Below are 54,184 nucleotides of genomic sequence, written 5' to 3'. Positions count from 1 at the left end.
GGGGAGGAGGGGGGTGTGGGGGAGAAAGGGAGAACGAGGCGAAAAACGCCCCCCCCCCCCCCCCCCCCCCCCCCCCCCCCCCCCCCCCCCCCCGCCCCTGGAAGCGTCCTCGCTGCGGACGGGCTACCTCGGGTCGGCGACGCTGGAGTCCATCGGAACCGGGCGCTTGCTGCCGATGACCCGGCGGGCCAGCGAACGCGGGGAGGTGAGGAAGCCGAAGCCCCAGCTCATGTGCATGGTGGCGAGTGCCACCGGCAGCTGGAGGCGGGCCCGGGCGGAGAGTCCGCGTCCCTCGACCACCGAGCCGCCGAGTATGCCGAGCAGGTAGCCACCGGGCAGGACCAGGAAGGCCGGGTGCACGGCGGCTCCCAGCACCGTGCCCGCGACCACGCCGAGCAACGCGGCCGGCGGCGCCAGGTAGCGGAGGTTGACCGAGCCCCTGTGGTAACGGGTGACCACCCGGCGCCAACGGCCGTAGTCCTTGTACTGCTTGGCGAGCGCCTTCACGCTGGGCCGGGGGCGGTAGGTCACCCGCAGCTGCGGGGTGAACCAGATCAGCCCGCCGTCCTGGCGGATGCGGTAGTTGAGTTCCCAGTCCTGGGCGCGGATGAACTCCTCGTTGTAGCCGCCCTGCTTCTCCAGCACCTCGCGGCGGAAGACGCCGAGGTAGACGGTGTCGGCCGAGCCGGCCAGACCGCCGGTGTGGAAGGCCGCGTTGCCGACCCCGATCTTGGAGGTCATGGCGGCGGCGACCGCGTTCTCCCACTCGGTCTCGCCCTCGGCGTGCATGATGCCGCCGACGTTGGCCGCGTCCATCTCGCCGAGCAGGCGGACGGCGGTGGCGATGTACCCCGGGGTGAGCAGGCCGTGGCCGTCCACGCGCACCACTATCGGGTGGCGGGAGCCGCGGATCGCCGCGTTCAGCCCGGCTGGGGTGCGGCCGGTGGGGTTGGGCACGGTACGGACCCGGGGGTCCTCGGCGACCAGTTCGGCGGCGATCTCGTCGGTACGGTCGGAGGACGGACCGAGCGCGATCACCACCTCCAGATCGCCGGCGTACTCCTGCCCCAGGATGTGCCGGACGGCGGTGCGCAGGTGACGTTCCTCATTGAGCACCGGCATGATCACGGAGACCGCCGGCAGCTCCTCAGCAGCCTTGGTGTTCATCGTGGCCAACCGTACCGGCGGCCGACCTGCGTTGTCAGGTTCGGGTTGGCCTCGGCGATCATCCTGGTGGGCCTGTCCTGGCCAGCGCTGCCGGGACGGAACGTTTCGGCGCTCGGTGCGGGTGTCCCGGCGCGCCCCCGTCAGGGGGCGCGATGGCCCGCCTACCATCCGAGAGATGCCCTCCTCAGCCCCCCGAGCTCGCGCTTCGTCCGGTGCGCCCGCCGACCGGCCCGGGGCCACCGCCTCGCCCGGGCCCGCCCGGCGCCGGACCGGGCGCTGGCTGGCCGGCACGGTCGCACTGGCGGTACTGGTCGCCTCGGGCGCCGGCTGGGCGGTGCTCAACGGGGTCGGCCGCTCGATCGACCGGGTGGACGCCTTCGCCGGGGCCGACGACCGCCCCGAGGACGACGGGGGCACCACCATCCTGCTGGTCGGCACCGACGACCGGGACGGCATCCCGGAGGCCACCCTCAAGAACCTGCTGCACGCGGGCGGCGAAGGCTGCCACTGCACCGACGTCATGATGCTCGTCCAGCTCGCCAGGGACGGCGGCCGGGCCAGCGTGGTCAGCATCCCGCGCGACTCCTACGTGACGATCCCGGCCCACCGGGACCCGGCCACCCGCCGGCAGGTGCCGGCCGCGATGGGCAAGATCAACGCGGCGTACGGGATGGGCGGCGCACCGCTCGCCGTCCGCACCGTGGAGCAGGCCACCGGCCTGCGGATCGACCACTACCTGCAGGCGAACTTCCTCGGCTTCGTGGCCACCGTGGACGCGCTGGGCGGGGTCGACGTGTGCACCGCGAAGCCGCTGAAGGACGAGTTCGCGGGCCTGGAGCTGCCGGCCGGGCGGACCAGGCTGGACGGTGCCGGCGCGCTCAGGTACGTCCGCGCCCGACATGTGGACGGCAGCTCGGACCTCGGCCGGATGCACCGCCAACAGCGGCTGCTGGCCCAGCTGTTGAGGCGGGCAACGGACACCGGCACGCTGCTCAGCCCGGGCCGGCTCGGCCGGGTGGTGGACATCCTGCTCAGCTCGGTGAAGGTCGACAAGGGGCTCTCCGCCGAGGAACTGCTGGCCCTGGCCACCCGGTTGAAGGACCTCTCGGCGGCCAACACGGACTTCGCGACCGTCCCGCTCGCCGCGGTGGACCACCAGGTCAGCGGCTGGGGTTCGACCGTCCTGTGGGACCAGCGGGCGGCCAAGGCGCTGTTCGACGCCGTACGGGAGGGCCGGCCGCTGACCGGGCGCTCGGAGACCGCCGCGGGGGCCTCACCCGCACCGCCGTCCTCGCCCGGTGCGGCCGCGTCCGCGTCCGTCCTCACCGCCTCCGCCGTCCCCACCGCTTCCGCCTCCGTCCCCACCTCCGCTGCTTCCGCCACCGCCGCACTGAGCGTGCCGCCCGGGCACATCCGGATCCAGGTGCTCAACGGTGCCGGGGTGCTCGGGCTCGGGGCACGGGTGGACGGGGATCTGCGCAAGCTCGGCTTCGCCACCACCGGGACGCCGGCCAACACCGAGGGGGGCGGCAGCGTGGCGAGGACGGTGGTCAAGTACGACCCGCGCTGGGACAAGTCGGTACGGACGGTCGCGGCCGCGCTGCCCGCCGCACGGTTGGTGCGGGTGCCGGGGCTGGGGGCGACGCTGCAGGTGATCGCGGGCAACGACTACCTGGGAGTCACCGCGCTGCCGAGTCCCACCGAGGTCACGGCGCCGGAACCGTCGCCGTCCCCGGCCGCCTCGCACGCCGGCGGCCCCGTCCCGGCGGTCTCGGCGACCACGGGGAGCGAGATCGGCTGCCGGTGAGGGGCCCGGACGGGCCGTGGACGAGGGCCATGTGGGCGTGGGCCGTGGCCGGGGAGCGCGGGGCTGCGGGAGCTGGCCCTCGAGGTGCGCGGGTGGTCACTCGCACGGTCTTCGACCGAACGGCGGATGGCCGGGTGCACAGGCACCCGGCCATCCGCCGCCCCCGATCCGTCCGGCCCCGACGGACCGGACGGTCGCCGTTCGGTCAGTCCGTGGCGATCGCCGCCAGGACGTTCATCCGTCCGGCCCGGAAGGCCGGGAGCAGGGCGGCCAGCAGGCCGATCACGGCCGAGGACAGCAGGACCTCGACGATCGTGCCGGTCGGGATCGCCAGGGTGGTCAGGCCCTTGCCGGAGAGCACCCGCTGGGCGGTGACGCCCCAGGCGAGGCCGAGACCGGTGCCGAGCACGGCGCCGAAGATCGCGATGATCACCGACTCCAACCGGATCATCCGGCGCAGCTGACGCCGGGACAGGCCGATCGCCCGGAGCAGGCCGATCTCGCGGGTCCGCTCGACCACCGAGAGGGCCAGGGTGTTCACCACCCCGAGGACGGCCACCACGATGGCGAGGAGGAGCAGTCCGATGACCACGTAGAGCAGGGTGTTGACCTGGTCCTGGACGATCTTCTTGTAGCCGGCCTGGTCCTTGACCATCAGCTGCGGGTACGCCTTGAGCGAGTTCTCCAGCGAGTCGAGCACCTTGGCCTTGTCGGCGCCGGCCTCCGCCTTGCCGAACAGCGCGGCGTCCTGCGGGAGTTCGGCGGCCGGGACGACCTTGGCGACGGTGTCGATGGCGGTGAAGAGGTTGCCGTCGAAGAGCGAGTTGCCCTTGGCGGTGATCAGGCCGAGTTCGAGGCTCTGGGTGTGGCCGCGGCCGTAGTCGACGGTGATCCTCTCGCCGACCGAGAGGTGGTGCTTGGCGGCGAAGTCCTCGTCCACCGAGATGCCGCCACCGGTGATCGCGGTGGACGAACCGGCCTTGACGGGGAGGCGGAAGTCGTCGACGAAGGTCGGTGAGACGGCCGACAGCTCCGTCTCGCTCTTGCTGCCGTCCGGCAGCGCGAGGGTGGCGGGGATCTCCTTCTGCTCGGTGAGGTGGTCGAGGCCCTTGACCGACTTGGCGGCGCTTAGCATGGCCGGAGTGAGCCCGGTGCGGCCGCCGTCCACGATGTAGTCGGCGCCGACGCTCCGGTCGATCTGCTCGTTGGTCGAGCTGACCATCGAGGTGGTGAAGACCGAGGCTCCGACGACCAGGGCCAGGCCGATCATCAGCGCCGCGCCGGTGGCCCCGGTACGGCGGGGGTTGCGTATCGCGTTCCGCTGGGCCAGGCGGCCGGCCGGGCCGAAGAGGGCGGGCAGGGCGGCACCGAGCACCCGGACCAGGCCGGCGGCGAGCAGCGGGCCGGTCACCACGAAGCCGATCAGTGTCAGCACCACCCCGAGGCCGAGGAACGAGCCACCAGTGGCGGCCTGGTGCGCCCGGGCCGCCGCGACCAGCAGGGCGGCGCCGCCGGCCGTCAGCACCAAGCCGATCGCGGCCCGGATCCGGTTGGCCTTGGCTTCGGTGGGAGTGCCGTGGTCGCGCAGCGCGGACATCGGGGAGATCCGCGCGGCCCGGCGGGCCGGTATGAAGGCCGCCAGCACGGTGATCAGGACACCGACCGTGTAGGAGGCGATCGGGACGGAGGCGCCGATCTCCAGACTGGCCGAGGTCAGGTTCATCCCGGCCGCGCTCATCAGCCGGACCAGCAGCATGGCCAGGCCTATGCCGCCGAACAGGCCGAGGGTGGAGCCGAGCACCGCGAGGATCAGTGCCTCGACCAGCACCGAGGCGTTGGCCTGGGCCCGGCTGCCGCCGATGGCACGCATCAGGCCGATCTCGCGGGTGCGCTGGGCGACCAGCATCGAGAAGGTGTTGATGATCAGGAAGCCGCCGACCAGCAGGGAGATCCCGGCGAAGCCGAGCATGGCGTACTTCATGAAACTCAGGAAGGAGCCGACGCCCTTGACGTTCTCGGCCTTCTGTTCGGCGGCGGTCTTCAGGTCGAAGCCGGCGCCGACGGCGGTGGCGGCCTCGGCCTTGAGCTGGTCGTTGCCGCGGCTGCCGTCGCCGAAGAGCTCGACCGAGGTGTAGGCGGTGGAGCCGAGCAGCAGTTTCTGGGCGGTCGGGGTGTCCAGGAAGGCGAGTGCCGCGCCCGGGTTGGTGGTCCTGAAGGTGGCGATGCCGGAGATCTTGAGGTCGTAGCTGCCGGACCCGGTGATCAGGCGGAGCGGGCTGCCGAGGCCCAGGCCGGCCTTCTTGGCGGTGTCCGCGTCCAGTAGGACCTGGTCCGAGCCCTGGGGAGCGTGGCCGGAGGTGATCTCCAGGGAGGGGCGCGGGGTCTCGATCCAGTTGCCGGTGAGGGTCGGGGCCCCGGTGGTGGGGCCGACCGTCTTGTTGCTGGCCGGGTCGACCAGGACGGCGTTCGACACGAAGACGTTGCCGATGGCGGTCCTGACCCCGGGCAGCCCGGCGACCTTCCGCACCGTGTCGACCGGGACCGTCCTGGTCTTGCCGCCGACCTGCTGGTCGGCGCTCCGGTCACTGTGCGGGCGGAGTGAGACGTCGGACGCGGTGGAGGCGAAGAGCTTGTCGAAGGTCGAGGTGGCGGTGTTGGAGAAAACCAGGGTGCCGGAGACGAAGGCGACCGAGAGCACCACGGCGATCAGGGAGAGCGCCATCCGCCCCTTGTGGGCGACGAAGCTCCGCAGTGAGGTCTTGAGCAGCATCGGACCGGGCCCCTCAGCTGGTGCGCTTGGCGTCGAAGCGACGCATGCGGGCCAGGACGGAGTCGGCGGTGGGGGCGTGCATCTCGTCGACGATCACACCGTCGGCGAGGAAGAGCACCCGGTCCGCGTAGGAGGCGGCGACCGGGTCATGGGTGACCATGACGATGGTCTGGCCCAGCTCGTCCACCGAGCGGCGCAGGAAGGTCAGCACCTCGGCGCCGGAGCGGGAGTCGAGGTTTCCGGTCGGCTCGTCACCGAAGATGATCTCGGGACGGGCGGCCAGCGCCCTGGCCACCGCGACGCGCTGCTGCTGGCCGCCGGAGAGCTGGGCCGGACGGTGCTTCAGTCGTCCTGCCAGGCCGACGGTGTCGATCACCTGCTCCAACCAGGCCTGGTCGGGCCTGCGACCGGCGATGTCCATCGGAAGGGTGATGTTCTCCAGCGCGTTGAGCGTGGGGAGCAGGTTGAAGGCCTGGAAGATGAAGCCGATCTTGTCCCGGCGCAGCCGGGTGAGTTGCTTGTCCTTCAGGCCGGTGATCTCGGTGTCGCCGACCCAGATCCGGCCGGAGGAGACGGTGTCCAGACCGGCCAGGCAGTGCATCAGTGTCGACTTGCCCGAACCGGACGGGCCCATGATGGCGGTGAACCGGCCGCGCTGGATGTCCACGTCCACCGAGTCGAGCGCCGTGACCCTGGTCTCCCCCGCGCCGTAGGCCTTGGTCAGCTGTCGTGCGGAGGCTGCCGGGGCGTTCTCGCCGCCGGAAAGCCGCGGGTCCTGTACGACCGTCGCTGCCGTCGTCACTGGAGTCTCCTAGATCTGTCGCCCGCCGGTAGACCCGAGCCTGACGCAGACCACCCGCCCGCCGGTATGGTGCGGGCTTCCGTCTTCATCCTCGGGTTGGCCCCACCCTCCGAGGTGCAGCCAGCTTCACCGCCGACCGGTGGAGTGGGGGATGTCCACCACGTTAGGAGCCCGCGGCGAGGGGATCGTCCTACGCCGGGAGGAAGTCGGATGACTCCCGCTGTACGGGACGCGGGGCCCTCTCCCTTAGGGGGACCTCATCGTCCGCCTCGGGGTCGCCCGGGCCCAGCCGAGCTCAACTCGCCAGTGCGGCACCGGTGTTCAGCACCTCGGGGATGCCGGTGCGCCGGGTCAGGGCGGCGGCGAAGGCGTCCACCGCCGGGGCGAGCAGGGTACGGGCGGCCGGCGGCCGGGCCGGCGGCGGTCAGGCAGAGTGCGGGAGCGGCCGGGCACCCACGGCTGCGGGTGCGGCCGCGACGGGCGCGAGGGTCGAACGGTGGCGAGCGGTCAGCCACGACACAGCGAACCGGACACCCTCAGCAGGTCGACGTGCCGCCGACGGGTGAGCCCCCAGCGCTGTTCCGTGCCCGCCGTGCAAACACGCGCCGTCAGAGCCGGTCAAGGTTGATCTCATCGGGTGAACACGCCGGTGACCATGCGGCGAAAGCATCCGACAACTGCATCAAATCTGCTACAAGCGGGCGGCGGGCCACCCCGGCGGCACTGGCGGCCACCGGTTTCGGGCATCCTTCACCCCATGAACACGTGGCAGGAAGACCGCCCGAGCGGCGGCGGCAGCTCGTACGGTCGGGGAGACGGCGCCGGATCCTACGGTCCGGGCGGCGGCGCGGCCGCCGAGCCGCCGCTGCCGCCATCACTCAACCCGCGCGGACCGGGCGCGCAGCGCCGTCCGCAGGGCGGCTACGGCGCGCAGCCCGGGTATCCGCCACGGCCCGGCGCCGCGCCGCAGGGCATGGGCATCCCCGCGCAGCCGGCCCCGGGCGCCGTGCCGCCGGGGCCGGCATCCCCCGGAGCGGTGCCGCCGGGTGCCGTCCCGCCGCCGGCGAGACCGGCGGCCGGGGGCACGGCGAACCCGCGCTGGCCGCGCCGCCGGAAGATCAAGGTGGCCGCGCTGGTGGTGGTCGGCGCGCTGCTGGTGACCGGTGTCGGCACCTACTTCTGGGCCGACTCCAAGCTCAACCACGAGAACACCCTGGCCTCGTACCCGGGCCGCCCGCCCGCCGGGAAGGGCACCAACTGGCTGATCGTCGGTTCCGACAGCCGCGACGGGCTCAGCGACGCGCAGAAGGACGCGATGCACACCGGTACCGACACCGGCAAGCGCAGCGACTCGATGATGATCCTGCACGTCGGGGACCACGGGAACACCCTGATGAGCGTTCCGCGCGACTCCTGGGTGTCGATCCCGCAGCACCTGAACACCAACGGGAACGGCAAGACCATCCCCGCCACCACCTCGAAGATCAACTCGGCCTTCAACAACGGCGGCGGCCAGCTGCTGGTGCAGACGATCGAGTCCAACACCGGCATCCACATCGACCACTACGCCGAGATCGGCTTCGCCGGCTTCGTCGGCATCGTGGACTCGGTCGGCGGTGTGACCATGACCATCGACAAGGACATCTCCGACCAGGACTCCGGCCTCAACCTCAAGGCCGGCCGCCAGACCCTGAACGGCACCCAGTCGCTGGCCTTCGTCCGGCAGCGGCACCAGATGGCCGACCAGGACCTGGGCCGGATGCGCAACCAGCAGAAGTTCCTCTCCGCGCTGGCCAAGCAGGCCGCCTCACCGGCCACCCTGCTCAACCCGTTCACGTTCTACCCGCTGGTCAGCTCGGGCCTGGGCACCCTGATCGTGGACAACGACACCGGTCTGACCGATCTGGGCTCGTTCTTCCTGGCCATGAAGGGCATCTCGGGCGGCAGCGGCAAGACCATCACCGTGCCGATCGGCAACCCCAACTTCCGCGCGCCGGACGGGGAGTCGGCGCTGAAGTGGGATCCGGTGAAGTCCAAGGAGGTCTTCGACGCCTTCAAGAACGACACCCCGGTCCCGGACGTGAAGTAGCAACTCGGGGGCGCGAAGCAGCGACTCCGGGCGCGGGGCAGCCCGCGGAGTGGCGCGGGCATGTGCGCGGGGCCTGCCCGACGTGGCACGGGTCACGCGCGCGGGGCCGCCGACCCCGGCGGGTGAGAAGGGTCACCCCCGCCGGGCTGCCGGGCGGGCAGGGGCGGGGCCGACCCGGTACGACTGGGCAAACGCCGTGTCGACACGGTCCGAGGGCCCGTCCGTTTCGGGACCTTGGTCATGGATTCGGCTGACCTTGGACCTCGTGGCGACCCGTCCGTACCCGGGCACCGTGGACGGTCGCCCGGCGTGCCCGGGCGACGGCGCCGCCCGACCAGCGGCGCCGCTCCCTGTCGTCTACCCGGCGCACGACGTGCGAAAGCACCGCCGTACGCTCCGGAGGACCCGAATCACATGTCCCAGACCATCGACAACGCCCCGTACACCGCCTTCCACCGCAGACTGGCCCTCGCCTGTTCCGGCGGGCCGCTGCTCGACGGCTACATCCTGAGCATCGTCGGCGTCGCCCTGATCGGGATGCGCCCCGATCTCGGCCTGTCAACCGCAGACGTCAGCCTGATCGGCGCCGCCGCACTGGTCGGAATGTTCGTCGGCGGCGCGCTCTTCGGCGTGCTGACCGACCGGATCGGGCGGGAGGTGATGTACACCGCCGACCTGCTCGTCATGGCGCTCTGCTCGGTGCTCTCCTTCTGGGTGGACGCGGTGTGGGCGATTGCCCTGCTGCGCTTCGTGCTGGGCATGGCCGTGGCCGCCGACTACCCCATCGCGACCTCCCTGCTCGCCGAGTGGCTGCCGGTGCGGCACCGGGGCCGGCTGCTCGGCCAGCAGATCGTCGCCTGGTACGCGGGCTCCGTCCTCGCCTACGTGACGGGCTACGCGTTCCTGCGGCTGGCCGGACCGGGCAGCTGGCGGTGGATGCTGGCCAGTTCCACGGTGCTCTGCCTCGTCTTCCTGGTGATCCGCCGCGGCTCGCCGGAGTCGCCGCGCTGGCTCGCCGCCCACGGGCGGGTCGGTGACGCCGTGCGCGTGGTCGAACAGCACCTCGGAGTCCGGGTGGACGGCCGGGAGCTGATGCCCGATCCCGCCGGGGCGGGCCGGCACGGCGGGCTGCGCCTGCTGATGACTCCGTCCTACCGACGCCGCACCCTCTTCTGCGGGCTGTTCTTCCTCTGCCAGGTCGGCCCGCTCTTCGCGACGCTCACCTTCGGGCCGCAGATCCTCTCCTCGTTCGGCATGCCCGGCGGCACGGTGATGGAGACCCTCGGCACCGGGCTGGTCAGCCTCGTCTTCCTGCTCGGCTGCTACCCGGCGCTGCGCCTGATCGACACCCGGGGCCGGCGCCCCGTGATCATCTGGTCGTTCGCCCTGATGACCGTCCCGCTCGCCCTGCTGGGGGTCTGGCCCGCCGCTCCCGCCGCCGTCGCCCTCCTCGCGCTGTGCGCGTACGCCTTCCTGTGCGGCGGCCCGAACGTGCTCGACTGGACCTACCCCAACGAGCTCTTCCCCACCGAGATCCGGGCGACCGCCGTCGGTGTGGCCACCTCGGTCAGCCGGATCGGCGCGGCCGTCGGCACCTACCTGCTTCCGCTCTCGCTGACCGGGCTCGGCACCGGCCCGACCATGCTCATCGCCGCCGGGACAACCGCCCTCGGCCTGCTGGTCTGCGTGCTGTGGGCCGAGGAGACCCGCGGCACCGCGCTGGGTGCCTCGCCAGCCGTCACCGCGGCACCGACCGTTCCGACGCAGCGCGTCCCGCAACCGACGCGCTGACGCCCGACCGGGTTCGCGGCACCTTCGGCCGGCCTGCCTCCCCCTCTTCGGGGTGGGCGGACGGGGTGGGCGGGCCGGCCTTCCCCGTCCGGGCCCGGCCGGCGGCACATCGAGGCGCACGACGGTGCTGGCACCCGGCGCGGACGACCGCCGACAGGATCGAGGTCGCCCGACGAAGCCCAAGCGAACGGCCCCCGGCAGCGTGCCGGGGGCCGTGCTGTCCGTGCAGGTCAGTGGCTGTCTTCAGGCCGGTTCCAGCCCAGGATTTCCCCAGCCTGACGCCCGGGAACGACCCGGAACGGGCCTGGGCGGACCGAAACCCGCGAGCCGGCTTCCACCGCCCCTCAGATGGCCTCTGACCTGTGAAAACCGCCTTACGGCAGGTTGCGCGCCATGACGATGCGCTGGACCTGGTTGGTGCCCTCGTAGATCTGGGTGATCTTGGCGTCGCGCATCATCCGCTCGACCGGGTAGTCGCGGGTGTAGCCGTAGCCGCCGAGCAGCTGGACGGCGTCGGTGGTGACCTCCATGGCGACGTCCGAGGCGAAGCACTTGGCGGCGGCGCCGAAGAAGGTCAGGTCGGCGTCGACCCGCTGGGACTTGGCGGCGGCGGCGTAGGTGAGCTGGCGGGCGGCCTCCAGCTTCATGGCCATGTCGGCCAGCATGAACTGGATGCCCTGGAACTCGGCGATGGCCTTGCCGAACTGCTTGCGCTCCTTGACGTAGCCCTTGGCGTAGTCGAGGGCGCCCTGGGCGATGCCGAGGGCCTGGGCGGCGATGGTGATGCGGGTGTGGTCCAGCGTCTTCATCGCGGTGGCGAAGCCGGTGCCCTCGCCGCCGATGATGCGGTCGGCGGGGATCCGGACGTTGTCCAGGTAGACCTCACGGGTCGGCGAGCCCTTGATGCCGAGCTTCTTCTCCGGCGCACCGAAGGAGACGCCCTCGTCGCCCTTCTCGACCACGAAGGCGGAGATGCCCTTGGAGCGCTTCTCGGGGTCGGTCACCGCCATGACGGTGTAGAACTCGGAGACGCCCGCGTTGGTGATCCAGCGCTTTACGCCGTTGAGCACCCAGAAGTCGCCGTCGCGCTCGGCGCGGGTCTTCATGCCGGCGGCGTCCGAACCGGCGTCCGGCTCGGAGAGGCAGTAGGAGAACATGCCCTCGCCGCGGGCCAGGGCGCCCAGGTACTTCTGCTTGAGCTCCTCGGAGCCGGAGAGCTGGACCGGCAGCGAGCCCAGCTTGTTGACGGCCGGGATCAGCGAGGAGGAGGCGCAGACCCGGGCGACCTCCTCGATCACCAGCACGGTCGCCAGCGCGTCCGCGCCCTCGCCGCCGTACTCCGCGGGAACGTGGACCGCGTGCAGGTCGTTGGCCTGCAGCGCGTCCAGCGCCTCCTGCGGGAAACGGCCCTGCTCGTCCACCTCGGCCGCGTACGGGGCGATCTTCGCCTCGGCGAGCGAACGCACCGCTTCGCGGAGCATCTCGTGCTCGTCGCTGAGCCGGAAGAGATCGAAGTCCGCCCCAGAGTTGCCCGCCATCTGCCTCGCCCCTTGACCGTGTTAGTTACCGTTAAGTAGCAGTATTGATCCTAATTCTAGGTTCGATCCCTGCCTACCCCGTACGTGACGTCCGCGACACCCGCCCGAGCGGGGTCAGCGGACGTTGTCCCCCAGCACGTCACTGGTGGTGCGGTACTCGGCCAGGTACTGCACCATCCGGTCGTTGCGCATGGCCTCCCAGAGCGGGGCCGCCGCGTTCCGGTCCAGCTTCACGGCGGCCTGGCCGTCGATGGTCTCGAAGCCGCCGAACGGCGCGTTCATGAAGGTCACGTCGCCCACCCGGAGGTTGCGCATGCTCCAGGCGAGGTCGTAGAGGTCGCTGTTGCTCAGCTTGTCGTCCACGCTGACCACGTCGCCGACCGACTTCAGCAGGCCGCCGAGCCTGGTCGGGCTGGAGAGGGTGCCCGAGCTGAGGGTCTGCTTCATCAGGGCGCGCAGGAAGTTCTGCTGGCGCTTGGTGCGGTCCAGGTCACCACCCGGCAGTCCGTGGCGCTCGCGGACGTACTGGAGGGCGGTGTCGCCGTCCATGTGCTGGGTGCCGGCGTCCCAGTGGCGGGCGCCGCCGACCGCCTCGACGGTCTTGGGGATGGTGATGTCCACCCCGCCGACCGCGTCGGTCAGCGAGCGGAAGCCGTCCCAGTCGATCACCGCGAGGTGGTCGATCCGGATGCCGGTGAGGTCCTGCACGGTCTGGATCATCAACGCCGGGCCGCCCCAGGAGTAGGCGGCGTTGATCTTCGCCTGGCCGTGGCCCGGGATGTCCACCCAGGTGTCCCGGGCGATCGAGACCACCGAGACGCTCCGACGGGCGGCCGCTATGTGCATCAGCATCATGGTGTCGCTGCGGGCCGCGCCCACCTTCCAGGCCGGGCCCTTGGCCTCGGCGCCGGTGGTCGGCACGTCCGAGCGGGCGTCCAGGCCGACCAGCAGGAAGGTCATCCCGCTGCCCGGGACGGGCTTCGGCTGCGCGGACTCCGGGATGGCGGGGAAGGCGTCCGGGATGCGCTGCACCGAGGACGCGTAGTGGTTCGCCGTCCAGTAGAGCGCGCCGACCCCGCCGCCGAGCACCGCCAGCAGCGCCACCAGCGCCCAGATCAGCACCCGCCGGGTACGGCGCCTGCGCCCGCCGCCGGCCGTCCCGGGCTCCGGCCCGTCGGACTCCGCGGCCGGCCGCTCGTCGAACAGGCTCAGGTGGGCGGGCTGGTCCGCGGCCGGCTCGTGCCGCGCGTCGTCCTTCGAATCCATGCCGGGCATTCTGCCGCCAGTAGATGAGTTCCCGTCATCGGATCGGCAGTTCCAGCGGTCCGCAACCGCCCGGGAACGACATCGTCACCGGGCGGCAGCCACCGCCCCCGGCCGCCGGGCACGGACCGCCGCCGAGTCCCTCCGGCCGCCGGATACCATCAACCCCTGCGGCCGGACGCAGACCCGCACGGTTCCGGCACAACCGACCCAAAGGGGAAGCACGTGACCCTCCGCATCACGGTGATCGGCACCGGCTACCTCGGCGCGACGCACGCCGCCTGCATGGCGGAGCTCGGCTTCGAGGTGCTCGGCCTGGACATCGACCCGGAGAAGGTCGCCGCCCTGTCCGCCGGCCAGGTGCCGATGTACGAACCCGGGCTCGGCGAGCTGCTGCTCAAGCATGTTGCGGGGCAACCGGGTTCGACCGGCAGGCTGCGCTTCACCACCTCGCCCGAGGAGGTCGCCGACTTCGGCGACGTGCACTTCATCTGCGTCAACACCCCGCAGAAGAAGGGCGAGTTCGCGGCCGACATGTCCTACGTGGACGCCGCCGTCGACTCCATCGCTCCGTACCTGACCCGGCCCACCCTGGTGGTCGGCAAGTCCACCGTCCCGGTCGGCAGCGCCGCCCGGCTGGCCGACCGGCTGGCCGAACTCGCCCCGGCCGGAGCCGAGGCCGAACTCGCCTGGAACCCCGAGTTCCTGCGCGAGGGCTACGCCGTCGGCGACACCCTGCACCCCAACCGGCTGGTGGCGGGTGTGCGCAGCGAGCGGGCCGAGCGGCTGCTGCGCGAGGTGTACGCGACGCCGATCGCCGAGGGCGTGCCGTTCGTGGTCACCGACTTCCCGACCGCCGAGTTGGTCAAGGTCGCCGCCAACTCCTTCCTGGCCACCAAGATCTCCTTCATCAACGCGATGGCCGAGGTCTGCGAGAGCGCGGGCGCGGACGTGGTCCAGCTCAGCCAGGCGCTCGCCCACGACGACCGGATCGGCGCCAAGTTCCTCGGTGCCGGGCTCGGCTTCGGCGGCGGCTGCCTGCCCAAGGACATCCGCGCCTTCATGGCCCGCGCCGGGGAGCTGGGCGCCGACCAGGCGCTGACCTTCCTGCGGGAGGTGGACTCGATCAACATGCGCCGCCGCTCCCGGATGGTCGAGCTGGCCCGCGAGCAGTGCGGCGGCGGCTTCCTCGGCCGCCGGGTCGCCGTCCTCGGCGCCGCCTTCAAGCCCAACTCGGACGACATCCGGGACTCCCCCGCCCTCAACGTGGCCGGCCAGATCCAGCTCCAGGGCGCCCAGGTCACCGTCTACGACCCCAAGGCCATGGACAACGCCCGGAAGATGTTCCCCGGCCTGTCCTACGCGACCTCCGCACTGGAGGCCGTCGAGGGCGCGCACGTCGTGCTGCACCTCACCGAGTGGCAGGAGTTCCGCGAGCTGGACCCGGTCGGGGTGGGCGCCCTGGTCGCCGAGCGGCGGCTGATCGACGGGCGGAACGTGCTGGACGCCGCGAAGTGGCGGGAGGCCGGGTGGACGTACCGGGCGATGGGGCGGCCGGGCGTCGAGTAGGAGACCGGGTGGACGGCGGCGGAATGCGCCGGGCCGTGCCGCCGTTGCAGCTGGGCATGACGTACGGAGACGAGGCGGTGGTCCGCCGGGTCCTGCGGGAGGCCGGCGACACCTGGGCGGTGGTCGGGCTGTCCACCAACACCGCGCGGGCGGCCTACGGCGTGGCCCGGGTGCTGCAGAAGGCGGGCAAGCGGGTGGTACCGGTGCACCCCAGGGCGGAGACGGTGCTCGGCGAGCAGGGCTACGCCTCGCTCGCCGAGGTCCCGTTCGGTATCGACGTGGTCGACGTGTTCGTGAACTCCGGCCTGGCCGGGGAGATCGCCGACCAGGCCGTCGCGGTGGGCGCCGGGGCCGTCTGGTTCCAGCTGGGCGTGGTCGACGAGGCGGCCTACGCGCGCACCACCGCCGCCGGGCTGGACATGGTGATGAACCGCTGCCCGGCGATCGAACTTCCGCTGCTCTAGCGCCGCCCAGGGCGGCGCCGCCGGCGGCTCACGGCATCATCAGCCGGTCGGGAAGGCGATGTCGCAGACCGGGTCGGCCTCCTTGGCGCTGCCCCAGTCGGCGAAGTAGACCTCCCGGCCCGGCCCGGTGAGCGGCACCTGTTCCCGCTCCGCCCAGGCACAGACCGCGTCGTAGGCGGAGAGGATCTGCGGGTACTCGACCTGGGCCTTGGTGATCCGGGTGTAGACCTCGCGGTGGGCCGGTTCGATCCGGCCGGGCACGGTGAGGGTGCCCGCGTGGGAGGGATCGATCGGTACGCAGACCTCGACCGGACCGTCGTTGTCCTCGTTGACCTCGCCGTGGTACACCACGAACGGTGCCGCGACCACTCCGCCGTGGGCCTCGGCCGCCTCGGTCAGGCGGTCGGTGGCGGCCGGGATCCACTCCGGCAGGTCCTGGGGAGCGGCGTTGCGCCGCTCGGTGAGCACCAGCTGTTCGGGCACCTCGCGGTGCTGGATCTCGTACATGTCCAGAATCCCTTCGCGTCCTGAGAGTTGGATGCGGAGGTGCACGGCGAGCTCCCGTTGGGCCGCGAGGCGTCGCTCGATGCCGTCCCAGTAGCGTGCCACCAGCGCGGCCCGCTCCCGGCCGGGGACGGCCAGCAGCTCGGCGACCTGTGCCAGGGGCATGTCCAGGCCGCGCAGCAGCACGATCAGCCTGGCGTCCGCCAGCCGGCTCTCGCGGTAGTAGCGGTAGCCGGTGACCGGGTCGACCCGGTCGGGTGGCAGCACGCCCTGGCGGTCGTACAGCCGCAGGGCCTTCTGGGACAGGCGGGCCCGGCGTGCGAACACGCCGATGCTCAGCAGTGCGTCTTCCTCCACGCCGGACACGCTCCCGTCTGTCCCAGGGGCAGGGTCAAGCCGCCGGGCGAGGGCCCGGGCCACTGCCCGGTCGCCCGCCCGCCGTCCCGCTCAGCCGTCGAGCTGGGCGATGGTCGCGATCGAGGGCTTGCGGGTGGTCCGGAGGGTGGACGCGACCGACTCCGCGTCGCGCAGGACGCGGACGGCGTTGTGCCAGGTCAGCTTGGAGATGTCGGCCTGGGACCAGCCGCGGTGCAGGAGTTCGGCGATCAGGTTGGGGTAGCCGGAGACGTCGTCCAGGCCGGCCGGGAGGAAGGCGGTGCCGTCGAAGTCGCCGCCGATGCCGATGTGGTCGATGCCCGCGACCTCCCGCATGTGGTCGAGGTGGTCGGCGACGGTGGCCGGGGTGGCGACGGGGCGCGGGCGGGCGGCCTCGTAGGCGTGCTGGACCTCCATGGCGGCGGGCGTGGTCTCCAGCGGGTGGAAGCCGTGGGCACGCATGTTCTCGTCGGCGGCCCGGGTCCACGCGATGGCTTCGGGCAGGATGAACTTCGGTACGAAGGTGGCCATCGCCACGCCGCCGTTGGCGGGCAGCTGGGCGAGCACGTCGTCCGGGATGTTGCGCGGGTGCTCGCAGACCGCGCGGGCGGAGGAGTGCGAGAAGATCACCGGCGCCTCGCTGACCCGCAGGGCGTCCCGCATGGTGTCCGCGGAGACGTGCGAGAGGTCGACCAGCATGCCGAGCCGGTTCATCTCCCGGACCACCTCCTCACCGAACGCGGTCAGCCCGCCGGCCGCCGGCTCGTCGGTGGCGGAGTCCGCCCAGGGCACGTTGTCGTTGTGGGTGAGCGTCAGGTAGCGGACGCCCAGCCGGTGCAGGGCGCGCAGGGTGGCCAGCGAGCAGTTGATCGAGTGGCCGCCCTCGGCGCCCATCAGCGAGGCGATCCGGCCCTCGGCCCGGGCGGTCTCCAGGTCCTGCGCGGTGAGGGCGAGCCGCAGCCGGTCCGGGTAGCGCTCGGTCAGCGCGCGGACGAAGTCGATCTGCTCCAGGGTGGCGCTCACCGCCTGGTCGCCCGCGTAGCTGCTGGGCACGTACACCGACCAGAACTGCCCGCCGACCCCGCCCTCGGCCAGCCGGCCCAGGTCCGTGTGCAGCCGGGGGCTCTGGTCGCCGGCGAGGTCCAGCGCATCGAGGTCGTACCCGACCTGGGCGCGCATCGCCCAGGGCAGGTCGTTGTGGCCGTCCACCACCGGGGTGTCGCGGAGGACGGCGCGGGCTCGGTCGAGCAGCTCAGGAGTCATGCCATCTGTTCTATACCGGCCGGCGGCCCGAGAGGGAGTGGCACGGGCGCCGGGCGCCGTGGCTGGCCGTCAGCCGTCGCGATGACCGGACGCCGGCTGCCGGCCGGACCGGCGGCGGATCGTTCGTGGACCGGGGAAGGAGCGGCGAGCAGCCCTCTCACCTGCCGGGACGGTGAGTGCCCGGGGCTAGAGTTCTCTGATGATCGCCCCGCCTGCTGGGCCGCAGTGGCGGTCCGTCACGCCTTTTCGAGCCATGTGAGTCATCGCGCAACCCGATGACGAGTACCGGGGGGTGCCCAGCCTGCGCTGAGGCCCTCGTCTACGGGCCGTACGGCAGACTGCGGCCTGCCGTACGGCCCGTAGACGAAACAGCCGGCGGCCGGGACCCGGCAGGCCGGAGGCGTCAGCCGGTGAAGCCGAAGGAGGTGGAACCGGCCACCTTGGCGCGCAGCTTCTTGCCCTTCTCGGTGGCCTGGTTGTTCAGCTCGGCCTGGAACTCGACCATCTTCTCGGCCAGTTCACGGTCGAAGGCGGCGAGCATCCGGACCGCCAGCAGCCCGGCGTTGCGGGCTCCCGCGACCGAGACGGTGGCCACCGGCACCCCGGCCGGCATCTGGACGATCGACAGCAGGCTGTCCATGCCGTCCAGGTAGCGCAGCGGCACCGGGACGCCGATCACCGGCAGCGGCGTCACCGAGGCCAGCATTCCCGGCAGGTGGGCCGCGCCGCCGGCACCGGCGATGATCGCCTTGAGCCCGCGCCGGTGGGCGTTCTCGCCGTACGCGACCATCTCGCGCGGCATCCGGTGCGCCGAGACGACATCCACCTCGTAGGGGATCTCGAACTCGTCGAGGGCCTGGGCGGCGGCCTCCATCACGGGCCAGTCGGAGTCCGAGCCCATGACGATGCCGACAACCGGGTTGCTGCTGTTGCTCATTCGGTGATGGTCCCTCGCAGGTAGGCGGCCGCGTGGCGGGCGCGCTCGCGAACGTCGTCGAGGTCGTCCCCGAAGACGTTGACGTGTCCGACCTTGCGGCCGGGCTTGACGTCCTTGCCGTACATGTGGATCCGCAGGCCCGGGTCGCGGGCCATGCAGTGCAGGAAGGCGTGGTACATGTCCGGGTAGTCGCCACCGAGGACGTTCACCATGACGGTCCACCCGGCGCGCGGGCGCGGGTCGCCCAGCGGCAGGTCGAGGACGGCGCGCAGGTGGTTCTCGAACTGCGAGGTGACGGCACCGTCCATGGACCAGTGGCCGGAGTTGTGCGGGCGCATGGCCAGCTCGTTGACCAGGATGCGGCCGTCGCGGGTCTGGAACAGCTCGACCGCGAGGTGGCCGGTGATGTCCAGCTCGCCCGCGATCCGCAGGGCCAACGCCTGGGCCTCGGCGGCGAGTTCGGGGTCGAGACCGGGTGCCGGTGCAATCACCTCGGCGCAGACGCCGTCCTCCTGGATGCTCTCCACCACCGGGTAGGCGACCGCCTGGCCGCTGGGCGAGCGGACCACGTTCGCGGCCAGCTCGCGGACGAAGTCGACCTTCTCCTCGGCCAGTACGGGCACCCCGGCCAGGAACGGCGCGGCCGCCTCCTGCTCGTCGTCGACCACCCAGACACCCTTGCCGTCGTAGCCGCCGCGCACGGTCTTCAGCACGACCGGGTAGCCGGAGCCCTCGTCAGCGAAGGCGGTGACGTCGGCCGGGTCGGTGACCAGCCGGTGCCGGGGACAGGGAACGTCGATCGAGTCCAGCCTGGCCCGCATCACGCCCTTGTCCTGGGCGTTGACCAGCGCGTCCGGGCCGGGCCGTACCGCGATGCCATCGGCTTCGAGGGCCCGCAGGTGCTCGGTGGGCACGTGCTCGTGGTCGAAGGTGATCACGTCGCAGCCGGCCGCGAAGCGGCGCAGCGTGTCCAGGTCGCGGTAGTCGCCGAGCACGACGTCCGAGACGACCTGGGCGGCGGAGTCCTGCGGGGTGTCGGCGAGGAGCCGGAAGCGGATCCCCAATGGGATACCCGCCTCGTGTGCCATGCGGGCCAGCTGCCCGCCGCCGATCATGCCGACCACTGGAAAATTCACTTTGCCCGCGAAAGTCACGCTGCCCAGGATATCCGGGCCGGTCAAGGCCGGTGCATCCGCTTGAACGACGCGTGAACGCGGTGGCCGGAACCGGCCGGGGAGTGGCCCTTGGCGCCGGTGGGCCTGGTGGGAACGAGTAGCCTGGGGGGCCGGACCCCGGGAACTATCCGATCTTGTACAGGAGGGTCCGGTCGCGCTGCGCCCTGGCGAGCGCTCACTCACCTCTCGTACGCGCGCACAGGAGACTGCCGGGTATGACCGCGACCACCAGCACCGGGCCTTCGCTGATCCAGCGGCTGCGCGGACTCTCGGGCGAAGTGATCAAGTTCGGGATCGTCGGCGCCGCCGGCGTGGTGGTCAACGCCGTGGTCTTCTGGGTCTGCCTCCAGGGCGAGGGCCTGATCCACTCGTTCGCGGGTTTCATCGCCACCGCCGTCGCGATCGGGACCAACTACCTCGGCTACCGGTACTGGCTGTACCGCGACCGCGACGCGGCCTCCCGCAAGCGGGAGATCACGCTGTTCCTGATCTTCAGCGGGATCGGGATGCTGATCGAGAACGGCATCCTGGCCTTCTCGGTGCACGTGCTGCACTACACCTCGTCCGGCAGCCAGCTGATCGCCAAGAACGTGGTCGGCCTGGCGGCGGGCACGGTTTTCCGCTTCTTCTCCTACCGCACCTGGGTGTTCAAGGCGATGCCCGAGCTGGCGGAGCCGCAGGTGGTGGACGAGGCCGAGCGGCTGCTGGCGGCCGAGCAGCCGCAGTACGCGAAGTAGCGGCAGCGGGACGGCCGTTGGGCTCCACCCGGGGCCGCCGCCGCTTCCGGGAAGCTTCGCCGGACAGGCCCTAACGGACGCCGGCGCGGCTCAGGAAGAGGGCGAACACCGGAGGTTTGAGCGAGAGCAGCTCCAGCCGGCCGCCGTCGGCCTCGGCCAGGTCGCGGGCCACGGCAAGGCCGATACCGGTGGAGTTGCGGCCGCTGACGGCACGTTCGAAGACCCGGTTGCCGAGCTCCGGCGGCACTCCCGGGCCCTCGTCCTGGACCTCGGCCACGATCGAGTTCCCGGACGGACGCACCCTGAGCGTGATGGCCCCGGCGCCGTGCATCAGGGAGTTCTCGATCAATGTGGCCAGGATCTGGGCGACCGTGCCCGGAGTCCCGATCACCGAGACGCTCCTGAGGCCCTCGATCCGCAGGCTGCGCCCGGTCTCGCGGAGCGAGGGGCCCCACTCCTCGATCTGCTGCTTGATGACGTCGTCCAGGTCGAAGACCACGGCGGTCGGGCTGTGCGGGTCGCGCTGGTTGGTGAGCAGCCGCTGCACCACGTCGGTGAGCCGCTCGACCTGCTGGAGCGCGATCGTCGCCTCCTCCCGGACGGTGTTCGGCTCCTCGGCGAGGGCGGTGATCTCCTCGAGGCGCATGGAGAGCGCGGTGAGCGGGGTGCGCAGCTGGTGCGAGGCGTCGGCGGCCAGACGCCGTTCCGCCGTGAGCATCCGGGCGATCCGCTCCGCGCTGGTGTCCAGCACCTCGGCGACCCGGTCGAGTTCGGGCACCCCGTAGCGACGGTCGCGCGGGCGGGGGTCGCCGGAGCCCAGGCGTTCGGCGGTCTCGGCGAGGTCGGTGAGCGGCCTGGCGAGCCGCTTGGCCTGCCACACCGCGAGCGCGACCGCCGCCTGGACCGCCAGCAGGGCCACCAGGCCGAGCAGCAGCAGCATGTTGCCGATCTCGCGGTCCACGTCGGTCCTGGACTGGACGACGGTGACCACCTCCCCGCTCAGCCCCTGCTCGGTGGCGGTGAGGGCGGGGCCGGTGACCGGGCGGCCGACCGCGATCAGCGGCTGGTCCGGGATGTCGACCGTGACGAAACTGCCGTCGGTGACCTGGGCGGCGAACTTCTCCCCGGTGACCGGCTCGCCCGCCGCCAGTCGGCTCTCCACCAGGCCGAGCACGCGGACGGCCGCCGCGTCGACCCGGTCGTTCGCGGCGTTGACGATGCTCTGCTTCTCGATCAGCGCGAGCGGGACGCAGAACACCGCCACCACCACCAGGACCACGCCCAGCAGCGAGTTGATCATTCTGCGCTTCACGCCGGGATGCCCTCTGGTCGGTTCACTGGTGCGGTCTGGGGTCGGGGTCGGTCCTTCCCGAAGGCTCGGTCCTCCCCGAAGGCGGGGTCAGTTCTTCTCGAAGCGGAAGCCGACGCCGCGCACCGTGGCGATGTAGCGGGGGTTGGCCGCGTCGTCGCCGAGCTTCTTGCGCAGCCAGGAGATGTGCATGTCCAGGGTCTTGGTGGAGGTCCACCAAGTGGTGTCCCAGACCTGGCGCATGATCTCCTCGCGGGTCACCACCCGGCCGGCGTCCCGGACCAGCACCCGGAGCAGCTCGAACTCCTTCGCGGAGAGGGTCAGCTCCTCTTCGCCGAGCCAGGCGCGGTGCGACTCGATGTCGATCTTCACGCCGTGCGCGCCGGTGGTGAGCTGGTCCACGTTGCCGCGCCGCAGCAGCGCCCGGACCCGGGCGAGCAGCTCGGCCAGCCGGAAGGGCTTGGTGACGTAGTCGTCCGCGCCGGCGTCCAGGCCGACCACGGTGTCCACTTCGTCGGCGCGCGCGGTCAGCACCAGCACCGGGCAGCTGCGGCCGTCGGCGCGCAGCCGTCGGCAGACTTCGAGGCCGTCCATCTCGGGCAGGCCGAGATCGAGGACGACGAGGTCGACCTCCTCGGTCAGGGCGGCGCCGAGCGCGGACGGGCCGTCCTCGCGAACGAGGACCTCGTAACCCTCGCGGCGCAGCGCGCGGGCCAGCGGTTCGGAGATTGCCGGGTCGTCCTCGGCCAGCAGCACACAGGTCATGGGGCGATGGTAGTCGGCTTGGCGGCCCGCGATCAGGCCCCCCGGACTGCGGCTTCTCCTCGGACGACGCAATCCCGTCCGGTCCTGCCGGCTCACCGGGCGCCGGATCCTGACGTGATCTCTCACCGACGGCGGGCTCGGGAGGGCGAATGGCAGGCGGCGCAGCCGAGTTGCGGGGTGGACGGGGTCCCGGCGGGCTCCCCCGCCGGGCGCACCGCCCGGCGGCGGGCGCACCTTCCTCGGACATCCGCGCGGACTGGCCACCCTGTTCGCGACCGAGTTCTGGGAGCGGTTCAGCTTCTACTGGATGCGCTCGCTGCTGGTGCTCTCCCTCTCCCTGCCCGCCGACCGGGGCATGCGCGCTGGCGGCGCTCGCCGGGGCCCTGTTCCTGCTGGCGGCGGGCCGGATCCGGCGGCTGACGGGCGCTGTGAGCTAGTTCACAGAGCGTGATTGTTATCAATCGTTGTCATGCCCCCCTCCAGCCGGGAGATCGCTCGGGGATGACCGAAAATCTCCCCACACAAACCTGCGGTTCGAAGGAATAGTCGCCAACTTGCCATGGAACTCGGCAGTCAAGTGCCTTGATCCTTTACTTGGGCAATACGCTCATAGCCTGTTTTGTCCCCCGATTGAGAGGAATACCGCCACGTACAGTGGCCTGGTACCCGTTCGCCCCAACCCCCCTCATGGGCGAACGCTTCAGGCAAGGAACCACTACCTATGGCGTCTACGACCGTGGCTGCCGACCTCCAGTCGGCTCCCTCCAGTGGCAAGACCTTCCTCGGGCACCCCCGGGGCCTCGCCACGCTCTTCATGAGCGAGATGTGGGAGCGCTTCAGCTACTACGGCATGCGTGCCCTGCTGGTGCTCTACATGACCGCCTCCGTGGCCGAGGGCGGCCTCGGAATGAAGGTGGCCATCGCCAGCGCGGTGTACAGCGTGTACACGGCCATGGTCTACCTGCTGGCCCTGCCCGGCGGCTGGATCGCGGACCGCTTCCTCGGTGCGCGCAAGACCGTCGCGGTCGGTGGCACGATCATCATGATCGGCCACTTCCTGCTGGCCGTCCCGGCCTCCGTGTCGTTCTTCACCGGCCTGGCCTTCATCGCCATCGGCTCCGGTCTGCTCAAGGCCAACATCTCCACGATGGTCGGCCACCTGTACGACGGCCCGAACGACCCCCGCCGCGACGGTGGCTTCACCGTCTTCTACATGGGCATCAACCTCGGTGCCTTCGCGGCCCCGCTGGTCATCGGCACCGTCGGCCAGAGCGTCAACTGGCACCTGGGCTTCGCCCTCGCCGGTGTCGGCATGGCCCTGGGTCTGGGCCAGTTCCTGCTGGGCACCCGCCACCTGAGCGCCAAGAGCGACGTGGTGACCTCGCCGATCTCCGCCGAGGAGAAGAGCGCGATCTTCCGCAAGGCCGGCATGTGGCTGGCCGCGGCCGTGGTCTTCTACGGCGTCGTCGTGGCGACCGGCTCCTTCACCATCGACTGGGCGGTCTGGCCGCTGTCGATCGCCGGCATCGCGATCCCGGTGTTCGTCTTCGCCAAGGTGAAGAAGGACCAGGACCTCAACTCGGACGAGCAGTCCAAGATGAGCGGCTACATCTGGTTCTTCATCGCCGCCGCCGTGTTCTGGATGATCTACGACCAGTCCGGCTCGACGCTGAACGTCTTCGCCGACAAGAACACCGCCTCGGACCTGTTCGGGATCAACTTCCCGTCCAGCTGGTTCCAGTCGCTGAACCCGCTCTACATCATGGCGCTGGCCCCGGTCTTCGCCTGGCTCTGGGTCTGGCTGTCCAAGCGCGGCAAGAACCCCAGCACCACCATGAAGTTCGCCATCGGTCTGCTGATGATCGGCGCCTCCTTCCTGGTGATGATGATGGCGATGGCCGCCGCCTCCGGTGGCGTCAAGGTCACCCCGCTGTGGCTGGCCATGGTCTACCTGATCCAGACCGTCGGTGAGCTGACCCTCTCCCCGGTCGGCCTCTCGGTCACCACCAAGCTGGCCCCGACCAAGTACGCCAGCCAGATGATGGGTGTCTGGTTCCTCGCCGTCACCGCCGGTGACTGCGTGGCCGCCATCTTCCAGCTGGTCCTCGGCGACGCCGCCGTCGGCAGCACCTGGTACTTCGCGGTCCAGGGCGCGATGGCCCTCGTCGCCGGTGTCGCCCTGGCGATGTACCGCAAGAAGGTCGTCACCCTGATGGGCGACGTGCACTGACGCACCGCTGATCCCCCACCGGCGAAGGGTCGGTACCCCCACGGGTACCGGCCCTTCGCCGCTTCGGCTCAGACCATCCGCACGCCCGCGCGCCAGACCGCCGCCGTGAGCGGCACGCCGGGACGGTAGGCCAGGTGCACGTGCGAGGGGGCGTCCAGCAGCTGCAGATCGGCCCGGGCTCCCACGGTGATGCCGCCGACGTCGGTGCGCCGCAGCGCCCGGGCGCCGCCGGCGGTCGCGGCGTACACGGCCTCGTCCGGGGTCATGCCCATCTCGCGGACGGCCACCGCGATGCAGAAGGCCATCGAGCTGGTGAAGCTGGAGCCCGGGTTGCAGTCCGTGGACAGCGCGACGGTGGCGCCCGCATCCAGCAGCCGGCGCGCGTCGGGGTACTTCGCGCGGGTGGAGAACTCCGCGCCGGGGAGCAGGGTGGCCACGGTGTCCGACTCCGCCAGCGCGGCCACGTCGGCGTCGGTGAGGTGGGTGCAGTGGTCGGCCGAGGCCGCGCCGAGCTCCACGGCCAGCTGCACCCCGGGCCCGTGGGAGAGCTGGTTGGCGTGCACCCGGGGGATCAGCCCGCGCTCGGCCCCGGCGGTGAGGACGGCCCGGGCCTGGTCCCCGTCGAAGGCGCCCTGCTCGCAGAAGACGTCCACCCAGCGGGCGTGCGGAGCGCAGGCGTCCAGCATCTCGCCGGTCACCAGGTCCACGTAGGCCGCCGGGTCGTCGGCGAACTCGGGGGCCACCACATGGGCGCCCAGGTAGGTGGTCTCGGGGGTGTGCGACGCGGCGATCCGCAGCGCGCGTGCCTCGTCGGCGACCGTGAGGCCGTAGCCGGACTTGCACTCCACGGTGGTGGTGCCCTGGCGGAGCGCCTCGTTCAGGAAGCGGACCAGGTTGGCGTCCAGCTCCTCGTCGCTCGCGGCGCGGGTGGCGGCGACGGTGGTCCGGATACCGCCCGCGCTGTAGGACTGGCCGGACATCCGGGCGTTGAACTCGGCGGTGCGGTCACCGGCGAAGACCAGGTGCGCGTGCGAGTCCACGAAGCCCGGCAGCAGCGCCCGGCCGCCCGCCTCGTACCGCTCGTCGGCGGCGGGCGCCGAGGCCGCCGGGCCGACCCACGCCACCCGCCCGGCCTCGACCAGCACGGCGGCGTCCTCCAGCAGGCCCAGCGGGCCGGTGCCGTGCGCGGGGTCGTTGGTGACCAGACTGCCGACATCGGTGATCAGGAGAGTGCTCAAGGGAAGCCTTTCGGGGTTTCGGGGCGCGGAGGGTGCACCACCGGGGGTGGTGCGACTTCCCGCGCCCGTGGACGCGGACCGGCGGCGCGGGCGTGGGTCGGCGGCGGCCGTTCCGTCCGCGCGCCCGGCAGGACTCAGGACTGCAGTGCGGCGATGGAGTCGCGCAGCGCCGCCGGAACGTCCGCGACCAGCTGGTGCACCCCGTCGCGGACGATCTGCCGGCCGCCCACCACCACGTGCCGGACGTCGGCGGCCGAGGCCGCGAAGACCGCCGTCTCGGCGCCGAGCGCGGGGGCGGGTCCGGCGGTGCGCACCGAGTCCAGCGCGACCACGGTGAGGTCCGCGAGCGCACCGGCTTCGATCCGGCCCGCCTCGGGCCAGCCGAGCGAGGCGTGGCCGTCCTCGGTGCCGGCCCGCAGCAGGGCGCCCGCCGTCCAGTGGCCCCGGGTGCGGCTGTCCAGGCGCTCGTTCAGCTCCAGCGCCCGCGCCTCCTCGAACGGGTCGATGACGGCGTGGCTGTCACTGCCCAGGGTGATCGGGCAGCCGCCGCTGGCCAGCCGCCGGGCCGGTCCGATGCCGTCCGCGAGGTCGCGTTCGGTGGTCGGGCACATGCAGATGCTGGTCGAGGAGTCGGTGAGCAGCCGGATGTCCTCGTCGGTGAGGTGGGTGGCGTGCACGGCCGAGGTCCGCGGGCCGAGGACGCCGTGGTCGGCGAGCAGCCGGGTCGGGGTGACGCCGTGGGCGGTGAGGCAGGCGTCGTTCTCGGCGGTCTGCTCGGAGAGGTGGACGTGCAGCGGTGCCCTGCGCATCGCCGCCCAGTGCGCGACGGTGGTCAGCTGGTCGGCCGGGACGGCCCGGACCGAGTGGATGGCCGCGCCGATCCTGGCGTGCCCGCGCTCCTTGATCTCGCCGGCCCGCGCCGCCCAGGCGTCCGCGTCGCCGTCGCTGAACCGCAGCTGCGGCTCGGTGGGCTCGGCGCCGAACCCGGAGGAGAGGTAGCAGGTGTCCAGCAGGGTGATCCGGATGCCGGCCCGGGCCGCCGCCTCGATCAGCGCCTCACCCATGGCGTTGGCATCGGCGTAGCGGCCGCCGCCGGGCGCGTGGTGCAGGTAGTGGAACTCGCCGACGGCGGTGATCCCGGCGAGGGCCATCTCCGCGTACACGGCGGTGGCCAGCGCCAGGTAGCTGTCCGGGTCGAGCGCCCCGGCGAACCGGTACATGGTGTCCCGCCAGGTCCAGAAGGTGCCCGAGCCGATCTGGACGTGGCCGCGCAGGGCACGGTGGAAGGCGTGCGAGTGGGCGTTGGCCTGCCCCGGCAGGGTCAGGCCGGTAAGCTTGACTGCGTCCGGCGGGCAGGGCCCGCTGCCCGGGGTGACCCCGGTGATCCTGCCGTCCGGGCCGACGCCGATCAGCACCTCGTGCCCGACCACCGGACCGCCGGCGTGCGGCAGCCAGGCGTGCTCCGCCCAGTACGTGGCTACGGCTGGCATGCGAGGTCCTCCAGTACGTCGGCGAGGGCGGCCACTCCGGCGAGGCAGTCGGCCTCCTCGGCGTGCTCGGCCGGGGAGTGCGAGACCCCGCTCGGGTTCCGCACGAACAGCATGGCGGTCGGGATCACCGATGCCAGGATTCCGGCGTCGTGTCCCGCCCCGGTGGGCAGCACGGGGACGTCTCCGAGCAGCTTGGCGAGGCGGTCGCGCAGCGGGGAGTCGAAGTCGACGACCGGCGTGAACGACTCCCGGGTCAGCTCGACCCGCACGCCGTCGCGGCCACCGCGCTCGTACGCCGCCTGCCGGATCTCCTCGACCAGCGCGTCCAAGGTCCGCTCGTCGGCGGCCCGGGAGTCCAGCCAGCCGCGGACCAGGGAGGCGATGGCGTTGGTGCCGTTGGGTTCCACCGCGACCTTGCCGAAGGTGGCCAGCGCACCCGCCAGCTTCGCCTTCTTGCGGGCGGCGAGCACGGTGTTGGCGTAGGTGAGCATCGGGTCGCGGCGGTCCTCGATCCGGGTGGTGCCGGCGTGGTTGGCCTCGCCGTGGAAGTCGAAGCGCCAGCGGCCGTGCGGCCAGATCGCGCTGGCCACCCCGACCGGTTGCCCCTCCGTCAGGTGGCGTCCCTGCTCGACGTGCAGTTCGACGAAGGCACCGATCCGGGCGAGCCGGTCGCCGTCCGCGCCGATCGCGCTCGGGTCGTGGCCGGCCCGCTCCATCGCGTCGGGCAGCCGCACGCCGTCGGCGTCGCGCAGCTCGTACGCGGCCTCCCGGGAGAGCACCCCGGCGCTGAGGCGGGATCCGATGCAGGCGACGCCGAACCGGGCACCCTCCTCGTCGCCGAAGTTGACGATCGCCAGCGGCCGGCTGAACCCGGCACCGCGGGAGCGGAGTTCGTCCAGGGCGGCGAAGGAGGAGACCACCCCGAGCGGGCCGTCGAAGGCACCGCCGTCCGGGACGGAGTCCAGGTGCGAGCCGGTGACGACCGCGCCCTCGCCGTTCGGATCGCCCAGCCAGGCCCACTGGTTGCCGTTGCGGTCCAGCTCGTAGGTCAGGCCGCGCGAGCGGGCCTGCTCCTCGAACCAGGCCCGGCACTCGGCGTCGGCGGAGTTCCAGGCGAAGCGGCGGTAGCCGCCGGAGGAGGCGGAGCGGCCCACGGGGAGCAGCTCCGCCCACATCCGTTCGAAACTGCCGGAGGTCACAGCTCACCCATCGGGACGCGGACTCCGCGCTCGGCCGCGACCTCGGTGGCTCGGTCGTAGCCGGCGTCGACGTGCCGGATGACGCCCATGCCCGGGTCGTTGGTGAGCACCCGGCGGATCTTCTCGCCCGCGAGCGCCGTACCGTCGGCCACGGTGACCTGGCCGGCGTGGATCGAGCGGCCGATGCCGACGCCGCCGCCGTGGTGGATGGAGACCCAGGACGCGCCGGAGGCTACGTTGACCATGGCGTTGAGCAGCGGCCAGTCGGCGATGGCGTCCGAACCGTCCAGCATCGCCTCGGTCTCGCGGTACGGGGAGGCGACCGAGCCGCAGTCGAGGTGGTCACGGCCGATCACGATCGGGGCGGAGAGCTCGCCGGAGGCGACCATGTCGTTGAAGCGCTCGCCGGCCTTGTCGCGCTCGCCGTAGCCGAGCCAGCAGATGCGCGCCGGGAGGCCCTGGAAGTGCACCCTCTCCTGGGCCATCCTGATCCAGCGGGCCAGCGACTCGTTCTCCGGGAAGAGGTCGAGCACGGCCTGGTCGGTCTTGTGGATGTCCCGCGCGTCGCCGGAGAGCGCGGCCCAGCGGAACGGGCCCTTGCCCTCGCAGAACAGCGGGCGGATGTACGCCGGGACGAACCCGGGGAACTCGAAGGCCCGCTGGTAACCCGCGAGTTGGGCCTCGCCGCGGATCGAGTTGCCGTAGTCGAAGACCTCGGCGCCGCGGTCCTGGAATCCGACCATCGCCTCCACGTGCCTGGCCATCGACTCGCGCGAGCGCTGGGTGAACTCGGCGGGCTTCTCGGCCGCGTAGGTGGCCATGTCTTCGAAGTCGACGCCGATGGGCAGGTAGCTCAGCGGGTCGTGGGCGCTGGTCTGGTCGGTGACGATGTCGATCGGGGCGTCCATCGCCAGCAGCTGCGGCACCAGCTCGGCGGCGTTGCCCAGCACGCCGATGGAGAGCGGCTGCTTCTTGTCCCGGGCGGCGGTGGCCAGTTCGAGCGCGTGGGCGAGGTCCTTCGCCTCGACGTCCAGGTAGCGGTGCTCGATCCGGCGGGCGATCCGGGAGGGGTCGCAGTCGATGCAGATCGCCACGCCGCCGTTCATGGTGACGGCCAGCGGCTGGGCGCCGCCCATGCCGCCGAGACCGGCGGTCAGCGTGATGGTGCCCGCCAGCGTGCCGTTGAACTTCTTGGTGGCGACGGCGGCGAAGGTCTCGTAGGTGCCCTGCAGGATGCCCTGGGTGCCGATGTAGATCCAGGAACCGGCGGTCATCTGCCCGTACATGGTGAGCCCGAGGCTCTCCAGCCGGCGGAACTCCTCCCAGTTGGCCCAGTCGCCGACCAGGTTGGAGTTGGCGATCAGGACGCGCGGCGCCCACTCGTGGGTCTGCATCACGCCGACCGGGCGGCCCGACTGGACCAGCATGGTCTCGTCCTGCTTGAGCGTCTGCAGGGTGCGGACCATCGCGTCGAACGAGCGCCAGTCGCGCGCGGCCTTGCCGGTGCCACCGTAGACGACCAGCTTGGACGGGTGCTCGGCGACCTCGGGGTCGAGGTTGTTCATGAGCATCCGCATCGCGGCTTCCTGCTGCCAGCCCTGCGCGGTCAGCTGGGTCCCGCGCGCCGCACGCACCTCGCGCGGGCCACTGCCCGCCTGCTGCTGAACCATGCTCCCGGCCTCCTTGCGGATGGATTCATTCAGGATCGAATGCTCTGAATATATCCAAACAAGTGGGCCGGGACCAGAGGGCAGTCCTGAATAAATCCATACAGCAACAGGCGGTCCGCCGGGCGAGCGGGGGCCCGGCCCCTGCTTCGGGTTCGGCTTCGGCTTCGGCTTCGGGCGCCCGGCTCAGCGGCCGGTAGCCAGGGTGGCGCCGCCGGCGCAGTCCGAGCCTCCTTCGCCGCACTGGCGGACCAGGGCATGACCCGGCTGCTCGTCGAGGTGGTGTCCGGGGCGCAGCGCGAGCGGGCGGTCGCCGCGGTGCTCGCCGACTTCACCGCCCGGCGCCGCTCCGCACTCCGGCTGCTGTTCCAACGCGCCCAGGAGCGCGGCGAGTTGAGGCCGGATGCGGACCCGAAGGTACTGGTTGACCTCGGCTACGGCTTCCTCTGGTACCGGCTGCTGGTCGGCCACGAACCGCTGGACGCGGCGGCCGCCCGGGCACTCGCCGAGCACCTGGCGGCCGCCGCGCAGCGCTGACGCCGGGGATCAGGGGCAGGCCGCTCAGGCCGCCGCGCCGCCGTCCCAGTCGATGCCGATCTCGGCCAGCCAGGCGCGGTCCTCGGCGTCAGGCGTGACGAGGTCGCTCCGCGCGGCATCGGACCGCACGGCGTCGGGCGCGGCGGGAGCCGGCGGGCGCGGGATCTCCTGGATCGGGCCGAGGCCGTACTTCTCGGCCACCGCCGCGGCGGCCTCGTCCGGCTCGACGAGCCCGACGTGGACGGCGGACTCGTCGCCGACGTCCAGGACCACCACTTCCGGGTCGGGCGGACGCCGCAGCGCGATACGACGGCCGCAGGTGGGGCAGGACCACTCGTCGGCCCCCGAGGCGAGCCGGCCGGTCAGTCTCATCTGGTGGATCGGACGCATGGCTGGCACCCCCGTCCGGCCCCTGCACCGGGACCTGTTGATGAGATGCCCGCCAACGGGGTGTCAGCAACCGTTCCGGAGCGAGCGGATGTCGCCGTTTCACGGTCGACCGAAGCGGCCTGGCAGCTATTCCAGGAAGAGCCCGCGTGCCGCCGCCGAGTGCTCGATGGCCTCCAACCTGGCTTCCGCGCCCGGGAGTTCGTCACACATCGTCTGCAGCAGGATCCGGCCGAGCATCATCGGCGCGCAGGCGGTGTCGAAGACCAGACCGGTGCCGACCGCCGCCGGGAGGAGGAGGTCGGAGAGCTTGGCGACCGGGGCGAAGGAGCTGTCCGCGACGGTGAGGACGGTCAACCCGCAGTCACGGGCGACGGCGAGGGCGTCCATCAGCTCGCGCGGGTAGCGCGGCAGGGCGAAGCAGAGCAACGCGCTGGCCCCGGCGGCGGCGGCCTGTTCCAGCCGGTCGGCGAGCATGCTGCCGCCCTCGTCCAGCAGCCGGATGTCCGGGTGCACCTTGGCCGCGAAGTACGCGAAGCCCCTGGCCTGGGCGGAGGCCGCGCGCAGCCCGAGCACCGGCAGCGGGCGGGAGGCGGCCAGCAGCCGGGCGGCGCGGACGATCGGTTCGGGGTCGGCCAGCAGCTCGGCGAGGTGGCGCAGGTGCTCGATCTCGGCGAGCACGGCCTGCTGGTGCTCGTTGCGGACCGCGTCGTCGGGCGTCTCGGGCGCCGCCTGCTCGCCCGCGCCCAGATCGCGCAGCTGCCGGCGCAGTGCCGGGTAGCCGTCGAAGCCGAGCGCGACGGCGAAGCGGGTGACCGAGGGCTGGCTGACCCCGGCGAGTTCGGCCACCTCGACGCTGGAGAGGAACGGTGCCTCGTTGGCGTGCCGGACCAGCGAGTGCGCGATCCGCCGCTGGGTCGGGGTGAGCCGGTGGCCCTCGAAGAGCTGCAGCAGTCGGGCGGAGGGACCGGCCGTGCCGGTCTCGTCCATGGCGGTCATCAGCGGTACCTCCGGGCTCTGGTGGCAGCACACGCCGTCGGCCACGGGACCGGTCGCGGCGGGTGGGACGACTGTGGCGCAGTCCCGCCCGGGCGGGCAACGACGTATCGAACAGCGGGACGGCCCGCCGGGGGCGTCGGGCCAGGGTATCCGGGCCGCCGAACGGGCCCTTCCGGGCGGTCGGACGAACCCGCGGGGCGCGGTGCCCGCCCGGTCGACCGCGTACGCGCCGCGGCCGACCGGGCAGGGCCTCGCGCCCCTGTTCACACCTCGGGTGCTCAGGCCAGCGGCCCGGTCACCCGCTCGACGGCCTGGATCAGCTCGCCCGAGGCGACCAGCGCGGCGGCGGCCTCCAGGTCGGGCGAGAGGAAGCGGTCCCGTCCGGGCCCGCCGACACCGGCCGCGCGGGCGGCGGCGACGGCGGCGCCGGTGGCGGGCGCGGTGGGCCCGCTGCCGTTGTCGGTACGGATCTCCAACGCACGGGCAGCGGCGGTCAGTTCGACCGCGAGGATCCGTCCGAGGTTGTCCACGGCCTGGCGCAGCTTGCGGGCCGCGGACCAACCCATCGAGACATGGTCCTCCTGCATCGCCGAGGACGGGATGGAGTCCACCGAGGCCGGGACGGCCAGCCGCTTGTTCTCGCTGACCAGGGCGGCCTGGGTGTACTGGGCGATCATCAGACCGGAGTCCACGCCCGGGTCGTCGGCCAGGAAGGCCGGCAGGCCGTGCGAGCGCGCCTTGTCCAGCAGCCGGTCGGTGCGGCGCTCGGAGATCGAGCCCAGGTCGGCGGCGGCGATGGCGAGGAAGTCCAGCACGTACGCGACCGGGGCGCCGTGGAAGTTGCCGTTCGACTCGACCCGGCCGTCCGGCAGCACCACCGGGTTGTCGACCGAGGCGGCCAGTTCGCGGGAGGCGACCAGCTGGGCGTGCGCGAGGGTGTCGCGGCCGGCGCCGGCCACCTGCGGGGCGCAGCGGATGGAGTAGGCGTCCTGGACGCGCGGAGCGTCGTCCTGGTGGTGCCCGGTCAGCCCGGAGTCCTGGAGCACGGCGAGCATGTTGGCCGCGCTGAGCGCCTGGCCGGGGTGCGGACGGATCGGGGCGTGCAGCTCGGGGGCGAGCACCTTCTCGCTGCCGAGCAGCGCCTCCAGGGTCATCGCGGCGGTGATGTCGGCGGTGGTGAACAGGCGGGAGAGGTCGGCGATGGCCATCACCAGCATGCCGAGCATGCCGTCGGTGCCGTTGATGAGGGCCAGGCCCTCCTTCTCCAGCAGCTCGACCGGCTCGATGCCGGCCTCCGCCAGCAGCTCGCCGGCGGGGCGGATCCCGCCGTCCGGGCCGAACGCTTCGCCCTCGCCCATCAGGACCAGCGCGCAGTGCGACAGCGGGGCCAGGTCGCCGGAGCAGCCCAGCGAGCCGAACTCCCGCACCACCGGGGTGATGCCCGCGTTGAGGATGGCGGCCATGGTCTGCGCGACCAGCGGACGGACACCGGTGCGGCCGGAGGCCAGCGTCTTCATCCGCAGGAACACCAGCGCCCTGACCACCTCCCGCTCCACCGTCGGGCCCATGCCGGCGGCGTGCGAGCGGACCAGCGAGCGCTGGAGCTGAGCCCGCAGCTCGGGGCTGATGTGCCGGACGGCGAGCGCACCGAACCCGGTGGAGACGCCGTAGACGGGACGCGGCTCGGCCGCGAGAGCATCGATCCGAGCCCGGGCACCCGCCATCTCGGCGAGTGCGTCGGGGCCGATCTCGACCCGGGCATTGCCCCGCGCGACGGCGACCACGTCCTCGGCGCTGACGTCGGCCTTGCCGACCAGCACGAGCGGCGCGTCCGGGGCCACAGCACTGTGCATATCCATATACATAATCAGAGCAGGTGAATGAGAATATGACAACCATCGTTCCGGGAGATCTCGCTCCACGGGATCCCCGGCCCGGGTCGGTGACGACGGCCGGCACCGGCGTCCCGCAGGTGGCGGAGCCCGGCGGACCCCGCGGATTTCCGCCGCGGCGGCCGGGTGGCGCAAGCTGAGCGAGGAGACACGGGGAGGCGGAGGGCTGATGGTACGGGCGACGGTACGGCGTCGGGTGGTGCGGCTGCGCGGGGACGAGCGGGGCGCACGGCCGGACGCGCTGGCGGCGGAGGAGCCACTGGAGATCCGGGTCGGCGGCCAGGCGCTGACGGTGACCATGCGCACCCCCGGGCACGACTTCGACCTGGTGGCCGGGTTCCTGGTCGGCGAGGGGACGGTCGAGCACTCCGACCAGCTCGCCGCGCTCCGCTACTGCGCCGGGACCGACGCCGACGGCGCGAACAGCTACAACGTGGTGGACGCGACCGTACGCGGCGCCGCGACCGCCCTCTCCAGCCACCGCAACCTGCTGACCACCAGCGCCTGCGGCCTGTGCGGCCGGGACACCGTCGACGCGGTGCGGATGCACGTCCGCCACCCGCTCGACCGGGACCCGCTCACAGTCACCCCCGAACTGCTCTACGCCCTGCCCGACCGGCTGCGCGCGGCGCAGCGCACCTTCGAGTCCACCGGCGGACTGCACGCGGCCGGCCTGTTCGCCCCGGACGGTGAACTGCTCTGCGCCCGCGAGGACGTCGGCCGGCACAACGCGGTGGACAAGGTGATCGGGTGGGCCCTGCGCGAGGGGCGGCTGCCGCTGACCGGCCACCTGCTGCTGGTCAGCGGCCGCGCCTCGTTCGAACTGACCCAGAAGGCGGCCCTCGCCGGGATCCCGCTGCTCGCCGCGGTCTCGGCACCGTCCTCGCTCGCGGTGGACCTGGCCGAGGAGCTCGGCCTCACCCTGGTCGGGTTCCTGCGCGGTCACGGCGCCAACGTCTACACCCGCCCGGACCGCATCGCGGAGCCGGCCGAACCCCGTCCGGGGCGCGGGGAGGGCACGACAGAGCCCGACCAAGGAGGGCGCCGGCTTTCTGGAGCGTGAGGCCCGCCGGCGGGACACGGTCGGCCGGGCGTCCTCAAGCGACCGTCGCAGCCTGCCGGTTCACGCCCGCGGCCCGCTCCGGCAGGGGCCTCGCTGGCAGGGTCAGCGCCGGTGTCACCGGCCGTCCGGAGGCAGGGTCAGCCGGGAAGGTGCGCCTCGATCAGGTCGGCGGCCCTCGCGCTGCCGCCCTCCGCGCGGAGCTCGTTCCGGATCCCCTCCAGCCGCGCGGCGACCTCCGGGTCCGCGGTGAGCTCCAGCAGGGCCGCGCGCAGCTCGGCCGCGGTCGCCTCTGCGGTGTCGATCCGCCGCCCGACCCCGAGTTCGACCAGCCGGTCGGCGTTGGAGAACTGGTCCGCCGCCTGCGGCACGGCGATCATCGGCAGCCCGCAGTACAGCCCCTCGCTCGCACCGCCCATCCCGGCATGCGTGATGAACGCGTCGGCCTGTTCCAGCACTGCGAGTTGGGGCACCCACGAGTGCACCTCGACGTTGCCGGGCAGTTCGCCCAGCCCGGCCGGGTCCACGTGCTTGCCGATCTGGAGCACCACATGCCAGTCGGGCAGGTCACCGAAGGCCTTCAGGCACTCGCGGTAGAACGCGGGCTGCCGGGTGAAGGCCGAACCGAGCGAGACCAGCAGCACCTTGCCGGCATCCGCCGGCCGCGTCCAACCGCCTTGCGCGGAGCGGTCGCCGAAGCACGGCCCGACGAAGGTGTACCGCCCGGGGTCGACCCGGTCCGCGTTGGGCTGCAGGGCCCGCGGGACGAGTACGAGGCTGTGTTCCGGCCGACCGGTGAACGCCTTCGGGTCGGGGCTGTCGCCGCCCACGCCGTTCTCGGCGAGCCAGCGGGCGAAGCGGGCGTAGTGCCCGAGGCCGCGAGGAGTGCCCATGACCGGTTCGAAGACCGGCGCCATCTCCTCCTCGTAGCCCTCCCAGGCGACATAGGTCGGCGAGAGCTGGACGATCGGCAGCCGCCAGCCCTCCGCCAGCACCCGGGCGGCGTAGGCGCCGATGTCGCACAGCACCAGGTCCGGCCTGTCGCCGTCGAAGGCGGCGCGCAGCTGCGGAAGCATCGCGATCGCGTCGTCCAGGAAGAGGTCCTGCACCTCGACCAGGTCATCGGGCCAGCCCGACGGGTCGTCGGTCAGCGGCAGGGTGGAGTCGCAGGGGACGAGGCGGGCGCCGGTGGACTCCACCAGTGCGGCGAACGACGGGTCGTTGGCGTAGCTGACGCGGTGTCCGCGCGCGACCAGCTCGCGGATGACCGCCAGACTCGGGTTGACGTGGCCGTGGGCAGGGATGGAGACCATGGCGATGTGCGCGGGGCGGGGCATACGTCCTCCAGATCAGGCGGTCGATCCTGGCGAGACGCTCCGTCTCGCCACCACCTCCAGGGTGCACAGTTTCCGACGGTTCGTCAATACGAGACGTATCGTCTCGCCCGACTCGCTAGAATCCCCCCATGGCACGCACCAGCAACACCCCGGACCCGGCCCGCCGCAACGAGCGCTCCAGACAGGCCATCCTCGCCGCCGCCGCCGAACTGGCGACCGAACTCGGGTACGCGAAGCTCACCATCGAGGCGATCGCCGCCCGAGCGGGCGTCGGCAAGCAGACCATCTACCGCTGGTGGCCCTCGAAGGGGGCGGTGGTCTTCGACGCCTTCCTGGCCGCCAGCGAGAACGAGGCCGGCGGCCTGGACCTCCCCGACACCGGGGACCTGGCCGCCGACCTACGGGCCCTGCTCCGGCCGGCCGCCGAACAGCTCGCCGATCCCGCCTTCGAACGGGTCGGCCGCGCCATCTCGGCCGAGATCCAGCTCGACCCCACCCTGCTCCGGGAGTACCGGGCCCGGCTGCTCGGCCCCCTCCTGGAGGCCACCAGGGACCGGCTGCGCAGCGCCCAGCGGGCCGGGCAGCTGGGCGAGGACCTCGACCTGGACCTCGCCGTGGACCTGGTCTACGGCCCGCTGCACTACCGCTGGCTACTGGGCACCGGCCCGATCGACCAGGCGTACGCGGACGCCATGGTCGAGGCCCTGCTGCGCGCACTGCGCCCCTGACCGGCCCCGCCGCCGGGTCACCCGTTCTCGCGCCGGCGGTGGCCGCGCCGCACCACGACCACCAGTACGATGACGACGAACAGGACCACGAACAGCGCGATCAGGCCGAAGGCCACCCCGACCAACCTCCCGAAGAAGCCCCGCCTCTTCCGGATCTTGGACTTGCCCCGTGCCAGCGGAACGGACGCGAGCGACCGGGTCCGGGTCCGCGCCCCGACCGGCCCCACCCCGACCGGCCCCACCCCGACCGACCGCTGCTGACCCACCGTCGGCAGACTCCCCGTCGCCTGACCCGCCGTCGGCGCCTGGACCACGGATGGCGCGGCCGAGGCCGGCGGACCCGCCAGGGTGACCCCGCCGGCGGCCAGGGCCAGCGCGAGCAGTACCGCAGCCGGACGTGTACGCATGACATCCCCCGCTCCCAGCCCCGGCTCCGCAACCGGCGTCAGTGTCAACTGTCGCACCCCGCAAGGCCGCTGCGACAGCACCCGGGTGCGGCCGGTCTTAGACCGCTCGTCTCCGGGCGCCCTGACCCGGCGGGCGCGAGGGCTCAGGGCGGCGGCGAGGTCGGTCCGGACAGGGCCACCGCGACCAGGGCCCGCAGTGCCGCGGTGACCGGGCCGAACGGCAGGGTGGACTCGTCCGCGAACAGCTCCACCAGCCAGCCGCCCGCCGCGTTGCCGCCGCCGGCCGCGAGCATGCCCTTGTAGCCGCTGACCACCATCATCGCCTCCTCCGCCGGGTCGTTCCCGGCGGCGCCGGAGCGCAGCGCGAAGGCCCCGCCGCGCACGGCCCGGCGGGTGAGCGGGTAGTAGCCGAGGTCGAACACCGCGTCCGGGGCCTCGATCTGGGCCCGCTGGGTCTCGGCACCGCTGCTGGTCGGCCCGCTGGTCATCCGGTAGACGGCGTGCTGGACGGTGCGCATCAGCTGCGAGCCCGGCGGCACGTAACTGACCCACCAGCCGACCGCGTCCAGCAGCCTGGCAGCGGCCCCGGCGACGGTGACCAGCCGGCCGAGGGTGTCGGCGGGGTGGTGGGTGCGGACCGCGCCGTGCTGGTCGAGCGAGGCGAGCACGACGGCGAGCAGCTGTCCCGGGTCGGCGCCGTTCGCGGCGCCCCGGAACCGGCGGCGGTCGCCGACGTGGCCGCGGCCCTGGCCGGGGCGGCGGTCGGTGCGGTGGTGCGGGTCGGCGGAGTCGGCCAGCAGCACGGTCGGGTCGGGAGCGAACCCGGGGCCGTGGCCCCGTCCGGCGACCACGGGATGGGTGGCCCGGGCTGCCTTGGCCCGGTACTGGGCTGCGTCGGCGAGCCGGAACAGCCGGTCCGGAGTGGTGACCGGGCCGATCGAGTCACCGGTGGAGGCCACCCCGCAGGCGACCCCCTCGCCATCCGCGAGATCCAGTGAGCGGGCGACCAACTCCTCGGCCACCGCGACGACTTCGTCCGCCTTGCGGCCCTCGACCAGCAGACAGAACTCGTCACCGCCGAGCCGGGCGGCCAGGCTGCCGGGGAGTCTGGCGGCGGCCAGCGAGAGCTGGTGGGCGAACCGTTCCAGCAGCCGGTCGCCGACCTCGTGACCGAGCCGGTCGTTGACCCGCTTGAGCCCGTTGACGTCGCAGACCACCAGGCTGAGCACGGTGTCGTCCCGGTTGTGGGCCGCCAGGGCGGTCTCCAACCTGGCGTCGACCGCCCGGCGGTTGGCGAGGCCGGTGAGCGGGTCGGTGAAGGCGAGCCGGCGCAGGTCGGCCAGCCGCTCGGTCTGGGCGAGCCCGGCGGAGATCTGGGCGGCCAGTAGCGTCGCGTAGTCGGCGTCCGCGTCGGTGAAGACCGGCAGGTCCGCCTTCCGGGCCAGATAGAGCTCGCCCCAGGCCTGGCCGTGCAGAACGATCGGCGCGACCAGACAGCACTTCCGTCCGCGCCGGCGCAATCCCACGGCGCGCTGCATACAGAACGCGCCGGCGCCCGGGTGCGCGTGCACGGAGTGCGTGGCATCGGCGTGCTCGGCAGTCTGCACCCAGGCACGCGGGAGGCGGCCCGTGGTCCAGTGCTCCTCCAGATATGTGACGATCTCCGGGAAGTCCGCCACCGGGTAGGACTCGTCCTCCGGCAGTTCCTCCTCGCCCCCGGCCAGCTCGCCGTGGTTGACCAGCACCCGCAGCCGGCCCGACTCGCGGTCCCACACCGAGACGGCGGCCATGGTGGCGCCGAGTGCGGTGGTGGCCCGCGCGGCCGCGGCCCGAACGGCGTCCAGCGGGGTGACGGCGACCGCCATGTCCTGGGCCAGCTCGACGACGGCCTGCAGTCGCGGATCGAGGGCCGGCGGTACGGACACGTGCACGGGTTCCGACATGGTCGCCTCGCTCACCGGCTCCGCCTCATCCCTGATCCCCCGGGGCCGCCCGGGAGCACTGGCCCGGGGCCTGCCCGGACGTGCCCAGAACGCTCCAGGACTGCCGTCCTGGACCAAGGTTATGGCCCTTCACTGAGACTTTGCCCCATTTGTCCGGGCGAATATGTGCGAATCCCGTGAGACCGGGTTCAGAGATCGTGGACGTGACGGCTCAGCAACCAGGGCTCCACCAGGCCGAGCCCGCGCACCGGGCGGCGCCACATCGGCTGCAGGTGGAACCGGTGCTCGGCGGAGCCGGGCGCGTGGTGCTCCTCCAGCCCCTCCGTCGAGACGCAGACCGACGGCGGCACGACCCCGCCGTTCTGCTCCAGCGCGGCGGCGAACTCGCCGTCCACCAGCACCGCGTCCTTGGGTGCGATCGAGGTCAGCCGGCTGGCCAGGTTCACCGTGGTGCCGAAGACGTCGCCCATCCGGGAGGTGACGGTGCCGAAGGCCATCCCGACCCGCAGGGCGGGGATGGTGTCCTCCTTGGCCAGCGCCTCCACCAGGCTGAGCGCGATCTCGGCGGCGGTGGCCGGATCCTCGGTCACGTACAGGATCTCGTCGCCCAGCGTCTTGATCACCCGGCCGCCGAATCCGGCGATCAGGTCGGAGCAGGTGTTCTCGAAGTTCTCGACCAGCGTGCCGAGTTCCTCCTCCTCCAGGCGGCGGGAGAGCCTGGTGAAGCCGACCAGGTCGGCGAAGCCGACGGCGAGCCGGCCGCTGGTGATCTCGGTGTCCTCGGCGGCCTGCACCACCCGGCCGGTGACGGCGGCCAGCTGGCGCCGCCAGACGTACACCAGGAACTGCTCCAGCTCCGGCAGCAGCAGTTCGACCAGCGGGTAGGCCACCTCGGCCCTGGTCATGCCGGGCTCGATGGACTGGGTGAGGTTCTCCAGGAAGGTGTCCATCTGCCAGCCGGCCAGCCGGGCGGTGGTCTGGCCGGTGGAGCGGGCCACCTGGATCGCCATCGGCTCGCTGAGCAGCCCGGACTCCACCAGGCCGGCCAGCCTGCGCAGGGCGATCACGTCGCCGTCGGTCAGGGCCCGGGACTGGCCGATGTCCGGGAAGCCCATGGCCCGCCAGAAGCGGGTGGCCAGTTCCATCGGCACGTCGGCGGCGCGGGCGGCCTGGTACGGCGTGTACCGGCGCGGCGCGTCGAGGATCAGCCGTTCCAGGTCCAGCGCGACCGTCTGCTCGTCCGAGTCCGCCGCGTCGCCTTTGCCGCCGTTGCCACCGACGTTTTCGCCTACCACCGGTCCATCCCCGTGCGGTTGCCGCACTTGCCTCTCGCCCTGCCCTGTCCAGGGGCGCCCCGACCACCGCTCGGGTAGTGGCGCGCCTCACACCGCTGCCAGGTGGAATGTTCGCACGGAATCACGTGATCCGGGGCATCCGGCCGGGACAAGGCCGGATCAGAACCCCGTCGGGACTCCGCCGTTCCGTCCGCCCGGCCCGGTCACCCCTGGTCCGGCCGTACGTGTACGACGTCCCCGGCGGCGACCGGGTGGCGCTGCCCGTCGGCGGTGCGGACCACCAGCCGGCCGAGGCCGTCCACCGCCACGGCCTCGCCGAGCAGTTCGCGCTCGCCGGGGAGTTGGACCCGCACGGACCGGCCCAGGGTGGTGCAGCGGGCCGTGTAGGCGGGCAGCAGCCCGCTGGCGTACGGGTCGCCCGCCGCCGCCACCCACTCCTGGTACAGCTCGGCGAACTCCCGCAGCAGCGCGCGCAGCAGGGTCTCCCGGTCGGCCACCCCGGCCCCGGCCAGGACCAGCGAAGCAGCGGTGGGAACGGGCAGTTCGGACTCGCGCAGCGAGACGTTGACGCCGAGACCGGCGACCACCGCACCGGCGCTCAGCTCGGTCAGGATGCCGCCCACCTTGCGCTCGACGCCGTCCACGGTGACCAGCAGGTCGTTGGGCCATTTCAGGCCGATCTCCATCTCCGCCACCCGCCCCAGCGTGCTCGCCGCCGCGACACCGACCAGGATCGGCAGCCAGCCGTACCGCTCCATCGGCACGTCGGCGGGGCGCAGCAGCACGGAGAGGAAGAGGCCGGATCGGGCCGGTGCGCTCCACACCCGTTCGAGCCGGCCACGGCCCGCGTTCTGCGCCTCGGCGATCAGGACGGCGCCCTCCGCTTCGCCCGCCCCGGCCCGGGCGGCGAGGTCGGTGTTGGTGGATCCGGTCTCGTCGACCACGTCCACGGCGGTCCAGAACCCGCCCGGGACCACCAGGTCCCTGGCGAGCCGGGCGCCGTCCAGTGGCGGGCGGTCGAGATCGGTCCAGGGGGACGGTCCGTCGTGGCCGAAGCCACGCAGGCCGCTACGACGAGGGCGGGTCGGCTCGGTCACCAGCTCAGCGTACCCATGCCGGCCCCCGAAACCCCTCAGGTGCAGGTGGGTGGACCGGGTGCCGCGCGGGCCCGGAGCCGCCCGCGCCCGGGGCCCTCGCACCGCCACCCCAAGAGGCGCCAGGCCGCCCCATGGTCCCGCAGAAAGCCGGATGAACACACTGTGTCGCTGGCCATAACCGCAAGCCGCCCGCGCTGGCTACGCTACCCAACGGTAGTTCGCAGCGCCGCCCTGCCCGCACGCGCCCTCACGCACGGGACCGAACAGGCCGCGGCCCATGGACCAGGGAGAGCCACCGGATGACCGAGGCGCCGTACGACCCGCACACCACCGCCGGAAAGCTTGCCGACCTGCGGCGCAGGCTCGACGAGGCGGTGCACTCCGGCTCCGCCGCCGCGGTCGAGAAGCAGCACGCCAAGGGCAAGCTGACGGCGCGTGAGCGAGTGACCGAACTCCTCGACGAGGACTCCTTCGTGGAGTTCGACGAGTTCGCCCGCCACCGTTCCACCAACTTCGGCCAGGAGAGGAACCGACCGTACGGCGACGGCGTGGTGACTGGTTACGGCACCGTCGACGGCCGCCAAGTGGCCGTTTTCGCCCAGGACTTCACCGTTTTCGGCGGTTCCCTCGGCGAGGTCTTCGGCGAGAAGATCGTCAAGGTGATGGACTTCGCGCTGAAGACCGGCTGCCCGGTCATCGGCATCAACGACTCCGGCGGCGCCCGGATCCAGGAGGGCGTGGTCTCGCTCGGCCTCTACGGCGAGATCTTCCGCCGCAACGTGCACGCCTCGGGTGTCATCCCGCAGATCTCGCTGATCATGGGCCCGTGCGCGGGCGGCGCGGTCTACTCCCCGGCCGTCACCGACTTCGTGGTGATGGCCGACCAGACCTCGCACATGTTCATCACCGGCCCGGACGTCATCAAGACCGTCACCGGCGAGGACGTCGGCATGGAGGAGCTGGGCGGCGCGCGCACCCACAACACCAAGTCCGGCAACGCGCACTACCTGGCCGCCGACGAGAAGGAGGCCATCGAGTACGTCAAGAACCTCCTCTCCTACCTGCCCTCGAACAACCTCTCCGAGCCGCCGGTCTACCCGGAGCATGCCGATGTGGCCATCACTGCCGAGGACCTGGAACTCGACACGCTCGTGCCGGACTCGGCGAACCAGCCGTACGACATGCACACGGTGATCGAACACGTCCTGGACGACGGCGAGTTCCTGGAGACCCAGCCGCTGTACGCGGGCAACATCATCACCGGCTTCGGACGGGTCGAGGGCCATGCGGTCGGCGTGGTCGGCAACCAGCCGATGGACCTGGCCGGCTGCCTGGACATCGCCGCCAGCGAGAAGGCCGCCCGCTTCGTGCGCACCTGCGACGCGTTCAACATCCCGGTGCTCACCTTCGTGGACGTCCCCGGCTTCCTGCCCGGCACCGGCCAGGAGTGGGACGGCATCATCCGCCGCGGCGCCAAGCTGATCTACGCCTACGCCGAGGCCACCGTCCCGCTGATCACCGTGATCACCCGCAAGGCCTTCGGCGGCGCCTACGACGTCATGGGCTCCAAGCACCTGGGCGCGGACCTCAACCTGGCCTGGCCGACCGCGCAGATCGCCGTGATGGGCGCCCAGGGCGCGGTCAACATCCTGCACCGGCGCGAGATCGCCGAGGCTCAGGCCGCCGGGAACGCCGACGCCAAGCGCGCCGAGCTGCTCGCCTCCTACGAGGACACCCTGCTCAACCCCTACCTGGCCGCCGAACGCGGTTACGTGGACGCCGTGATCGCGCCGAGCGAGACCCGTCGGCACATCGTCCGCGGGCTGCGCGCACTGCGCGGCAAGCGCGAGGTGCTGCCGCCCAAGAAGCACGGCAACATCCCGCTGTAGTCGGACCTTTCGCGCACTTTCGGACCGGTCCGAACAGGAAGAGGATATGAGCATGCCTCCGATTCAAGTGCTGCACGGGCAGCCGACCCCCGAGGAGTTGGCCACCGTCCTGGCGGTGGTCCAAGCCCGGGCCGCCGCCGCACAGGCCGCGCTCGACGCGGCCCGGCAGGCGAGCGGCCCGGCCTCCGCGTGGAACGACCGGGCCAGGCTGCTGCGCCGCATCCCGCGGCACGGCGCCCACGCCTGGCGCACCTCCGGCTGGGCCGGCTGACTCCGACAACGGCCGTCCGCTCCCCGCGCGGCTCCGCGAGGAGCGGACGGCCGCCCACCGGTCGGGCCACGGGGCGTGAGCGGCCACTACCCGCGGTGTCATGCGCGCACCAGAAAATGTGGACGAACTGAGTACGGATACTCAAGCGCCCGGCACACCTGCCGCCGCAGGCTTGGGGAATGCTGTGGTCAGATCCTCAGGACGAGCCCTCGGCCGAAACCCGTCAGGTGCAGGAGCGGCTGCGCCGGGCCGGCCCGGTGCTCGCCGTCCTCCTTCTGGTGGCCGCCATCGTGCTGATGGTGGTCTGAGGCTGCTGGCGGCCTGGAGTTGACGGTGGCCCGGGGTCGATGGCGGACCGAGGCCGTTGGCAGCGCGGGCGGGCCCGGGCCCGCCCGCGACGACGCTGCCGGACCGGCTCCACCGCCGAAGCGCATAGGCTTGGCCGCATGACCAAGCGCACCCTCGTCCTCGCCTCCGCATCCCCCGCCCGGCTCGGACTGCTGCGCCAGGCCGGCCTCGACCCGCAGGTGATCGTCAGCGGTGTGGACGAGGACGCGCTGACCGCACCCACGCCCGGCGAGCTGGCGCTGGTGCTGGCCGAGGCCAAGGCCCGCGCGGTCGCCGCCGAGCTCGCCGACGGCCAGCTGGTGGTCGGCTGTGACTCCGTCCTGGAGCTGGACGGCCAAGCCCTCGGCAAGCCCGCCGACGCGGCCGAGGCGCTCACCCGCTGGCAGTCCATGCGCGGCCGGGACGGCGTGCTGCGGACCGGCCACTGCGTCATCGACACCGCCACCGGCAAGCAGTCCTCGGCGACCGCCTCCACCACCGTCCGCTTCGGCAACCCGGACGACGCCGAGGTCGCCGCGTACATCGCCACCGGTGAACCGCTGCACGTGGCCGGAGCGTTCACCCTGGACGGCCGCTCGGCGCCGTTCATCGACGGCGTCGACGGCGACCCGGGCAACGTCATCGGCCTCTCGCTGCCACTGCTGCGCCGCCTGCTGGCGGATCTTGACGTCCGGCTGACCGACCTCTGGAACTGACGCCGGCCCAGGACGCGCCGACCCGGTTGCGCCGCGACGAGCCCCGGGGCCGTCGCGGCGTTTTTCCGTCCGGGGCTCCGACGCCCGGGCACCGGAGCCCGGTGGAGCGTTCGGACCGATTCCGGAACCGCGCTGTGGATCCGGACAGATCCCGACCCCGACATCTGTCACTCCGGTCCAGTCCCTCGGGGCGGCCCGGCCGATAGGCTGGCGCCGCTGCCGTCGAGCGACTGTGGCGAAGACCACGGCACCCGACGGGGCGCCACGGGTTGCCCCGGACCACCGACGACCACCGTCCAAGACCTCTCCCACCTGCGGAGCGTCCCGCTCCGTGCTCAACTGATCACGAATCAGCGTCACGCTCCGTGTGGGCAAGCTCACCACCTGGGGCTACTCGCCGGTACGACCCGGCAATCCCTAGACTCAACGAGGTTCAAGAAGGGAGCCACAGTGCGCAAGGTGCTCATCGCCAATCGCGGGGAAATCGCCGTCCGCGTCGCCCGGGCCTGCCGGGATGCCGGTATCGCCAGCGTCGCCGTGTACGCCGAACCGGACCGGGACGCGCTGCACGTCCGCGCGGCCGACGAGGCCTACGCGCTCGGCGGCGACACCCCCGCCACCAGCTACCTGGACATCGCCAAGGTCCTCCAGGCCGCCGCCGACTCGGGCGCCGACGCGGTCCACCCGGGCTACGGCTTCCTGTCGGAGAACGCCGACTTCGCGCAGGCGGTCATCGACGCCGGCCTGACCTGGATCGGCCCGCCGCCGCAGGCCATCCGCGACCTCGGTGACAAGGTCACCGCCCGGCACGTCGCCCAGCGCGCTGGCGCGCCGCTGGTCGCGGGCACCCCGGACCCGGTCTCGGGTGCGGACGAGGTCGTGGCGTTCGCGACCGAGCACGGCCTGCCGGTCGCCATCAAGGCCGCGTTCGGCGGTGGCGGCCGCGGTCTGAAGGTCGCCCGCACGCTGGAGGAGATCCCGGAGCTCTACGAGTCGGCGGTCCGCGAGGCCGTGGCCGCGTTCGGCCGCGGCGAGTGCTTCGTCGAGCGCTACCTGGACAACCCCCGGCACGTGGAGACCCAGTGCCTGGCCGACCAGCACGGCAACGTGGTCGTCGTCTCCACCCGTGACTGCTCGCTGCAGCGCCGCCACCAGAAGCTGGTGGAGGAGGCCCCGGCGCCGTTCCTGACCGAGGAGCAGAACGCCGAGCTGTACCGCGCCTCCAAGGCGATCCTGCGCGAGGCGGGCTACGTCGGCGCCGGCACCTGTGAGTTCCTGGTCGCCCAGGACGGCCTGATCTCCTTCCTCGAGGTCAACACCCGTCTTCAGGTGGAGCACCCGGTCTCCGAGGAGGTCACCGGGATCGACCTGGTCCGCGAGATGTTCCGGATCGCCGACGGCGAGCCGCTCGGCTACGACGACCCCGAGGTGCGCGGCCACTCCATCGAGTTCCGCATCAACGGCGAGGACCCGGGCCGCAACTTCCTTCCGGCACCGGGCACGGTGACGCTGTTCGCCCCGCCGTCGGGCCCGGGTGTCCGGCTGGACGCGGGCGTGGAGAGCGGCTCCGTCATCGGCCCCGCCTGGGACTCGCTGCTGGCCAAGCTGATCGTCACCGGTGCGACCCGCAAGCAGGCGCTCCAGCGGGCCGCCCGCGCCCTGGCCGAGTTCAAGGTCGAGGGCATGGCCACTGCCATCCCGTTCCACCAGGCCGTGGTCACCGACCCCGCGTTCGCGCCCGAACTCACCGGCAGCGACGAGCCGTTCAAGGTCTTCACCCGCTGGATCGAGACCGAGTTCGACAACACCATCCCCGCCTTCACCGGCGCGGGTGGCGACGGCGAGGAGCCCGAGGGCCGCGAGACCGTCGTGGTCGAGGTCGGCGGCAAGCGGATCGAGGTCTCCCTGCCGTCCTCGCTCGGCGTCTCGGCCGCACCCGCCGTCGGCGCGGGCGCCGGCAAGGCCGTGGCCAAGCGCCGGGTCGGCGCCAAGAAGGCCGGTTCCGCGATCAGCGGTGACACCCTCGCCTCGCCGATGCAGGGCACCATCGTCAAGGTCGCCGTCGAGGAGGGCCAGACCGTCGCCGAGGGCGAGCTGATCGTCGTCCTGGAGGCGATGAAGATGGAGCAGCCGCTCAACGCCCACAAGGCGGGCACCATCGTCGGCCTCAAGGCCGAGGTCGGCGCCAGCGTCAGCAGCGGCGCCGCCCTCTGCGAGATCAAGGACTGACACCCTCGCAGCAGTCACGACCGGTCCGTACACCCCCGGGGTGTGCGGGCCGGTCGTCTTTTCACTGGCTTCAGCGCTGGTGAAAAGGAGAGGCGGACCGGCCTCGCCCGGGTGGCGGGCGGTCGTTGCGAGGCCCGCGCCGGTCGTTGCGAAGCCCGCGCCGTCGTTGCGAAGCCCGCGCCGGTCGTTGCGAGGCCCGCGCCGCCCGGCGGGAGATCCGCGGACTGCCGCCGGCCCGTCACACCCGGCTGAACGCGTGCCCCATCGCGCGCCCGCGGTCGGCCGGACAGCACTCCCCGCGCCCCTGCGGGCTCACCGGTAGCCGAACAGGCCGACCCGTCCGGGGTGTTGCAGCGCCCCGCGCCCCTGCGGGCTCACCCGTACGGGGGCGCAACGGCTTGGTTGAACGTTCCGCTGGCGCTAGCGGCCGCGCGGTGCGCCCAACTCCGCCAACCGGCCGGGGAGTTGCCCGGGCGGACCGCCGTGCACACCGGGCCGCCGCGGCCCGGGCAGCGGCGCGGGAGCGGACGGCGGCCCGCTGCGCCGCGGCACCACCGGGGCCGTCGGCATCGACTGGTGCACCGGCGGCTCGGCGTGCAGCCCGAGCGGCGCCACGGCGATCTGCACGCCGCAGTCGGCCAGTGCGTCCAGCTCGCGCGCGGTCGGGTCCTCCGCGGTGGCCTGCTCGTCCGTCACCAGCCGGGTGATCGCCTCGGTGGGCACCGTCTGGAACATGGTGTCCGCGCCGAGCTTGGTGTGGTCGGCGAGGACGATCACCTCGGCGGCCGACTGCACCAGCGCCCGGTCCACGCTCGCGGAGAGCATGTTGGTGGTCGACAGGCCTCGGTCGGCCGTCAGCCCACTGCCGGAGATGAAGGCCTTGGAGACCCGCAGGCCGTGCAGCGACTGCTCGGCCCCGCTGCCCACCAGCGCGTAGTTGGAGCCGCGCAGGGTGCCGCCCGTCATCACCACCTCGACCCGGTTGGCATGCGCCAGGGCCTGGGCGACGAGCAGCGAGTTGGTCACCACCGTCAGACCGGGGACCCGGGCCAGCCGGCGGGCCAGCTCCTGGGTCGTGGTGCCGGCGCCGACCACCACGGCGTCCCCCTCCTCGACCAGCCCCGCCGCGAGGTCGGCGATGGCGCTCTTCTCGGCCGCGGCGAGGTGGGTCTTCTGCGGGTAGCCGGGCTCCCGGGTGAAGCCGCCGGGGAGCACCGCGCCGCCGTGCCGGCGGTCGAGCAGCCCTTCGGCCTCCAGGGCCCGGACGTCTCGGCGTACGGTGACTTCGGAGGTCTGGACGACGCGGGCCAACTCACGGAGCGACACGGCTCCGTTGGCGCGCACCATTTCGAGGATCAACTGGCGACGTTCTGCTGCAAACACAGAACCGACGGTAACCTGAATGACCGTCTGCTTTCAGGCGTTTGCTCCTGGTAACGGGAAATGCTCACACCGGAGCAGCGCACGACCGTACAATGCGCGCCGCCGGCAGGCCTGTTCCGCGCCCCGCCGCCCGGGTGACGGCGCACGCCCGCGAGAGCGGCGGCCGCACCGGCGGCCGCCTCAACTCGCTTGAGCGGCTCAGGAGTCCGGAATCTCCCGCTTGCGGATGTGCAGCTGCCGGGCGGCCTCCGCGGTGGAGCCGGAGACGGACGGGTAGACCGTGAACGCGCTGGCCACCTGTTCGACCGTCAAGTTGTTGTCCACGGCGAGCGAGATCGAATGGATGAGTTCGCTGGCCCGGGGGGCGACCACCACGCCGCCGACCACGATGCCGGTGCCGGGGCGGCAGAACAGCTTCACGAAACCGTCCCGGATGCCCTGCATCTTCGCCCGCGGGTTGCCGCGCAGCGGGAGCTTGACCTCGACGGCGTCCATCTTGCCGCAGGAGACGTCCGCGGCGGTGTAGCCGACGGTGGCGATCTCCGGGTCGGTGAAGACGTTGGAGGCCACGGTCTTGAGGTTGAGCGGCTGCACCGCGTCGCCCAGCGCGTGGTACATCGCGATCCGGCCCTGCATCGCGGCGACCGAGGCGAGCATGAAGACACCGGTGCAGTCACCGGCCGCGTACACGCCGGGGGCGGTGGTGCGGGAGACCCGGTCGACCTGGATCTGGCCCCAGTCGTTGAGCTTGACCCCGGCCTCCTCCAGGCCCATGTCGGCGGTGTTGGGGATGGAGCCGACCGCCATCAGGCAGTGGGTGCCGCGGATGACCTTGCCGTCGGAGAGCGTGACCTCGACGTGGTCGCCGACCCGCTTGGCGGTCTCGGCCCGGGAGCGGCTCATCACGTTCATGCCGCGGCGGCGGAAGACCTCCTCCAACACCTCGGCGGCGTCCGGGTCCTCGCCGGGCAGCACCCGGTCGCGGGAGGAGACCAGGGTGACCTCGGAACCGAGCGCCTGGTAGGCGCCTGCGAACTCGGCGCCGGTGACACCGGAGCCGACCACGATCAGCTCGCGCGGCAGCTCCTCCAGGTCGTAGACCTGGGTCCAGGTCAGGATGCGCTCGCCGTCCGGCTGGGCGTCGGGCAGCTCGCGCGGGTGGCAGCCGGTGGCGATCAGCACGGCGTCCGCACGCAGCGACTCGGTGCTGCCGTCCTCGTGTTCGACGACCACCTCGCGCGAGCCGTCCACGTGCTGGCCGCCGGCGCCCAGGCGGCCCTTGCCGCGCAGGACCGTCACGCCCGCCCGGGTCACGGACTGGGTGATGTCGTGGGACTGGGCGATCGCCAGGCGCTTCACCCGCCGGTTGACCTTGCCGAGGTCCACGCTGAGCACCCGGGAGGGTCCCTGGCTGCAGTCGGCGATGGTGATGCCCAGCTCCTCGTAGGAACTGTCGAAGGTGGTCATCACCTCGGCGGTCGCGATGAGGGTCTTGGACGGAACGCAGTCCGTCAGCACCGCCGATCCACCCAGACCGTCGCGGTCGACGACGGTCACCTCCGCGCCGAGTTGGGCAGCCACCAACGCTGCCTCGTATCCGCCGGGTCCGCCACCGATGATCACGATCCGAGTCACGTCCACCATTGTCCCGCACGCCGGAACCAAAGCCACGCCGGGGGCGTTGCCATATGTTCGCCCCCGAGCCGGTGTGACGGTGGACACTCCCCGCCCCGCACCCGCGCGCACACCTCACGTAGGCTGACGCCCATGCCCCTCTACGCCGCGTACGCCACCAATCTCGACGCCCGGCAGATGAGCCGTCGCGCGCCCCACTCCCCGCTGCGCGGCACGGGCTGGCTGGACGGCTGGCGGCTGACCTTCGGCGGCGAACACCTCGGCTGGGAGGGCTCGTTGGCCACGGTGGTGGAGGACGAGAAGCACCAGGTCTTCGTCTCCCTCTACGACGTGGCGCCGATGGACGAGGACGGTCTGGACCGCTGGGAGGGCCTCCAGCTCGGCCTCTACCGCAAGATCCGGCTGCGCGCCCAGACCCTGGACGGGGACATCCCGGTGTGGACGTACGTCCTCAACGACTACGAGGGCGGACTGCCCGCCGCCCGCTACCTCGGGCTCATCGCGGACGCGGCGGAGAGCGCCGGCGCCCCCGCCGACTACATCACGGAGCTGCGGCACCGGCCCTGCTGAGCGCCCTCCGGGGAGAACGGCCGGGCGGGTACGCCTCCTTCGAGCGCGGTGCGCCTCTCACCGGCGCCGGATGAGCCGCCTGGACCCTGCCCCGAGGTCACCCGGCACCGGCGGCCGCCCGGCCGCACCTGCCCGGGGGTCGCACCGCACCGCACCGCACCGTACCGCACCGAGAGCGTCCGGGTCCTGCCCCCGGGAGCGTCCGGCACCCCCTTCTCCGGTTGTTCCGGACTCAGAGGTTCCGACAGTCCCAAGTCGCGAATACCGCCCGTGGCCTGTCGTTTCGGGTCAGCCGGGTAACAAATCGGCATGGCTTGAGCGAACTGTCTACGCGCGTAGGCCGAATCTTGTCTATCCTCGGCGATGTGAACGCAACTCCTCAGTCGGTCGTCTCCGCCGACCCCTACGCCGCCGCCCAGGCCGCCGCTGCGCGCCTGCGCGAGCTGACCGGTGCCGAGCGCCACGACTTCGCCCTTGTGATGGGCTCCGGCTGGGTGCCGGCCGCCGACGCGCTGGGCGACCCGTCGGCTCCGGGCAACTTCGAGTTCCCCATCACCGAGCTCCCCGGCTTCCCGGCCCCCGCGGTCGCCGGCCACTCGGGCAAGATCCGCTCCGTCAAGATCGGCGACAAGCGCGCCCTGATCTTCCTCGGCCGCAACCACTACTACGAGGGCTACGGCGTGGCCACCGTGGTCCACGGTGTCCGCACCGCGGCCGCCGCGGGCTGCGAGGTCATCGTGCTGACCAACGGCTGCGGCGGTCTCCGCCAGGGCTGGACCCCCGGCCAGCCGGTCCTGATCAGCGACCACATCAACCTGACCGCGGACTCCCCGATCGTCGGCGCCAACTTCGTCGACCTGACGGACCTGTACTCGCCGCGCCTGCGCCAGCTCTGCCGCGAGGTGGACCCGTCGCTGGACGAGGCCGTGTACGTCCAGTTCCGCGGCCCGCACTACGAGACCCCGGCCGAGGTCAACATGGCCCGGGTGCTCGGCGGTGAGCTGGTCGGCATGTCCACCACCCTGGAGGCCATCGCCGCCCGCGAGGCCGGCGCCGAGGTGCTCGGCATCTCGCTGGTCACCAACCTGGCCGCCGGCATGACCGGCGAGCCGCTCAACCACGAAGAGGTGCTGGAGGCCGGCAAGGCCAGCGCCGAGCGGATGGGCGCGCTGCTGGCCAAGGTCCTTGAGCGGATCTGAGCCGGAGCTGACGCAGAATCAGTAAAGGGGTCTTCGGGTGCAGCTCGCCCGGAGGCCCCGTCTGCGCGTCGACGTCCCTCCGACCCCTCGGAGGGAGCCGCGCAGCGTGACTCCGCCCTCCCGGCCCCGGGAGGGCTTCTCGCTCCCGCGACGGCCAGGCCCTGGCCGTTGCCCGAAGACACGCGGCGACCGTACCGCGACGCGCAACGCCTTGAGCGGCAGAGCAGCTTCCCCCCTTCGGGTGACACCGAAGGTCTCACGAGAAGAGACGAGATGGCGCAGGCATCCACCACCGACCTCCTCGCCCGGGCCCGGACCTGGCTCGCCGAGGACCCCGACCCGCAGACCCGCGAGGAACTGACCGCACTGCTGGCCGCCGCCGAAGGCCCCGACGCGGAGAGCGAGGAGCGCCTCGCCTGGTCGCACCTGGCCGAGCGCTTCGCCGGCCGGCTCCAGTTCGGCACCGCCGGACTGCGCGGTGAGCTCGGCGCGGGCCCGATGCGGATGAACCGCGCCGTGGTGATCCGCGCCGCCGCCGGCCTCGCCGCCTACGTCAAGAAGCAGCAGCTCGGCGACCTCGTGGTGATCGGCTACGACGCCCGTCACAAGTCGTACGACTTCGCCCGCGACACCGCCGCCGTGATGGTCGGCGCCGGGCTGCGCGCCGCCCTGCTGCCGCGCGCGCTGCCGACCCCGGTCCTGGCCTTCGCGATCCGCCACCTCGGCGCCGCCGCCGGTGTCACGGTGACCGCCAGCCACAACCCGCCGCAGGACAACGGCTACAAGGTCTACTTGGGCGACGGCTCGCAGATCGTCCCGCCCGCCGACGCCGGCATCGCCGACGAGATCGACGCCATCGCCTCGCTCGCCGACGTGCCGCGCGCCGAGAGCGGCTGGGAGGTGCTCGGCGAGGAGGTCGTCGACGCCTACCTGAACCGCGCCGTCTCCACCGTCGAGGCCGGTGGCGCCCGCGACCTGAACGTCGTCTACACCCCGCTGCACGGCGTCGGCCGGGACGTCCTGCTGTCCGCCTTCGAGCGGGCCGGCTTCCCCGCCCCCACCGTGGTGGCCGAACAGGCCGAGCCGGACCCGGACTTCCCGACCGTGTCCTTCCCCAACCCGGAGGAGCCGGGCGCGATGGACCTCGCGTTCGCCACCGCCGCCTCCGTGGGCCCGGACATCGTCATCGCCAACGACCCGGACGCCGACCGCTGCGCCGTGGCCGTGCCCACCGGCGACGACGGCGGCTGGCGGATGCTGCGCGGCGACGAGGTGGGCGCGCTGCTCGGCGAGGCCCTGGTCGCCAAGAAGGCCGTCGGCACCTTCGCCACCACCATCGTCTCCTCCACCCTCCTGGGTCGGATCGCCGCCGCGGCCGGGCTGGACTACACCGAGACGCTCACCGGCTTCAAGTGGATCTCCCGTGCCGACGGCCTGCGCTACGGCTACGAGGAGGCGCTCGGCTACTGCGTCGACCCGTCCGGCGTACGCGACAAGGACGGCATCACCGCCGCCCTGCTGGTCGCCGAACTGGCCGCCACCCTCAAGCAGTCCGGCCGCACCCTGACCGACCTGCTGGACGACCTGGCGCTGGCGCACGGCCTGCACGCCACCGACCAGCTCTCCGTCCGGGTGCAGGACCTCTCGCTGATCGCCGACGCGATGCAGCGCCTGCGCGAGCAGCCGCCGACCGTGCTGGCCGGTCTGCAGGTCACCCGGGCCGACGACCTGGCCGCCGGCTCCGCCGAGCTGCCGCCCACCGACGGCCTGCGCTACTACCTGGCCGGCGACGGCGTGACCTCGGCCCGGATCGTGGTCCGGCCGTCCGGCACCGAGCCCAAGCTGAAGTGCTACCTGGAGGTCGTCCTCCCGGTCGCCTCCGCCGCCGAGCTCGCCGAGACCCGCCGCCGGACCGCCGAGGTCCTGGACGCCGTCAAGCGCGACCTCGCCGCCGCGGCCGGCATCTGACCGCGGCGCAACGCGCGAACGGGCCCGGGGGGGGGGGGGGTGTTTGGGGGGGGGGTGGGGGGGGGGGGGGGGGGGGGGGGGGGGCCGCATCCACGAACGACGCCGCACAGAAGAAGAAAAGGCGCAAAAAAAAGCGCGGGGGGGGGGCGACCCCAAAAAACCACCC

43 protein-coding genes and 2 pseudogenes are annotated in these 54,184 nt (G+C 72.4%); 19 read left to right on the top strand and 26 right to left on the bottom strand.

Annotation, left to right across the window (positions count from 1 at the left end):
- Positions 1-123: 123 nt before the first annotated feature.
- Positions 124-1,167, bottom strand: a complete 1,044-nt coding sequence (locus ACZ5ON_RS07950; protein ID WP_465587038.1) for a glycosyltransferase family 2 protein — start codon at positions 1,165-1,167, stop codon at positions 124-126.
- 175 nt (positions 1,168-1,342) lie between these two features.
- On the opposite strand from ACZ5ON_RS07950, the gene ACZ5ON_RS07945 reads away from it, so the two are divergent.
- Entirely contained in the window at positions 1,343-2,974 is a 1,632-nt protein-coding gene (locus tag ACZ5ON_RS07945; protein WP_465587035.1) for an LCP family protein, read from the top strand.
- A gap of 205 nt (positions 2,975-3,179) precedes the next feature.
- On the opposite strand, the gene ACZ5ON_RS07940 is transcribed toward ACZ5ON_RS07945, so the two are convergent.
- The 3 genes from ACZ5ON_RS07940 to ACZ5ON_RS07930 form a co-directional block, all read right to left on the bottom strand.
- Entirely contained in the window at positions 3,180-5,744 is a 2,565-nt protein-coding gene (locus tag ACZ5ON_RS07940; protein WP_465587031.1) for an ABC transporter permease, read from the bottom strand.
- 13 nt (positions 5,745-5,757) lie between these two features.
- The gene (locus ACZ5ON_RS07935) at positions 5,758-6,546 is read right to left on the bottom strand and encodes an ABC transporter ATP-binding protein (protein ID WP_465587026.1); all 789 of its coding nucleotides are present in this window, start codon (positions 6,544-6,546) and stop codon (positions 5,758-5,760) included.
- Between the two features lie 507 nt (positions 6,547-7,053).
- A complete protein-coding gene (locus ACZ5ON_RS07930) occupies positions 7,054-7,158 on the bottom strand; it encodes a putative leader peptide (protein ID WP_465587184.1) in 105 nt (34 codons plus the stop codon).
- Between the two features lie 145 nt (positions 7,159-7,303).
- On the opposite strand from ACZ5ON_RS07930, the gene ACZ5ON_RS07925 reads away from it, so the two are divergent.
- Positions 7,304-8,635 (top strand): LCP family protein, encoded by a 1,332-nt coding sequence (locus ACZ5ON_RS07925; protein ID WP_465587020.1) that lies wholly within the window; start codon positions 7,304-7,306, stop codon positions 8,633-8,635.
- 414 nt (positions 8,636-9,049) lie between these two features.
- Entirely contained in the window at positions 9,050-10,426 is a 1,377-nt protein-coding gene (locus tag ACZ5ON_RS07920; RefSeq protein ID WP_465587013.1) for an MFS transporter, read from the top strand.
- A gap of 374 nt (positions 10,427-10,800) precedes the next feature.
- Here the strand turns inward: ACZ5ON_RS07920 and ACZ5ON_RS07915 are convergent, their stop codons facing one another.
- Positions 10,801-11,964, bottom strand: a complete 1,164-nt coding sequence (locus tag ACZ5ON_RS07915; protein ID WP_465587010.1) for an acyl-CoA dehydrogenase family protein — start codon at positions 11,962-11,964, stop codon at positions 10,801-10,803.
- Positions 11,965-12,078: 114 nt separating this feature from the next.
- Positions 12,079-13,230, bottom strand: coding sequence for an LCP family protein (locus tag ACZ5ON_RS07910; protein ID WP_465587007.1), 1,152 nt, complete (start codon positions 13,228-13,230; stop codon positions 12,079-12,081).
- A 222-nt stretch (positions 13,231-13,452) separates the two neighbouring features.
- Between ACZ5ON_RS07910 and ACZ5ON_RS07905 the strand changes: the two genes are divergently transcribed.
- Together ACZ5ON_RS07905 and ACZ5ON_RS07900 are read left to right on the top strand one after the other, a co-directional pair.
- On the top strand, positions 13,453-14,796 hold the full coding sequence (locus ACZ5ON_RS07905; RefSeq protein ID WP_465587004.1) for a UDP-glucose dehydrogenase family protein: 1,344 nt from the start codon (positions 13,453-13,455) through the stop codon (positions 14,794-14,796).
- 56 nt (positions 14,797-14,852) lie between these two features.
- Complete coding sequence (locus ACZ5ON_RS07900; protein WP_465587181.1) at positions 14,853-15,260, top strand: CoA-binding protein; 408 nt, start codon at positions 14,853-14,855, stop codon at positions 15,258-15,260.
- Between the two features lie 39 nt (positions 15,261-15,299).
- Here ACZ5ON_RS07900 and ACZ5ON_RS07895 read toward each other — a convergent pair whose 3' ends face one another.
- From ACZ5ON_RS07895 to ACZ5ON_RS07880, 4 genes are all read right to left on the bottom strand, one after another.
- On the bottom strand, positions 15,300-16,121 hold the full coding sequence (locus ACZ5ON_RS07895) for a MerR family transcriptional regulator (RefSeq protein WP_465587001.1): 822 nt from the start codon (positions 16,119-16,121) through the stop codon (positions 15,300-15,302).
- 90 nt (positions 16,122-16,211) lie between these two features.
- On the bottom strand, positions 16,212-17,402 hold the full coding sequence (locus ACZ5ON_RS07890; RefSeq protein WP_465586996.1) for a dipeptidase: 1,191 nt from the start codon (positions 17,400-17,402) through the stop codon (positions 16,212-16,214).
- A gap of 403 nt (positions 17,403-17,805) precedes the next feature.
- Positions 17,806-18,339 carry a 5-(carboxyamino)imidazole ribonucleotide mutase gene (gene purE / locus ACZ5ON_RS07885; RefSeq protein WP_344638037.1) on the bottom strand — a complete coding sequence of 178 codons (534 nt, stop codon included), beginning with the start codon at positions 18,337-18,339 and terminating at the stop codon, positions 17,806-17,808.
- A complete protein-coding gene (locus ACZ5ON_RS07880; RefSeq protein ID WP_465587178.1) occupies positions 18,336-19,475 on the bottom strand; it encodes a 5-(carboxyamino)imidazole ribonucleotide synthase in 1,140 nt (379 codons plus the stop codon). Before ACZ5ON_RS07880 ends, purE begins: the two co-directional genes overlap by 4 nt.
- A 254-nt stretch (positions 19,476-19,729) precedes the next feature.
- On the opposite strand from ACZ5ON_RS07880, the gene ACZ5ON_RS07875 reads away from it, so the two are divergent.
- Positions 19,730-20,251, top strand: a complete 522-nt coding sequence (locus tag ACZ5ON_RS07875; protein ID WP_344638038.1) for a GtrA family protein — start codon at positions 19,730-19,732, stop codon at positions 20,249-20,251.
- Positions 20,252-20,321: 70 nt separating this feature from the next.
- On the opposite strand, the gene ACZ5ON_RS07870 is transcribed toward ACZ5ON_RS07875, so the two are convergent.
- Both ACZ5ON_RS07870 and ACZ5ON_RS07865 read right to left on the bottom strand, forming a co-directional pair.
- Positions 20,322-21,563 (bottom strand): ATP-binding protein, encoded by a 1,242-nt coding sequence (locus ACZ5ON_RS07870; RefSeq protein ID WP_465586992.1) that lies wholly within the window; start codon positions 21,561-21,563, stop codon positions 20,322-20,324.
- A gap of 87 nt (positions 21,564-21,650) precedes the next feature.
- The gene (locus tag ACZ5ON_RS07865) at positions 21,651-22,325 is read right to left on the bottom strand and encodes a response regulator transcription factor (protein WP_280696139.1); all 675 of its coding nucleotides are present in this window, start codon (positions 22,323-22,325) and stop codon (positions 21,651-21,653) included.
- A 211-nt stretch (positions 22,326-22,536) separates the two neighbouring features.
- Between ACZ5ON_RS07865 and ACZ5ON_RS07860 the strand changes: the two are divergent.
- Positions 22,537-22,698 (top strand): annotated as a pseudogene (locus tag ACZ5ON_RS07860) (MFS transporter); the annotation flags it as partial.
- Between the two features lie 348 nt (positions 22,699-23,046).
- Positions 23,047-24,555, top strand: a complete 1,509-nt coding sequence (locus ACZ5ON_RS07855; protein ID WP_465586988.1) for a peptide MFS transporter — start codon at positions 23,047-23,049, stop codon at positions 24,553-24,555.
- A gap of 68 nt (positions 24,556-24,623) precedes the next feature.
- Here ACZ5ON_RS07855 and hutI read toward each other — a convergent pair whose 3' ends face one another.
- From hutI to hutU, 4 genes are all read right to left on the bottom strand, one after another.
- Positions 24,624-25,793 (bottom strand): imidazolonepropionase, encoded by a 1,170-nt coding sequence (gene hutI / locus ACZ5ON_RS07850; protein ID WP_465586985.1) that lies wholly within the window; start codon positions 25,791-25,793, stop codon positions 24,624-24,626.
- Between the two features lie 134 nt (positions 25,794-25,927).
- The gene (locus tag ACZ5ON_RS07845; protein WP_465586981.1) at positions 25,928-27,283 is read right to left on the bottom strand and encodes a formimidoylglutamate deiminase; all 1,356 of its coding nucleotides are present in this window, start codon (positions 27,281-27,283) and stop codon (positions 25,928-25,930) included.
- A complete protein-coding gene (locus tag ACZ5ON_RS07840) occupies positions 27,271-28,458 on the bottom strand; it encodes an allantoate amidohydrolase (protein WP_465587175.1) in 1,188 nt (395 codons plus the stop codon). The genes ACZ5ON_RS07845 and ACZ5ON_RS07840 overlap by 13 nt, the downstream gene beginning before the upstream one ends.
- A 20-nt stretch (positions 28,459-28,478) precedes the next feature.
- Positions 28,479-30,152 (bottom strand): urocanate hydratase, encoded by a 1,674-nt coding sequence (hutU, locus tag ACZ5ON_RS07835; RefSeq protein WP_465586978.1) that lies wholly within the window; start codon positions 30,150-30,152, stop codon positions 28,479-28,481.
- Between the two features lie 90 nt (positions 30,153-30,242).
- Here hutU and ACZ5ON_RS07830 point away from each other — a divergent pair, with 90 nt between their 5' ends.
- Positions 30,243-30,686, top strand: a complete 444-nt coding sequence (locus ACZ5ON_RS07830; RefSeq protein ID WP_465587172.1) for a TetR-like C-terminal domain-containing protein — start codon at positions 30,243-30,245, stop codon at positions 30,684-30,686.
- A gap of 24 nt (positions 30,687-30,710) precedes the next feature.
- Here ACZ5ON_RS07830 and ACZ5ON_RS07825 read toward each other — a convergent pair whose 3' ends face one another.
- The 3 genes from ACZ5ON_RS07825 to hutH form a co-directional block, all read right to left on the bottom strand.
- A complete protein-coding gene (locus ACZ5ON_RS07825; RefSeq protein WP_465586974.1) occupies positions 30,711-31,058 on the bottom strand; it encodes a hypothetical protein in 348 nt (115 codons plus the stop codon).
- Between the two features lie 144 nt (positions 31,059-31,202).
- The gene (locus ACZ5ON_RS07820) at positions 31,203-32,072 is read right to left on the bottom strand and encodes a MurR/RpiR family transcriptional regulator (RefSeq protein ID WP_465586969.1); all 870 of its coding nucleotides are present in this window, start codon (positions 32,070-32,072) and stop codon (positions 31,203-31,205) included.
- Positions 32,073-32,350: 278 nt separating this feature from the next.
- Positions 32,351-33,925, bottom strand: coding sequence for a histidine ammonia-lyase (hutH, locus tag ACZ5ON_RS07815; RefSeq protein ID WP_465587165.1), 1,575 nt, complete (start codon positions 33,923-33,925; stop codon positions 32,351-32,353).
- Between the two features lie 208 nt (positions 33,926-34,133).
- Between hutH and fdhD the strand changes: the two genes are divergently transcribed.
- Positions 34,134-35,027, top strand: a complete 894-nt coding sequence (gene fdhD, locus ACZ5ON_RS07810) for a formate dehydrogenase accessory sulfurtransferase FdhD (protein WP_465586966.1) — start codon at positions 34,134-34,136, stop codon at positions 35,025-35,027.
- Between the two features lie 137 nt (positions 35,028-35,164).
- On the opposite strand, the gene ACZ5ON_RS07805 is transcribed toward fdhD, so the two are convergent.
- The gene (locus tag ACZ5ON_RS07805) at positions 35,165-36,361 is read right to left on the bottom strand and encodes a macrolide family glycosyltransferase (RefSeq protein ID WP_465586961.1); all 1,197 of its coding nucleotides are present in this window, start codon (positions 36,359-36,361) and stop codon (positions 35,165-35,167) included.
- A gap of 128 nt (positions 36,362-36,489) precedes the next feature.
- On the opposite strand from ACZ5ON_RS07805, the gene ACZ5ON_RS07800 reads away from it, so the two are divergent.
- Positions 36,490-37,089, top strand: coding sequence for a TetR/AcrR family transcriptional regulator (locus ACZ5ON_RS07800; RefSeq protein ID WP_465586955.1), 600 nt, complete (start codon positions 36,490-36,492; stop codon positions 37,087-37,089).
- Between the two features lie 17 nt (positions 37,090-37,106).
- Here ACZ5ON_RS07800 and ACZ5ON_RS07795 read toward each other — a convergent pair whose 3' ends face one another.
- The 4 genes and pseudogenes from ACZ5ON_RS07795 to ACZ5ON_RS07780 form a co-directional block, all read right to left on the bottom strand.
- The gene (locus ACZ5ON_RS07795) at positions 37,107-37,496 is read right to left on the bottom strand and encodes a hypothetical protein (RefSeq protein ID WP_465586952.1); all 390 of its coding nucleotides are present in this window, start codon (positions 37,494-37,496) and stop codon (positions 37,107-37,109) included.
- A 707-nt stretch (positions 37,497-38,203) separates the two neighbouring features.
- Positions 38,204-39,361 (bottom strand): annotated as a pseudogene (locus ACZ5ON_RS07790) (GGDEF domain-containing protein); the annotation flags it as partial.
- A gap of 266 nt (positions 39,362-39,627) precedes the next feature.
- Positions 39,628-40,734: an adenylate/guanylate cyclase domain-containing protein gene (locus ACZ5ON_RS07785; RefSeq protein WP_465586949.1), complete on the bottom strand. Its 1,107-nt coding sequence runs from the start codon at positions 40,732-40,734 to the stop codon at positions 39,628-39,630.
- 203 nt (positions 40,735-40,937) lie between these two features.
- Positions 40,938-41,831, bottom strand: coding sequence for a biotin--[acetyl-CoA-carboxylase] ligase (locus ACZ5ON_RS07780; RefSeq protein ID WP_465586946.1), 894 nt, complete (start codon positions 41,829-41,831; stop codon positions 40,938-40,940).
- Between the two features lie 299 nt (positions 41,832-42,130).
- Here ACZ5ON_RS07780 and ACZ5ON_RS07775 point away from each other — a divergent pair, with 299 nt between their 5' ends.
- From ACZ5ON_RS07775 to ACZ5ON_RS07755, 5 genes are all read left to right on the top strand, one after another.
- A complete protein-coding gene (locus tag ACZ5ON_RS07775) occupies positions 42,131-43,720 on the top strand; it encodes an acyl-CoA carboxylase subunit beta (RefSeq protein ID WP_465586943.1) in 1,590 nt (529 codons plus the stop codon).
- A 52-nt stretch (positions 43,721-43,772) separates the two neighbouring features.
- Positions 43,773-43,991 (top strand): acyl-CoA carboxylase subunit epsilon, encoded by a 219-nt coding sequence (locus ACZ5ON_RS07770; RefSeq protein ID WP_465586939.1) that lies wholly within the window; start codon positions 43,773-43,775, stop codon positions 43,989-43,991.
- Positions 43,992-44,170: 179 nt separating this feature from the next.
- Positions 44,171-44,299, top strand: coding sequence for a morphogenic membrane protein MmpB (gene mmpB / locus ACZ5ON_RS07765; protein WP_465586936.1), 129 nt, complete (start codon positions 44,171-44,173; stop codon positions 44,297-44,299).
- Positions 44,300-44,437: 138 nt separating this feature from the next.
- Positions 44,438-45,034, top strand: coding sequence for a nucleoside triphosphate pyrophosphatase (locus tag ACZ5ON_RS07760; RefSeq protein WP_465586933.1), 597 nt, complete (start codon positions 44,438-44,440; stop codon positions 45,032-45,034).
- A 450-nt stretch (positions 45,035-45,484) separates the two neighbouring features.
- Complete coding sequence (locus tag ACZ5ON_RS07755) at positions 45,485-47,263, top strand: acetyl/propionyl/methylcrotonyl-CoA carboxylase subunit alpha (protein ID WP_465586929.1); 1,779 nt, start codon at positions 45,485-45,487, stop codon at positions 47,261-47,263.
- A 420-nt stretch (positions 47,264-47,683) separates the two neighbouring features.
- Here the strand turns inward: ACZ5ON_RS07755 and ACZ5ON_RS07750 are convergent, their stop codons facing one another.
- Positions 47,684-48,610: a DeoR/GlpR family DNA-binding transcription regulator gene (locus ACZ5ON_RS07750; protein WP_465587162.1), complete on the bottom strand. Its 927-nt coding sequence runs from the start codon at positions 48,608-48,610 to the stop codon at positions 47,684-47,686.
- A gap of 234 nt (positions 48,611-48,844) precedes the next feature.
- Positions 48,845-50,311 (bottom strand): NAD(P)H-quinone dehydrogenase, encoded by a 1,467-nt coding sequence (locus tag ACZ5ON_RS07745; RefSeq protein ID WP_465587159.1) that lies wholly within the window; start codon positions 50,309-50,311, stop codon positions 48,845-48,847.
- A 102-nt stretch (positions 50,312-50,413) separates the two neighbouring features.
- On the opposite strand from ACZ5ON_RS07745, the gene ACZ5ON_RS07740 reads away from it, so the two are divergent.
- From ACZ5ON_RS07740 to ACZ5ON_RS07730, 3 genes are all read left to right on the top strand, one after another.
- Positions 50,414-50,851 carry a gamma-glutamylcyclotransferase family protein gene (locus ACZ5ON_RS07740; RefSeq protein ID WP_465586925.1) on the top strand — a complete coding sequence of 146 codons (438 nt, stop codon included), beginning with the start codon at positions 50,414-50,416 and terminating at the stop codon, positions 50,849-50,851.
- A gap of 365 nt (positions 50,852-51,216) precedes the next feature.
- Complete coding sequence (locus tag ACZ5ON_RS07735) at positions 51,217-52,050, top strand: purine-nucleoside phosphorylase (protein WP_465586922.1); 834 nt, start codon at positions 51,217-51,219, stop codon at positions 52,048-52,050.
- A gap of 273 nt (positions 52,051-52,323) precedes the next feature.
- The gene (locus ACZ5ON_RS07730) at positions 52,324-54,018 is read left to right on the top strand and encodes a phospho-sugar mutase (protein WP_465586919.1); all 1,695 of its coding nucleotides are present in this window, start codon (positions 52,324-52,326) and stop codon (positions 54,016-54,018) included.
- Positions 54,019-54,184: the final 166 nt, after the last annotated feature.

The organism is Kitasatospora sp. NPDC032150 (genome assembly GCF_055579945.1).
This window is presented reverse-complemented; position numbering and strand designations above follow the sequence as displayed.

Bases quoted from the DNA above. Each gene is read 5' to 3' on its own strand.
- ACZ5ON_RS07950 (WP_465587038.1), bottom strand. From the start codon at position 1,167: ATGAACACCAAGGCTGCTGAGGAGCTGCCGGCGGTCTCCGTGATCATG.
- ACZ5ON_RS07945 (WP_465587035.1), top strand. From the start codon at position 1,343: ATGCCCTCCTCAGCCCCCCGAGCTCGCGCTTCGTCCGGTGCGCCCGCC.
- ACZ5ON_RS07940 (WP_465587031.1), bottom strand. From the start codon at position 5,744: ATGCTGCTCAAGACCTCACTGCGGAGCTTCGTCGCCCACAAGGGGCGG.
- ACZ5ON_RS07925 (WP_465587020.1), top strand. From the start codon at position 7,304: ATGAACACGTGGCAGGAAGACCGCCCGAGCGGCGGCGGCAGCTCGTAC.
- ACZ5ON_RS07920 (WP_465587013.1), top strand. From the start codon at position 9,050: ATGTCCCAGACCATCGACAACGCCCCGTACACCGCCTTCCACCGCAGA.
- ACZ5ON_RS07915 (WP_465587010.1), bottom strand. From the start codon at position 11,964: ATGGCGGGCAACTCTGGGGCGGACTTCGATCTCTTCCGGCTCAGCGAC.
- ACZ5ON_RS07910 (WP_465587007.1), bottom strand. From the start codon at position 13,230: ATGGATTCGAAGGACGACGCGCGGCACGAGCCGGCCGCGGACCAGCCC.
- ACZ5ON_RS07900 (WP_465587181.1), top strand. From the start codon at position 14,853: ATGACGTACGGAGACGAGGCGGTGGTCCGCCGGGTCCTGCGGGAGGCC.
- ACZ5ON_RS07890 (WP_465586996.1), bottom strand. From the start codon at position 17,402: ATGACTCCTGAGCTGCTCGACCGAGCCCGCGCCGTCCTCCGCGACACC.
- purE (WP_344638037.1), bottom strand. From the start codon at position 18,339: ATGAGCAACAGCAGCAACCCGGTTGTCGGCATCGTCATGGGCTCGGAC.
- ACZ5ON_RS07875 (WP_344638038.1), top strand. From the start codon at position 19,730: ATGACCGCGACCACCAGCACCGGGCCTTCGCTGATCCAGCGGCTGCGC.
- ACZ5ON_RS07865 (WP_280696139.1), bottom strand. From the start codon at position 22,325: ATGACCTGTGTGCTGCTGGCCGAGGACGACCCGGCAATCTCCGAACCG.
- ACZ5ON_RS07855 (WP_465586988.1), top strand. From the start codon at position 23,047: ATGGCGTCTACGACCGTGGCTGCCGACCTCCAGTCGGCTCCCTCCAGT.
- ACZ5ON_RS07845 (WP_465586981.1), bottom strand. From the start codon at position 27,283: ATGCCAGCCGTAGCCACGTACTGGGCGGAGCACGCCTGGCTGCCGCAC.
- ACZ5ON_RS07840 (WP_465587175.1), bottom strand. From the start codon at position 28,458: ATGTGGGCGGAGCTGCTCCCCGTGGGCCGCTCCGCCTCCTCCGGCGGC.
- hutU (WP_465586978.1), bottom strand. From the start codon at position 30,152: ATGGTTCAGCAGCAGGCGGGCAGTGGCCCGCGCGAGGTGCGTGCGGCG.
- ACZ5ON_RS07825 (WP_465586974.1), bottom strand. From the start codon at position 31,058: ATGAGACTGACCGGCCGGCTCGCCTCGGGGGCCGACGAGTGGTCCTGC.
- ACZ5ON_RS07820 (WP_465586969.1), bottom strand. From the start codon at position 32,072: ATGACCGCCATGGACGAGACCGGCACGGCCGGTCCCTCCGCCCGACTG.
- hutH (WP_465587165.1), bottom strand. From the start codon at position 33,925: ATGCACAGTGCTGTGGCCCCGGACGCGCCGCTCGTGCTGGTCGGCAAG.
- fdhD (WP_465586966.1), top strand. From the start codon at position 34,134: ATGGTACGGGCGACGGTACGGCGTCGGGTGGTGCGGCTGCGCGGGGAC.
- ACZ5ON_RS07805 (WP_465586961.1), bottom strand. From the start codon at position 36,361: ATGCCCCGCCCCGCGCACATCGCCATGGTCTCCATCCCTGCCCACGGC.
- ACZ5ON_RS07800 (WP_465586955.1), top strand. From the start codon at position 36,490: ATGGCACGCACCAGCAACACCCCGGACCCGGCCCGCCGCAACGAGCGC.
- ACZ5ON_RS07795 (WP_465586952.1), bottom strand. From the start codon at position 37,496: ATGCGTACACGTCCGGCTGCGGTACTGCTCGCGCTGGCCCTGGCCGCC.
- ACZ5ON_RS07775 (WP_465586943.1), top strand. From the start codon at position 42,131: ATGACCGAGGCGCCGTACGACCCGCACACCACCGCCGGAAAGCTTGCC.
- ACZ5ON_RS07770 (WP_465586939.1), top strand. From the start codon at position 43,773: ATGCCTCCGATTCAAGTGCTGCACGGGCAGCCGACCCCCGAGGAGTTG.
- mmpB (WP_465586936.1), top strand. From the start codon at position 44,171: ATGCTGTGGTCAGATCCTCAGGACGAGCCCTCGGCCGAAACCCGTCAG.
- ACZ5ON_RS07760 (WP_465586933.1), top strand. From the start codon at position 44,438: ATGACCAAGCGCACCCTCGTCCTCGCCTCCGCATCCCCCGCCCGGCTC.
- ACZ5ON_RS07750 (WP_465587162.1), bottom strand. From the start codon at position 48,610: ATGGTGCGCGCCAACGGAGCCGTGTCGCTCCGTGAGTTGGCCCGCGTC.
- ACZ5ON_RS07740 (WP_465586925.1), top strand. From the start codon at position 50,414: ATGCCCCTCTACGCCGCGTACGCCACCAATCTCGACGCCCGGCAGATG.
- ACZ5ON_RS07730 (WP_465586919.1), top strand. From the start codon at position 52,324: ATGGCGCAGGCATCCACCACCGACCTCCTCGCCCGGGCCCGGACCTGG.